55 protein-coding genes and 1 tRNA gene (1 of these 56 cut by a window edge) are annotated in these 47889 nt (G+C 63.4%); 25 read left to right on the top strand and 31 right to left on the bottom strand.

What is annotated here, in order from left to right; all coding sequences use genetic code 11:
* Positions 1-62: 62 nt before the first annotated feature.
* From HNO79_RS12620 to HNO79_RS12610, 3 genes are all read right to left on the bottom strand, one after another.
* Positions 63-575 (bottom strand): DUF192 domain-containing protein, encoded by a 513-nt coding sequence (locus HNO79_RS12620; protein WP_214165349.1) that lies wholly within the window; start codon positions 573-575, stop codon positions 63-65.
* A 36-nt stretch (positions 576-611) separates the two neighbouring features.
* Positions 612-1271: an MBL fold metallo-hydrolase gene (locus tag HNO79_RS12615; protein ID WP_214165348.1), complete on the bottom strand. Its 660-nt coding sequence runs from the start codon at positions 1269-1271 to the stop codon at positions 612-614.
* 69 nt (positions 1272-1340) lie between these two features.
* Positions 1341-1721 (bottom strand): host attachment protein, encoded by a 381-nt coding sequence (locus tag HNO79_RS12610; RefSeq protein WP_010514688.1) that lies wholly within the window; start codon positions 1719-1721, stop codon positions 1341-1343.
* A 129-nt stretch (positions 1722-1850) separates the two neighbouring features.
* Between HNO79_RS12610 and HNO79_RS12605 the strand changes: the two genes are divergently transcribed.
* From HNO79_RS12605 to HNO79_RS12590, 4 genes are all read left to right on the top strand, one after another.
* Positions 1851-2939 carry an XdhC family protein gene (locus HNO79_RS12605; protein WP_010514687.1) on the top strand — a complete coding sequence of 363 codons (1089 nt, stop codon included), beginning with the start codon at positions 1851-1853 and terminating at the stop codon, positions 2937-2939.
* Entirely contained in the window at positions 2936-3574 is a 639-nt protein-coding gene (locus HNO79_RS12600) for a nucleotidyltransferase family protein (protein WP_214165347.1), read from the top strand. Before HNO79_RS12605 ends, HNO79_RS12600 begins: the two co-directional genes overlap by 4 nt.
* Before the next feature lie 79 nt (positions 3575-3653).
* A complete protein-coding gene (locus tag HNO79_RS12595) occupies positions 3654-4004 on the top strand; it encodes a RidA family protein (protein ID WP_010514685.1) in 351 nt (116 codons plus the stop codon).
* 321 nt (positions 4005-4325) lie between these two features.
* Positions 4326-5072, top strand: a complete 747-nt coding sequence (locus tag HNO79_RS12590; protein ID WP_214165346.1) for a CHAP domain-containing protein — start codon at positions 4326-4328, stop codon at positions 5070-5072.
* A 28-nt stretch (positions 5073-5100) separates the two neighbouring features.
* Here HNO79_RS12590 and HNO79_RS12585 read toward each other — a convergent pair whose 3' ends face one another.
* The 14 genes from HNO79_RS12585 to rfaD form a co-directional block, all read right to left on the bottom strand.
* On the bottom strand, positions 5101-5559 hold the full coding sequence (locus HNO79_RS12585; protein WP_010514683.1) for a 23S rRNA (pseudouridine(1915)-N(3))-methyltransferase RlmH: 459 nt from the start codon (positions 5557-5559) through the stop codon (positions 5101-5103).
* A gap of 3 nt (positions 5560-5562) precedes the next feature.
* Positions 5563-6012: a ribosome silencing factor gene (gene rsfS / locus HNO79_RS12580; protein ID WP_010514682.1), complete on the bottom strand. Its 450-nt coding sequence runs from the start codon at positions 6010-6012 to the stop codon at positions 5563-5565.
* A gap of 95 nt (positions 6013-6107) precedes the next feature.
* The gene (locus HNO79_RS12575; RefSeq protein WP_200410355.1) at positions 6108-6701 is read right to left on the bottom strand and encodes a nicotinate-nucleotide adenylyltransferase; all 594 of its coding nucleotides are present in this window, start codon (positions 6699-6701) and stop codon (positions 6108-6110) included.
* Positions 6702-6755: 54 nt separating this feature from the next.
* Positions 6756-8015 (bottom strand): glutamate-5-semialdehyde dehydrogenase, encoded by a 1260-nt coding sequence (locus HNO79_RS12570; protein ID WP_408885669.1) that lies wholly within the window; start codon positions 8013-8015, stop codon positions 6756-6758.
* Positions 8016-8086: 71 nt separating this feature from the next.
* Positions 8087-9181, bottom strand: a complete 1095-nt coding sequence (gene ychF, locus HNO79_RS12565) for a redox-regulated ATPase YchF (RefSeq protein WP_010514679.1) — start codon at positions 9179-9181, stop codon at positions 8087-8089.
* Positions 9182-9187: 6 nt separating this feature from the next.
* Positions 9188-9760 carry an aminoacyl-tRNA hydrolase gene (pth, locus tag HNO79_RS12560; RefSeq protein WP_214165344.1) on the bottom strand — a complete coding sequence of 191 codons (573 nt, stop codon included), beginning with the start codon at positions 9758-9760 and terminating at the stop codon, positions 9188-9190.
* Between the two features lie 42 nt (positions 9761-9802).
* Entirely contained in the window at positions 9803-10423 is a 621-nt protein-coding gene (locus HNO79_RS12555; RefSeq protein WP_010514677.1) for a 50S ribosomal protein L25/general stress protein Ctc, read from the bottom strand.
* Between the two features lie 115 nt (positions 10424-10538).
* A complete protein-coding gene (locus HNO79_RS12550; protein WP_214165343.1) occupies positions 10539-11129 on the bottom strand; it encodes a histidine phosphatase family protein in 591 nt (196 codons plus the stop codon).
* 67 nt (positions 11130-11196) lie between these two features.
* Complete coding sequence (locus HNO79_RS12545) at positions 11197-12186, bottom strand: ribose-phosphate pyrophosphokinase (RefSeq protein ID WP_010514675.1); 990 nt, start codon at positions 12184-12186, stop codon at positions 11197-11199.
* 154 nt (positions 12187-12340) lie between these two features.
* Positions 12341-13843: a hypothetical protein gene (locus tag HNO79_RS12540; RefSeq protein WP_244987536.1), complete on the bottom strand. Its 1503-nt coding sequence runs from the start codon at positions 13841-13843 to the stop codon at positions 12341-12343.
* Between the two features lie 8 nt (positions 13844-13851).
* Entirely contained in the window at positions 13852-14643 is a 792-nt protein-coding gene (gene pgeF / locus HNO79_RS12535) for a peptidoglycan editing factor PgeF (RefSeq protein WP_214165342.1), read from the bottom strand.
* A gap of 22 nt (positions 14644-14665) precedes the next feature.
* Positions 14666-15688 carry a class I SAM-dependent methyltransferase gene (locus HNO79_RS12530; protein ID WP_214165341.1) on the bottom strand — a complete coding sequence of 341 codons (1023 nt, stop codon included), beginning with the start codon at positions 15686-15688 and terminating at the stop codon, positions 14666-14668.
* Positions 15685-16548 carry a prolipoprotein diacylglyceryl transferase gene (gene lgt, locus HNO79_RS12525; RefSeq protein WP_048855578.1) on the bottom strand — a complete coding sequence of 288 codons (864 nt, stop codon included), beginning with the start codon at positions 16546-16548 and terminating at the stop codon, positions 15685-15687. Before lgt ends, HNO79_RS12530 begins: the two co-directional genes overlap by 4 nt.
* Positions 16549-16587: 39 nt before the next feature.
* Complete coding sequence (rfaD, locus tag HNO79_RS12520; protein ID WP_214165340.1) at positions 16588-17568, bottom strand: ADP-glyceromanno-heptose 6-epimerase; 981 nt, start codon at positions 17566-17568, stop codon at positions 16588-16590.
* 164 nt (positions 17569-17732) lie between these two features.
* On the opposite strand from rfaD, the gene HNO79_RS12515 reads away from it, so the two are divergent.
* The 5 genes from HNO79_RS12515 (at position 17733) to HNO79_RS12495 (ending at position 20386) form a co-directional block, all read left to right on the top strand.
* Positions 17733-18029 carry an accessory factor UbiK family protein gene (locus HNO79_RS12515; RefSeq protein WP_010514667.1) on the top strand — a complete coding sequence of 99 codons (297 nt, stop codon included), beginning with the start codon at positions 17733-17735 and terminating at the stop codon, positions 18027-18029.
* A 150-nt stretch (positions 18030-18179) separates the two neighbouring features.
* A complete protein-coding gene (locus tag HNO79_RS12510) occupies positions 18180-18683 on the top strand; it encodes a type III secretion system chaperone family protein (protein ID WP_010514666.1) in 504 nt (167 codons plus the stop codon).
* Positions 18683-19519, top strand: coding sequence for a pyrroline-5-carboxylate reductase (gene proC / locus HNO79_RS12505; protein WP_214165339.1), 837 nt, complete (start codon positions 18683-18685; stop codon positions 19517-19519). The genes HNO79_RS12510 and proC overlap by 1 nt, the downstream gene beginning before the upstream one ends.
* A 57-nt stretch (positions 19520-19576) precedes the next feature.
* Positions 19577-20218 carry a TetR family transcriptional regulator gene (locus HNO79_RS12500; RefSeq protein ID WP_214165338.1) on the top strand — a complete coding sequence of 214 codons (642 nt, stop codon included), beginning with the start codon at positions 19577-19579 and terminating at the stop codon, positions 20216-20218.
* Positions 20219-20311: 93 nt separating this feature from the next.
* Positions 20312-20386: transfer RNA gene (locus HNO79_RS12495), tRNA-Gln, on the top strand.
* A 205-nt stretch (positions 20387-20591) separates the two neighbouring features.
* Here the strand turns inward: HNO79_RS12495 and HNO79_RS12490 are convergent.
* Together HNO79_RS12490 and HNO79_RS12485 are read right to left on the bottom strand one after the other, a co-directional pair.
* Positions 20592-21647 carry an alpha-E domain-containing protein gene (locus HNO79_RS12490; RefSeq protein WP_010514662.1) on the bottom strand — a complete coding sequence of 352 codons (1056 nt, stop codon included), beginning with the start codon at positions 21645-21647 and terminating at the stop codon, positions 20592-20594.
* Positions 21629-23095 (bottom strand): circularly permuted type 2 ATP-grasp protein, encoded by a 1467-nt coding sequence (locus tag HNO79_RS12485; RefSeq protein WP_010514661.1) that lies wholly within the window; start codon positions 23093-23095, stop codon positions 21629-21631. The genes HNO79_RS12490 and HNO79_RS12485 overlap by 19 nt, the downstream gene beginning before the upstream one ends.
* Positions 23096-23140: 45 nt before the next feature.
* Between HNO79_RS12485 and HNO79_RS12480 the strand changes: the two genes are divergently transcribed.
* From HNO79_RS12480 to HNO79_RS12470, 3 genes are read left to right on the top strand one after another with little or no spacing between them, the layout of a single operon-like run.
* Positions 23141-23374 carry a hypothetical protein gene (locus HNO79_RS12480; RefSeq protein WP_146221615.1) on the top strand — a complete coding sequence of 78 codons (234 nt, stop codon included), beginning with the start codon at positions 23141-23143 and terminating at the stop codon, positions 23372-23374.
* 5 nt (positions 23375-23379) lie between these two features.
* Positions 23380-24291: a transglutaminase family protein gene (locus HNO79_RS12475; RefSeq protein ID WP_214165337.1), complete on the top strand. Its 912-nt coding sequence runs from the start codon at positions 23380-23382 to the stop codon at positions 24289-24291.
* Positions 24288-25364 carry a zinc-binding metallopeptidase family protein gene (locus HNO79_RS12470; protein ID WP_010514659.1) on the top strand — a complete coding sequence of 359 codons (1077 nt, stop codon included), beginning with the start codon at positions 24288-24290 and terminating at the stop codon, positions 25362-25364. The genes HNO79_RS12475 and HNO79_RS12470 overlap by 4 nt, the downstream gene beginning before the upstream one ends.
* Positions 25365-25473: 109 nt before the next feature.
* Here HNO79_RS12470 and HNO79_RS12465 read toward each other — a convergent pair whose 3' ends face one another.
* On the bottom strand, positions 25474-26418 hold the full coding sequence (locus HNO79_RS12465) for a LysR family transcriptional regulator (protein ID WP_029329506.1): 945 nt from the start codon (positions 26416-26418) through the stop codon (positions 25474-25476).
* 106 nt (positions 26419-26524) lie between these two features.
* Between HNO79_RS12465 and HNO79_RS12460 the strand changes: the two genes are divergently transcribed.
* Genes HNO79_RS12460 through HNO79_RS12450 form a run of 3 tightly spaced genes read left to right on the top strand, consistent with a single transcriptional unit; the run spans position 26525 to position 29261 of the window.
* A complete protein-coding gene (locus HNO79_RS12460; RefSeq protein ID WP_010514657.1) occupies positions 26525-27268 on the top strand; it encodes a (Fe-S)-binding protein in 744 nt (247 codons plus the stop codon).
* Positions 27265-28677 carry a lactate utilization protein B gene (locus HNO79_RS12455; RefSeq protein ID WP_010514656.1) on the top strand — a complete coding sequence of 471 codons (1413 nt, stop codon included), beginning with the start codon at positions 27265-27267 and terminating at the stop codon, positions 28675-28677. The genes HNO79_RS12460 and HNO79_RS12455 overlap by 4 nt, the downstream gene beginning before the upstream one ends.
* Positions 28674-29261, top strand: a complete 588-nt coding sequence (locus HNO79_RS12450) for a LutC/YkgG family protein (protein WP_214165336.1) — start codon at positions 28674-28676, stop codon at positions 29259-29261. The genes HNO79_RS12455 and HNO79_RS12450 overlap by 4 nt, the downstream gene beginning before the upstream one ends.
* Before the next feature lie 56 nt (positions 29262-29317).
* Here HNO79_RS12450 and HNO79_RS12445 read toward each other — a convergent pair whose 3' ends face one another.
* From HNO79_RS12445 to HNO79_RS12435, 3 genes are all read right to left on the bottom strand, one after another.
* Positions 29318-29587 carry an HU family DNA-binding protein gene (locus HNO79_RS12445; protein WP_010514654.1) on the bottom strand — a complete coding sequence of 90 codons (270 nt, stop codon included), beginning with the start codon at positions 29585-29587 and terminating at the stop codon, positions 29318-29320.
* 354 nt (positions 29588-29941) lie between these two features.
* Complete coding sequence (locus HNO79_RS12440) at positions 29942-31357, bottom strand: hypothetical protein (RefSeq protein ID WP_214165335.1); 1416 nt, start codon at positions 31355-31357, stop codon at positions 29942-29944.
* A 167-nt stretch (positions 31358-31524) separates the two neighbouring features.
* Positions 31525-33585 (bottom strand): NAD(+) synthase, encoded by a 2061-nt coding sequence (locus HNO79_RS12435; RefSeq protein ID WP_214165334.1) that lies wholly within the window; start codon positions 33583-33585, stop codon positions 31525-31527.
* 126 nt (positions 33586-33711) lie between these two features.
* Between HNO79_RS12435 and HNO79_RS12430 the strand changes: the two genes are divergently transcribed.
* The gene (locus HNO79_RS12430) at positions 33712-33888 is read left to right on the top strand and encodes a DUF1328 domain-containing protein (protein WP_010508831.1); all 177 of its coding nucleotides are present in this window, start codon (positions 33712-33714) and stop codon (positions 33886-33888) included.
* Here the strand turns inward: HNO79_RS12430 and HNO79_RS12425 are convergent.
* The 7 genes from HNO79_RS12425 to HNO79_RS12395 all read right to left on the bottom strand — a co-directional run bounded on the left by HNO79_RS12425 (position 33842) and on the right by HNO79_RS12395 (position 38394).
* On the bottom strand, positions 33842-34351 hold the full coding sequence (locus HNO79_RS12425; RefSeq protein ID WP_214165333.1) for a disulfide bond formation protein B: 510 nt from the start codon (positions 34349-34351) through the stop codon (positions 33842-33844). The two genes, HNO79_RS12430 and HNO79_RS12425, sit on opposite strands and share 47 nt — an antisense overlap.
* Positions 34352-34357: 6 nt before the next feature.
* A complete protein-coding gene (locus HNO79_RS12420) occupies positions 34358-35710 on the bottom strand; it encodes an alpha,alpha-trehalose-phosphate synthase (UDP-forming) (protein WP_010514649.1) in 1353 nt (450 codons plus the stop codon).
* Positions 35698-36453 carry a trehalose-phosphatase gene (gene otsB / locus HNO79_RS12415; protein ID WP_010514647.1) on the bottom strand — a complete coding sequence of 252 codons (756 nt, stop codon included), beginning with the start codon at positions 36451-36453 and terminating at the stop codon, positions 35698-35700. The genes HNO79_RS12420 and otsB overlap by 13 nt, the downstream gene beginning before the upstream one ends.
* Before the next feature lie 96 nt (positions 36454-36549).
* Positions 36550-37200 (bottom strand): DUF2155 domain-containing protein, encoded by a 651-nt coding sequence (locus tag HNO79_RS12410; protein WP_200410339.1) that lies wholly within the window; start codon positions 37198-37200, stop codon positions 36550-36552.
* Positions 37197-37427: a hypothetical protein gene (locus tag HNO79_RS12405; RefSeq protein WP_010514645.1), complete on the bottom strand. Its 231-nt coding sequence runs from the start codon at positions 37425-37427 to the stop codon at positions 37197-37199. The genes HNO79_RS12410 and HNO79_RS12405 overlap by 4 nt, the downstream gene beginning before the upstream one ends.
* Positions 37424-37966, bottom strand: a complete 543-nt coding sequence (gene mlaD, locus HNO79_RS12400) for an outer membrane lipid asymmetry maintenance protein MlaD (protein ID WP_200410338.1) — start codon at positions 37964-37966, stop codon at positions 37424-37426. Before mlaD ends, HNO79_RS12405 begins: the two co-directional genes overlap by 4 nt.
* Positions 37967-38025: 59 nt before the next feature.
* Complete coding sequence (locus tag HNO79_RS12395; RefSeq protein WP_200410337.1) at positions 38026-38394, bottom strand: NADH-ubiquinone oxidoreductase subunit NDUFA12 family protein; 369 nt, start codon at positions 38392-38394, stop codon at positions 38026-38028.
* Positions 38395-38743: 349 nt separating this feature from the next.
* Between HNO79_RS12395 and HNO79_RS12390 the strand changes: the two genes are divergently transcribed.
* The 6 genes from HNO79_RS12390 (at position 38744) to HNO79_RS12365 (ending at position 45609) form a co-directional block, all read left to right on the top strand.
* Positions 38744-40306, top strand: a complete 1563-nt coding sequence (locus HNO79_RS12390; protein WP_010514642.1) for a TSCPD domain-containing protein — start codon at positions 38744-38746, stop codon at positions 40304-40306.
* A gap of 52 nt (positions 40307-40358) precedes the next feature.
* Entirely contained in the window at positions 40359-40826 is a 468-nt protein-coding gene (locus tag HNO79_RS12385) for a RidA family protein (RefSeq protein ID WP_010514641.1), read from the top strand.
* Positions 40827-40903: 77 nt separating this feature from the next.
* On the top strand, positions 40904-42058 hold the full coding sequence (locus HNO79_RS12380) for a GNAT family N-acetyltransferase (protein WP_048855608.1): 1155 nt from the start codon (positions 40904-40906) through the stop codon (positions 42056-42058).
* Between the two features lie 106 nt (positions 42059-42164).
* Positions 42165-43151: a zinc-dependent alcohol dehydrogenase family protein gene (locus HNO79_RS12375; protein WP_010514639.1), complete on the top strand. Its 987-nt coding sequence runs from the start codon at positions 42165-42167 to the stop codon at positions 43149-43151.
* Between the two features lie 461 nt (positions 43152-43612).
* Entirely contained in the window at positions 43613-45376 is a 1764-nt protein-coding gene (locus tag HNO79_RS12370) for a DEAD/DEAH box helicase (RefSeq protein ID WP_010514638.1), read from the top strand.
* Between the two features lie 59 nt (positions 45377-45435).
* A complete protein-coding gene (locus tag HNO79_RS12365) occupies positions 45436-45609 on the top strand; it encodes a hypothetical protein (RefSeq protein ID WP_214165332.1) in 174 nt (57 codons plus the stop codon).
* A gap of 162 nt (positions 45610-45771) precedes the next feature.
* On the opposite strand, the gene HNO79_RS12360 is transcribed toward HNO79_RS12365, so the two are convergent.
* Positions 45772-46281 (bottom strand): hypothetical protein, encoded by a 510-nt coding sequence (locus tag HNO79_RS12360; protein WP_010514635.1) that lies wholly within the window; start codon positions 46279-46281, stop codon positions 45772-45774.
* A 302-nt stretch (positions 46282-46583) separates the two neighbouring features.
* Here HNO79_RS12360 and HNO79_RS12355 point away from each other — a divergent pair, with 302 nt between their 5' ends.
* The 3 genes from HNO79_RS12355 to lepA form a co-directional block, all read left to right on the top strand.
* Entirely contained in the window at positions 46584-46802 is a 219-nt protein-coding gene (locus HNO79_RS12355) for a hypothetical protein (protein ID WP_010514634.1), read from the top strand.
* The gene (locus HNO79_RS12350) at positions 46799-47470 is read left to right on the top strand and encodes a helix-turn-helix transcriptional regulator (RefSeq protein WP_010514633.1); all 672 of its coding nucleotides are present in this window, start codon (positions 46799-46801) and stop codon (positions 47468-47470) included. The genes HNO79_RS12355 and HNO79_RS12350 overlap by 4 nt, the downstream gene beginning before the upstream one ends.
* 84 nt (positions 47471-47554) lie before the next feature.
* On the top strand, positions 47555-47889 hold the beginning of the coding sequence (gene lepA, locus HNO79_RS12345; protein WP_010514632.1) for a translation elongation factor 4. The gene runs 1471 nt beyond the window's last position; only the first 335 of its 1806 coding nucleotides appear in the window; it begins with the start codon at positions 47555-47557; the stop codon falls past the right edge of the window.

Here is a 47889-nt window from a genome sequence, read left to right as displayed (position 1 = left end):
AAAAAACGAAAACCGTCACACGTCAAAACCCGAAAACCACAGAAAACCGGCAATTTCGGGTTTCACTTAGGGGACGACCCGGTATTCAGAACAGCCGAATCCACGCGGTCACCCACGACGATTCCCAATTTTTCGGTAATACCCGCCTGCAGTTCCAGCGTAGCGCGCACGGGGCCATGGCTGCTGATGCGCGCGAGGCTGAGCGGCACGGCATTTTCCACGATCGAAGACACGCGGTTATCCGGGCCGATAAAAACGATATCGAGCGACGCCTGCGTATGCTGCATCCACATGTCGCTCTGACGCGGGAAGGGCCAGACAAAGATCATGCCGCCATCAGCAGGAACGGACGGACGGTACATCTCGCCCACCTGCTGCTCCCGCGGGGTCATTGCCTTTTCCACGGTGAACACATGCCTGACGCCATCAGCTGATGTAATGGTCAGCGGTACCGTTGGCAGCGCGGCCTGCGCGTGGGTCGGTTCCCCCGTTTCTTCCGCTGCCATGACGGGAACGGATACGGCGGCCATACATGCGGCCAGGGCCAGCCACCGGCCTGCCTTGAAGGACATCATAAGCGAATTCTCTCCTGCACCCTTAATATCTACCTGTCAGTTCAGGAAGGGATTGCCCTTCCGTTCCGCGCCGATTGTCGTCGCGGGACCATGACCGGGCAGGATCGTGACATCATCACCCAGCGGAAGCAATTCCCGCCGTATGGCTTCGATCAGCTGGTCATGATTTCCATAAGGAAAATCCGTGCGCCCCACCCCGCCCCGGAACAGGGTATCGCCCACGAAGGCGAAGCGGGATTCAGGATCATGGAAAATGACATGGCCGGGGGTATGGCCGGGGACATGGCGCACCTCGAACCGATGTCCCAGCGCGTCCAGTATCTCGCCATGTTCTACAAACCTGTCCGGGCGCACGTTTTCCAACCCGCTCAGGCCAAACAGGGCGGCCTGCCGGGTGATGGAGGACAGCAGCGCGTCATCCGCCCGATCCGGCCCGATCACCGGCACCGGGGCATCCTGCCGCGCGGACAGGTCGCGCTGCAGCGCATCCGCCCCACCCGCATGATCCAGATGGCCATGGGTCAGCCAGATAGCGTCAACCGACAGCCCCTTCTCCGTGATGAACGCCATGATGCGCGGCACGTCACCACCGGGATCGACCACGACCGCATGACGCGTGTCCGGGTTCCATAATATGGAACAGTTCTGACCGAAGGCGGTGACGGGCACGATTTCAAGGGAAAGAGGTGTCGGCATGCGCGGAACCCTACATATAAAAAAAGCGCCCCACGTTACCGCGGGGCGCATCAGACGACCAGTCGCCGCTCAGCCCGCGTTGGGCAGGCGCCAGCCGGTAGCCGGAATGTCGAAATGCCCGGCCAGTTCGTGGTCGGGGGTGTTGGTCAGGTCTCGCTCCAGCTCCTTGACCACCAGCGGACGGACATGCACGTCCAGATGCGTGCGGATCTGGTGCATGACATCACCGGGGGCCGCGATCGCAATGGCCGGTGCCTTCTGCTGGCGCACGGCCGTGTTCAGGAATTCGGCGATGACCTTGCCGTAAGCGCCATTGCGCGGGGCGTCCATGCCCTTTGCATCGTCGCTCTTGAGGTGTTCGAACGTCGCAAGTCCATGTTCGCCATGCTTCAGGATACGGGCATGAATGTTATCGGCAACAACATACCAGGCAGGATCGACATAACTCATTTATATATTACTCCATTCATGCGCGCCCCACGTCGGGGTGCCCCAATGTTGTGACAATATATGGGGGGGCCGCCCACGCATGTCCACCGGCTGGTGCGTATGTATGCGTGCTGATAGAGTAGTCCTGCTATGACACAGGTTTCATCCACGCGGGATCCCCTGGATCTCCTGATCGAATGGGCGCGGGCGGGCCAGCCCTGCGCCCTGGCGACCGTCACCTCGACATGGGGCAGTTCCCCCCGACCCGCCGGCAGCATGATGGCGGTCTGCGCCAATGGCCGCATCGAGGGATCGGTCAGCGGCGGCTGCGTTGAAGGCGCGGTGATCGAGGAAGCAAGGGGGGTCATGGATACGGGACATCCCGCAGCCCTGTCCTATGGCGTATCGAGTGACGATGCATGGGCGGTCGGGCTTGCCTGTGGCGGTCTGCTGGATGTTTATGTCGCCGCCGTGCGCACACCAGCCCACCCGCAGGGCACGCTGGATCTGGCCATGCTGGAAACCGTGGCGGAAAAACGCCGCGCCCGTGTGCCGGTCATCGTGGCGACGGATATGGCGACAGGCGCGTCACGCCTGCTGTACCGCACGGATGCCGCACCGGGTGGCGACACGTCGTGTGATCTGGACGCCCGTCTTGCCGCCCGTGCGCAGGAAGTCTTTGAAACGGGCCGCAGCCTGCGGCTGGAAGATGCGAACGGGCAGGCCCTGTGGTTCCTGCACCTTATTCCCATGCCGCCACGCCTGCTGATTGCGGGGGCCGTACATATCGCGCAGGTGCTGGCCCCCATGGCGCAGACCACGGGATTCAGCGTGACCGTGATCGATCCCCGCACGCAGCTGGCGACACCCGAACGCTTTCCCGGCATCACGCTGGAAACCGACTGGCCGGATGAGACACTGGCGCGGCTGGGGGTGGATAACCAGACGGCCATCGTGACCCTGACCCATGATGCCAAGCTGGATGATCCCACCCTGCATTACGCCCTGAATGGCGACGCCTTCTATATAGGTGCGCTGGGATCACGCAAAACACAGGCATCCCGCGTGGAGCGACTGCGCGAGGCCGGATTTTCGGAAGCGCAGATCGCCCGCATCCATGGCCCCGTGGGTCTGGCCATCGGGGCCGTAGGAGCTGCGGAAATCGCTCTGTCGATTCTGGCTGAAATCGTGGCCGTGCGGCACAACAGGCCGCTGGGGCGGGTTTCGGGCTGGTCATGACGCAGGACGGACCGTCCGTCGCGGCCATCGTGCTGGCGGCGGGCAGTTCCAGCCGCACATACCCCATGCACAAGCTGCTGGCGCCGGATGCCACCGGCCTGCCCATGATCGCCCGTACCCTGCGTGCCGTAACCGCAAGTCGGGCCAGCCCATTGACTGTCGTCCTGGGACACCGCGCAGCCGAGATCAGGACCGCGGCATTAACGGATAGGCAAGCCGGCTGCACACCCCGGTTCGTCACCGCGCCGGATCATGCGTGCGGCCTGTCGCGGACACTGGCCGCGGGCGTCCGCGCAGCCAGCGCCCATCCGGGTGTTGCAGGCGCGCTGGTCTGCCTGGGGGACATGCCACTGATCGGCACGGCCCTGATTGACCGCATGATCGAAACCTTCCTCGCTCACCCCGACCGTCCCGGCGTCATGCCCATGCATGACGGCAGGCGCGGCAACCCCATACTGTGGAGCCGGGCCCTGTTCCCTGCCCTTCTGGCCCTTACGGGAGATCAGGGAGCACGCCATCTGCTGCACAGGCATGAAACCACGATGCTGCAGGTGGCGGCCGGGCCGGAAATCGCGGCGGACTTCGACACCCCGGCCCGACTGGCGGACTTCGCACGGTGTTTTACAGACGGTTGACCTCAGCCCCCACCGGCGCAAAGAGAGAGTGCAGGACATGCGGCCATCCGCATGCCTGCCAACCAACCAGGATCAAGACATGAGCAAGATTATCCGCACCGAGCCCAACGCCATCCTGTCCAAAGTGGTGGAATATCATGGTTTCCTGTTCACGCAGGGATTCGTGGCCCGCGACCTGTCCGCCGACATCACGGCACAGACCAAGGACATCCTGGCCCAGATCGACGAAGCGCTGGAACTGCATGGCACCGACAATACCCGCCTGCTGCAGGCCCAGATCTGGCTGAAGGACATCAACGACCGTGACGCGCTGAACGCCGTCTGGGGGCCGTGGCTGCCCAAGGGTGGCGCACCCGCGCGCGCCTGCATCGAAGCCAAGATGGCCCACCCTGACGTACTGGTCGAGATCATGGTGATCGCCACCAAATAAGGCGACCGGCAAGCGGGAAAGCATGTCGATAAACATGTCACATTTTTGCAACTTTCCCGCTTCCCGAGAATCATTCTGCTTCTGTTCCCCCTCCCGGTTTTCCTCACCTAAGCGGCTGAAAAAGAGGGACTGACCGGTCCGGTTAGAGAATATATTCCTATTTTTTATTTGAGATTAAGTTTTTAATTGAAATATGCGATGTTGCTGTTCATCCGTCACAGCTCAGGCTTGTCAGAGTTGCAGAGGGCTTGCTACTCCGATGAACACGATGTGAGCGGGTCATCAAGGAATCACCCCAAGGTGGTGGAGAGATTGCGGAAAATGTGGATCAGAAACCTGAAGCGTGGCGTTTTGCTTTCCGTTCTCAGTGCTACGTTCGGATTCATGTTTTCAGAACAGGGCAATGCAGCAACCAGGCGCACTGTCAGCCATGTGCATCCTGTCGCGCATCATACCGTAAGCCACCACGTCAGTTCCCGCCACACCACGCATGAACGCGGACACGTCATCCAGTGCGTGGCCTTCGCCAAGGCGGCATCGGATGTCGAAATCCGCGGCAACGCGGTTGACTGGTGGTACAAGGCTGCCGGACGGTATGCCCGTGGCAACGCGCCGGAAGAAGGCAGTGTCCTGAATTTCCGTGGCACCCGCCGCATGCCACTGGGTCATGTGGCCGTGGTGCGTCAGGTCGTCAACAGCCGCACCATTGTCATTGACCAGTCCCACTGGGGCCAGCGCGGGATCAGCCGGGATGTTCCGGTGATCGACGTCTCTCCCAACAATGACTGGTCGGCCGTGCGCGTGGCGCTGAACAGCCATAACGGCGCGTTTGGCAGCATTTACCCGACCTACGGCTTCATCTATGCCCGGCCGGACACGACATCAAACATGATGCTGAGCGCTTACCAGAAGGCCGTGCGTAACCCGCCGGTCATGTCGCAGGTCCAGCCCTTTGGCCATGCACGCCACAACAGCACCGAAGTTGCGGAAGCACCCGAAGGCATTGCCGGTCGCGCATCTTCCTCCCTTGCGTATACGGATGACGCGCCGAACCGTTCCGTGCGGTAATCAGATAACAGCCGTGCTGGCCCTATGATCAGGGCCGTCCGGCACGATGGTAGGGATGGCCCGCCGAAATGGCGCGGGCACGGTACAGCTGTTCCGCCAGCATGCCACGCACCAGCATGTGCGGCCACGTCATCTTGCCCAGTGAAAGCGTATGGTCGGCACGCTGCACCACGGCAGCATCCAGCCCTTCCGCCCCACCAATGACAAAACACAGGGGACGCGGGGTTTCGACCCACCGCTCCACTGCACGTGAGAAAGCCAGACTGTCATACGTCCGGCCCCCCTCATCCATCGCCACCACAATCGCACGATCAGGCAGGGTGGCCAGAATGGCCTGCCCTTCCCGGCGCTTGATTTCATTGGGGGCGCCGCGCCCTTCGGGCAGTTCCACCAGCTTGATACGCGGCGAAAGCCGGTTGGCATAACGGTCAAACAGATCGCGTTCCACCCGGTCCTTCATGCGTCCGACGGCAATCAGATGAAACACCGCTCATTCCACCGGTGTCGCTGGCGCCTCCGGCGGGACATCCAGATCCGCCCCCCACATCCGTTCCAGACCATACAGCGCACGCGCTTCCGCCTTGAACAGATGGACGACAATATCCCCGGCATCCAGCAGTACCCAGTCGGACCCGCTCGCCCCTTCGGTGCGCACGCGCTTGTGCCCGACTTCGCCCAGCTTGCGGTCGATATGGGCGGCCATCGCCGCGATCTGCCGATCCGCTATGCCTGTCGCGATAACCATCCGGTCCGCGAAGGACGCGCGGCCCGTCAGGTCGATGACCACGATATCTTCGGCCTTGTCATCTTCCAGACTGGTCGTAATGATGTCCAGAAACTGTTCCACACGGGGATCGGCCTCCCGTGTTTCGGTGGATACCGGGCCAGCCACGGCGGCCTTCTTGCGCGGCGTGCCCGGCACCTGGACGGCACTGCCCAATGACGCCGCGTTGACGCGTGGCTGTCCCGCGGAAAGGGTGCTGCCGGTCCGGCGCGTGGCGCCACTCTCGGCTGAAGGCTTTCTGGTTATGGCTGTTACTCCCGTCGGCGGCCGGAACCGGCCTGCAATGCACGTATTTGTGTTGCTGATATAGCGTTCTGCGGCGCGGGAAGAAAGACCCATGCCGGTGGCCTGCACGTTGCCAGTATTCCCGCCTGCCGCGCCGGACGCCGCCAGCGCGCAAGTCTGCGGGCAATCTGCCCATGCAATGCGGCAGGATTATAGCCGGGTCGCGGCAGAATCGCGAGCGGAACCATACGCACGATATCCTGCCACCGCCGCCACCGCCCCATCTGTGCCAGCCCGTCCGCGCCCATCAGCCAGACAAAATGCACATGCGGGAAAAGCTGCTTCAGGCGCCGCAGCGTATCGACGGTATAGCGCGTGCCGATGCGGCTTTCGATATCGGTGGCCAGCAGCCTGCGTCCCCGCACACCACGGATACGCTGCCACACCAGCGCCAGCCGTTGCGACAGCGGGGCCATGCCCGCCACCGGCTTGAGCGGATTCCCCGGCGAGACAAGGAACCACACCTGATCCAGTTCAAGCTGGCGCAGGGCCCGGCAGGCAAGCTGGATGTGGCCTTCATGCACCGGGTTGAATGACCCCCCCAGCAGGCCGACCCGCATCCGTCGCCCATCCCCGCACACCGGCAGGACATCACCCACGTCCGTCGGCAAGGATCAGGGCCGGACCTGTCCGGTGCCGATCACCTCGTACCGGTACGTTGTCAACTGCTCCAGCCCGACGGGGCCACGGGCATGGAAACGCCCGGTGGCGATACCGATTTCAGCACCGAATCCGAACTCGCCCCCATCGCAGAACTGGGTGGAGGCATTCCACATGACCACCGCGCTGTCCGTCCCGTTCAGGAAGGTCACCGCAGCCGTCTCGTCGTCCGTCACGATCGCTTCGGTATGGGCGCTGCCATACCGCGCGATATGGGCCAGCGCATCTTCCACGCCATCCACCACACCAACAGACAGGACCGCATCCAGCCATTCAGTGGCAAAATCATCTTCCGTTGCGGCAGGCAGGTCCGGCACGATGTCACGCGCACGGGCGTCGGCACGGAAGGTGCAACCACGCGTGGCCAGATCCTCGATCAGGCCGGGCAGGATCTTTGGCGCAATCGCCTGATCCACCAGCAACGTTTCCGTAGCGCCACAGATACCCGGACGGCGCAGCTTGGCGTTCAGCACGATACGCCGTGCCATTTCCAGATCCGCCGCCGCATGGACGTACGTGTGACACAGCCCTTCGGCATGGGCCAGAACCGGTACACGCGCCTCGGCACAGACACGTTCAACCAGCGACTTGCCCCCACGGGGAATGATCAGGTCGATCAGGCCGGCCGCCCCCAGCATGGACGCCACATGCGCGCGGTCCGCATCGGGCGGGATCTGTACGCATTCGACCGGCAGGCCGGCCGCCTTCAATCCCGCCTGCATGGCGGCATGGATGACGCGCGCGCTGTTCAGGCTGTCCGACCCACCGCGCAGGATCACGGCATTGCCGGACTTGATGCACAGGGCGGCGGCATCGGCCCCCACATTGGGCCGGCTTTCGTAAATCATGCCAATCACGCCCACCGGGGTCGCGACACGGCGGATACGCAGGCCATTGGGCCGGTCCCATTCGGCCATGACGTGGCCAACCGGGTCCGGCAGGCTGGCAACCTGCTCCAGCCCCTGCGCCATTGCCTCCACCCGGTCAGGATTGAGGGTCAGCCGGTCACGGAATGCCGCAGCCCCGGTAAAGGCCGCCACATCACGCGCGTTGGCGGCCAGCAGTTCCGCCTGCGCGGCGCGCAGGGCGGATGCCGCGGCAGTCAGGGCCTTATTGCGGGTTTCCGTCGTGCTGCGGGCCAGCATGCGGCCTGCCGCGCGTGCGGCGATGGCCATGGCGCGGATCACGTCCGGCTGCGGTGCATCAGCCCGCATGGGGGTTGCAACAGCCTGATCCATGATCCGTAACTCCTTCATCCTGTCCCTGAACGGGCGATGTGCCCGTATCAGACGTTAAAGCGGAACAGCAGGACATCACCGTCCTGCACCACGTAATCCCGCCCTTCGATCCGCAGCTTGCCTGCCTCACGCGCACCGGCTTCCCCATTGCAGGCAATGTAATCATCATACGCAATGGTTTCGCAGGCAATGAAGCCACGTTCGAAATCATTGTGAATGACGGCGGCGGCCTGCGGGGCTTTCGTGCCTTCGGTAATGGTCCAGGCCCGCGTTTCCTTGGGCCCCACGGTAAAGTAGGTGTTCAGGCCCAGCAGGCGGTAGCCGGCCGCAATCACGCGGTCCAGCCCGCTATCCTTCAGGCCAAGCCCTTCGAGGAACTCCACCCGGTCTTCCGCGCCAAGCTGGCTGACCTCGGCCTCGATCGCGGCGGACACCACGACCATGGCGGCCCCTTCCTCCTCCGCGCGGGCGCGGACACGTTCGGAAAACTCGTTCCCCGTCGCAGCCGACCCTTCATCCACGTTGCACACATACAGCACGGGCTTGGTGGTCATGAGCTGGAGGCGGCGCACCGCTTCTTCCTGCCCTTCGGGAATGGCCTTGCGCGCGGGCCTGCCTTCACGCAGGGCTTCGATCAGCGGTTCCATCAGCTCGACCTGGGCTGCGGCTTCCCGGTCGTTGCCGCGCGCCTTTTTCTGCAATGCCACGATCCGCTTTTCCAGCGAGTCGAGGTCGGCCAGCATCAGTTCGGTTTCGATGATTTCCGCATCACGGATGGGATCAACGCCGCCCTCCACATGGGTGATGTCGTCATCTTCGAAACAGCGCAGGACGTGGATGATCGCATCCACCTCGCGGATATTGGCCAGGAACTGGTTCCCCAGCCCCTCGCCGCGCGACGCACCACGCACAAGGCCCGCGATATCGACGAATTCCAGGCTGGTAGGCAGGATCTTCTGCGACTTGCCAATGCGCGCCAGTTCCGCAAGGCGCGCATCAGGTACCGCAACACGCCCCACATTCGGTTCGATCGTGCAGAAGGGATAGTTCGCGGCCTGTGCCGACGCCGTTTCGGTCAGGGCGTTGAACAGCGTGGATTTACCCACATTCGGCAGGCCCACGATGCCACAGTTAAAGCCCATACGCCCTTACTCCCCGGCCTGCGCGGCCATTCTTGTCATGAACAGTTCCGGCTTCCCGTCCGCCAGCAGCACGGCTTCATCAGCCAGCGTATCCAGCATGGGGTCCAGCCACTCGCGGTCCGTGCGGGAAAAATCACCCAGCACATGGCCTGTCACACGCTCACGGCTGCCGGGATGCCCGATGCCCAGCCGCACGCGCCAGTATTCTTTCGTACCCAGCATACGGTCCATCGACCGCAGGCCGTTATGCCCTGCCGCCCCGCCGCCACGCTTTACGCGGATGCGTCCGGGTTCAAGGTCCAGTTCATCATGGAATGCCGTAATGGCATCGGCCGGCAGCTTGTAGAAGCCGGCTGCCTGCTGAACGCTCTCACCCGAGAGGTTCATGTACGTCATGGGCTTGAGCAGCAGCACCTTGTGCCGCCCGATCATCCCTTCGGCAATCTCGCCGCGGAAGCGCTTCCGCCACGGGGAAAACCCGTGGCGGTCGGCAATCCTGTCCACCGCCATGAACCCGACATTGTGACGATTCCGGCTCATCCCCGTCTCGGGATTACCAAGACCGGTCCAGAGCAGCATCGTTCATTCTCCTGTCAGGTCTGCGTGGCGGTGGGTAAGGGGTCAGCCCTCGGCTTCGCCTTCGGCGGCTTCGGCAGCTTCGGCATCTTCGTCAACACTCGGCGGTGCGACGTTGGCGATGACGAAGTTGTTGTCCTGCAGCACCGGGGTCACGTTTTCCGTGCCCTTCAGGTCGTTCCAGCGCACGTTGTCGTGGAAGTCGAGCTTGGACAGGTCGGCGGTGAAGAATTCCGGAATGTTGGCCGGATCAACCACCACATCCACCGTGTGACGGACAATGTTCATCACGCCACCGCGCTTGACGCCGGGGGAGACGTCTTCACCCGTGAAGCGGACTTCAACTTCCACGTGCACCTTGTGGCCGGCGGCCAGGCGCTGGTAGTCGACATGCAGCGGCGCATCGGTCACCGGGTGCAGCTGGATCTCACGCAGCAGGGCGTGCACGGATGCGCCCCCTTCAACGGAGATGTCATAGATACGCGAACGCCAGCCGGCCTTATGCAGCTCACGGTTCACGATGCGGGGGTCCAGCGCGATCAGAATGGGCTCCTGGCCGCCGCCATAGATAACGCCGGGCACGTGGCCGGCACGCCTCGTTGCACGCGCTGCCCCCTTACCAGCCTTCGCGCGCGAAGAGACTTCGATTTTCGTGAATTTGGTCACTTGTTTGCTCCTGAAACACAAGCGCGCGGGCCTCCAGGGGTGCCAGCGCGTGCGCGGCGTTTAACGGAAAACCGCGCCCGATGCAATCACCCAAGGGTGCCCTGTGCCCGGTTTTTCAGGAAAGTGCAGTCAGGTTCCACACCGGCGTCGGCCCCGGCTCGGCCCACATGGGGGTGGCGTTGGGCAGGCGCACATTGGGCTTGAGATGCATGGCCGAGCGCAGGGCGCGGAACATCGCGCCATGGCAGACGATCAGCGGCACGCCATCCTTTTCCAGCGCCCGGTTCACCGCCGATACGGCGCGTTCACGCAGGTCGGTGAAGCTTTCGCCGTTGGGGGGCGTATAGTCACCGGCAATCCAGCTGTCGTACCACGACCCCATGGGCTTGCCTTCCTCATCACCGAAGCAGACTTCCTTCAGCCCGTCATCCAGCGCGATGTCCAGCCGGGGGGCGCCATGGGCGGCCAGCTGGTCAGCCACGATTTCCGCCGTGCGGCGCGCGCGGATCAGCGGTGACGACACGATCCGCACGATTGGCGCATGGTCATGCCAGTGACGCGCCAGCAGCAGGCCCGCGGCCTCGGCCTGCCGTATGCCGTTCTGGTTCAGCGGGATATCGGTCCGTCCCTGTGAACGCCCCTGTGCATTCCAGTCCGTTTCCCCATGGCGCAGATACCAGTAAGGCCGGGTAATCAGGTCAGTCATGGGTCGTTCCTTCTTGCTACACCTTTTGGGGGTAACGCCGGGACGGCGAAAGGGTCAATCCCGTCCTTCAGTCAAACAGCGACGAGACCGAGCTTTCATCCGATATGGCCTGCATGGCGCGCGAGATCAGGGCCGCCGTGCTGATCTGGCGGATATTGGCCGAGTCCTTTACCGCCTCGGTCGCCTTGATGCTGTCGGTCAGGGTCAGCATGCCCAGCGGCGACTGGCCGATGCGGCTGACCGCGCTACCGGTCAGCACGCCATGGGTCACATATGCCTCGACCGCCACGGCGCCATGCTTCATCAGCGCTTCCGCCGCATTGCACAGCGAACCGCCGCTATCGACAATATCATCAACCAGGACGCAGTACCGGCCACGCACATCGCCAATGACGTTCATGACTTCCGACACGCCGGCACGCTCGCGCCGCTTGTCAATGATGGCAAGGTCCACGTTCAGGCGCTGCGCCAGCTGGCGGGCACGGACCACGCCCCCCACGTCGGGCGAGACGATCATGAGGTTGTGCGGACCACCGGGAATATCCATGGGCGGGGCGTCATAGGGCAGCGGCGGCTCACCATCGAGCTTCATGCGCCCCCGGATGTCGCGTGTGAACAGGGGGGCCGCATACAGGTTGTCCACCGGAATATCGAAGAAGCCCTGTATCTGCATGGCATGCAGGTCCATGGTCAGGACGCGGTTGGCCCCGGCCTCAACCAGGATATTGGCCACCAGCTTGGCGCTGATCGGCGTGCGGGGACCGGATTTGCGATCCTGCCGGGCATACCCGAAATACGGCATGACCGCCGTAATGCGCCGTGCCGACCCGCGACGCAGGGCGTCAAGCATGATCAGCAGTTCCATGAGGTTGTCATTGGTGGGGGAGCAGGTGCTCTGGATAACGAACACATCCTCACCACGCACGTTTTCATGGATCTCGACGAAGATTTCCATATCGGCGAACCGCCGCACGGTCGCATTACAAAGCGGCAGCCCCAGTTCCGCCGCGACTTTTTCAGCAAGGGGCAGGTTGCTGTTACAGGCGACAATCTTCATCGTGTGACGCTCCCGGGCGGCGGTACAGGCGATCAGGGTGGCTTTTGCGGTGCCACCCCCCTTGTTTATGTGCGGCGTTCTAGCAACCGGCACATACCCTGTCACCTGTCTAAGGAGGGCGAAACCTGCACGCCTGCCCTTCGTTGCTGATCCGTCACACCGGGCGACGGGGCGGCAGCGTCACGCCGGGAAAGGGTCGGGGCGGCGGGACCGGCACGGGTTTGCCGATAATCTCGTGCGGGGCCGTATCCCCTGCCGGCACGGCCTTGGGCATGGGGGGCCATTCATCGGGCTTCTGCGCCGCCGGGGGGGCAGGATGGGATACGGTGGCCGTTACGGGCCGGGGCGTCGATACCGGGTCGGGGGCATGGACCGCAGGCGCCGGTGTGGCAACCGGGGAAACGGGACGGGTGGGCACAACCGGGCTGGTGGGCGCGGCAGGCGCGACCGTATGCGTGACATCTGCCGCCACAGGTGATGGCGTGGGTGCGACGATCGGCGCGCTGGAAACCGTCGGGACGGATGCAGCACGTGCCGCAGCGGGCGCCTGTGTCGCCAGCCCGCCATCCACCATACCGGGACCAGGGGGAACAGCGGCCACGGCTTTCGTCACCGGCATGCCTGCAGTCGCAGGGACGGACCCGACCACGGCCGACGAGGCGGCAGCAGCCGTGGCTGCCGTTCCGGCTGCGGCCGCGCTGCCAGCCACAGGCTGCGCGGCAGGAGACACCGAACGGGCAGGCAGCACGCCGTCCGCCGCCAGCGGGACATTCGTCCGCCCCGAGTAACGCGTGATGATCTGACGCGCGGCACCTGCGGCCTCATCCGCTGCGGCGACAGCGACATCCCCCCATTTCGCGTCAAGGGAGTGGGCCGCGATGTCATGAATCTGTGTGGCGGCGCCCGCTTCCTTGCCCTGTGCATCCAGCACCTGCCAGGTCAGCACGATATGCTGCTGCTTCGTGGTGGAGGTCGTGGTGACCGCGTCATTCAGCACGACCGTGCAGCGTACCGTGTAGTCCGCCCCGGTCGCGGTATGGCGGATATCTTCATGCGCATCAGGGAATGCCGCGACAAAGGCCCGCGCCAGGGCACGGTCCCCATCACCCGGTGCGCCCTGCACGCCCGCAAAATAGACATGGGCGGGACGGTTCTTGAGGCTGTTGGGATCTTTCTGCATCTGCGCGGCCTGTATCCCCGTCAGCAGTTCGGCAACGCCGGGGGCTGCTTCCTGCGCAGAACGGGCAATGGCCTGCCCATCCGCCGCCTGCCACTGTGCCGAAGGGACGGGCGCGCCATCCATATGGCCGCGTTCCTCCCCTTTCGGGGTCATGACGGCATAGGTGGGGACAATCGCGCCATTCCGGGCGTCTGCCGTCATTTTCAACCACCAGTCACCCGTACGGACCGGCTGGCCCATGGCGGGCACCGACTGCGCCAGCAGGGCATCGACCATGGCATGCTGCCAGCCCTGCGCACCGGCAGAATCCGTGCCCGGTGCCGTCGAGACCGGCACCGCCAGCCGCGCCGCCGGTGCCTCGGCCGTCGTTGTCCCATGACGGAAGGGATGCGGCACATCGACACACCCCCCCAGCATACAGAGGACTGCAATGGCTGACCCCGTAAGCAGCCGCCGGGCAAAAACTTCTGACATCATGTCCCTATCTATATCGTCCGGCAGGCAATAACGGAAATCTGATGTCCGATAACCCCGCCACCGGCCAGCGTACGACGGCGATGACTGAAGAAGCGTGCCTCGTCATGCAGGGTATCGACCCCCAGCGCCCCGGCCTGCCCCACCCCGCACCGCCGGAGCCGCATGACGCAGTATCCCGGCAGGTCGAACATGAAATGTCCCGGCCGCGCCGCAGGGGTGAAAAAGGCCGCCGCCGCCCCGTCATGCGCCAGCGCCGCGTCGCGCATGTCCGGCCCGACCTCGTAACTGTCCCGCGCGATGCAGGGACCGACTTCGGCACGGATGTCACCTGCCGCACAGCCCAGCGCGCCCATGGCCGCCACTACCGACTCCACAATGCCGCCACATGCCCCACGCCAGCCCGCATGGGCCGCCCCGACCACGGTGCCCTGCGCGTTGCTGAACAGCACCGGCGCACAGTCCGCCGTGATGACCCCCAGCGCAAGGCCGGGACGATCTGTCACCATGCCGTCGCCCTCCGGTCCCTGGCCGATCGCCCATGGCCCCGTGACCGTAATGGTGCGATCCCCATGCACCTGTGTCAGCCCCAGCAGATGGTCGGGACGCACGCCAACGTACCGTGCCACGCGCCGCCGGTTTTCCTGCAGCGCAGCGGGGTCATCCGCCGAACGGGTCGAGCAGTTGAGACTGGCATACGGCCCGGTGGACACGCCGCCCTGCCGGGTAAAGAACCCATGCCGGGTCCCGGCGAAGACCGGGTTACGCAGCACCTGCGCGTCCGTAATCGCATCATCCGTCATGATCTTCTCCCCCTGTGCCCCGTCATGCCCGGCGCGGCCCCGCAAAACCCGGCAGATCGCCCGCAAGCCCCGATGACAGGCCCATTACACGAAAAAGCTGGCCCATGTGCCCTGGCGCCGCCAGCCGCATGGCCGCGGCCCTGATGTCACGCGCCTGCGCCGGAGCAGCGCGGGCAAGCCGTTCGGTCCGCGCTGCAAGCCCGAGGGCCGCCAGAAAGCTGCCCTGCGTAACGCTGCCCCATACCCCCACATCTGCAGGGACATGATCGGCAATGGCGCGGAAATCAACATGCGCGGTCAGGTCCGCCGTACCCGGATCACGCAGCGGGTCCGCAGGCTTCCCATCACGCAATGCCTGCAGGCTGTCGCCAGCCGTCGGGGCATCATACCCATAATCAACCAACACCGCCGCCCCGGAGCAGCGCAGCAGGCGTGTGGCGACCGCATGGACAAAATCCAGCGCGGGCTGGCAGGTTTCCAGCACGCCCCCTTCCGGTACCGGGCGCGTGCGGGCCGGATGATGCGCCGGAAACCGGGCCGGAACCTGCACGAATGCACCATCGCGCACGAAGCGTTCCGCCCATCCCTGCCCGCACCTGATGAACTGCCGGATGGGCAGGGCATCAAGAAATTCATTGGCCAGCAGCACCATCGGCCCATCGGGCACGCCATCCAGTCCATCATGCCAGCAGGCCGGTGCCGCCGTGGCGTCCCGCAGCGCATGCGCCTGCACCGTGCGCAGGCGGGGTGATGTCTCGATCAGGTGAACGCGCATGGCCTGGTGGCAGGCGGGGGCGACACGGCGCAGCAGACGCTGCGCATCCGCCATGAGCGTGCCCCGGCCCGGCCCGGCTTCCACCAGCATGAAGGGGTCGGGACGGCCAAGCTGCTCCCACACCACCGCCACCCACGCGCCCAGCAGTTCACCAAACACCTGCGATATTTCAGGCGACGTAATGAAATCGGCAAACGGGTCGCGCCCCGCGTAATAGGCGGCATTCGCCCGGGCCATGAAATGGTCCAGGCGTTCGCCGTGCACGCTCACCGGGCGGGTCCGCCGTCGCCTGCGGGTTCGTCTGGTTCTTCCGCCATGACGGATGTGCGCGCGGGGCGCAGGCAGGCGTTGAGCATAAGCCCCGCCCCGCCAATCGCCATGGGCACGCACAGCACCTGCCCCATTGTTACGCCAAAGGGCAGGAAGCCGATAAACGCATCCGGTTCCCGGAAACATTCGCACACCGTCCGCGCCACCGCGTACCCGAACAGGAACAGCCCCGCGATGAACCCCGGGTGCTGGCGCACGCGCAGGCTGCGCGACACGCACCACAGCAGCGTGAACAGCAGCAGCCCTTCTGCAAACGCCTCATACAGTTCGGATGGATGACGCGGTTCCGGCCCCGCATCGGGAAAGATCATGGCCCATGGCAGCGACGACGGGGCCGGTCGCCCCCACAGTTCCCCATTGATGAAATTGGCGATCCGCCCCAGCCCCAGCCCGATGGGCACGACCGTGGTGATGCGATCCGAAAAGGCAAGGAAGCTCAACCCGTTCAGGCGCGTGAACACAATCAGCGCGATGATTACGCCCGCCGCCCCGCCATGGAACGACATGCCGCCACGCCAGACCTGAAGGATCGCCAGCGGATGCGTCAGGTAATATCCCGGCTGATAGAACAGGATGTAGCCCAGCCGTCCCCCCAGCACCACGCCCAGCGTCGCCCATGTCAGGAAATCATCCACCTGCAGCGCGGTGGCGGCCCGCGGCGGCAACGCCACCAGATGGCGCGCGATACGCCACCCCGCCACAAGGGCCACGATATAGGCCATGGCATACCAGCGGATGGCGAACGGCCCGAAATGGACCATTACCGGATCGAACTGCGGGAAGATCAGGACAGGCAGCATCAGCCCACTTTCATTGTCATGGTGGTCGTGGCGGCGTGATTACAGGTAGGGATCAGGGGTCGTGAGATAATCATGGACATAACGGCGCACGCCGTCTTCCAGCGTCGTGAAGGGGCGGCTGTAACCCGCCGCACGCAGCCTGCGCATGTCGGCACAGGTAAAGGACTGGTACTGCCCGCGCAGGGCTTCGGGCATGTCAATGAATTCGATCCGGCGCGGCACGTTCGCCGCGTCACACACGGCATGGGCCAGATCAGTATAGGTGCGCGCGACCCCGGTGCCGCAATTGAACAGCCCGCACACGGTGCCGTGGTCCAGCAGCCACATCATGACATCGACCACATCCCCCACCCAGATGAAGTCACGCGCCTGCGCCCCATCCGCCAGTCCCGGCACGTCGGAGCGGAACAGGCACAGCGGCCGGCCCGCACGGGCTTCGTCATACTTGACCTTCACCACCGAGATCATGCGTCCCTTGTGGTATTCATTGGGGCCATAGACATTGAAGAACTTCAGCCCTGCCCATGACAGGCCGGACATCGCCCCGCCCGCAACCCGGCGCAGCATCGAGAGGTCAAACGCCTGCTTGGACCAGCCGTACAGATTGAGCGGCTTCAGCCTGTCCAGCAACGCGGGATCGTCACTGAACTGCTCTGGCCGGTCCGCCGCCCCGTATGTCGCGGCAGAAGAGGCGTAGATGAACCGCACCCCTTCATGCGCGCACCACGAGAGCAGCCGTTCGGACAGGTCCACATTGGTACGCCAGACCAGATCGCCATCGGTTGCCGTCGTCTCGCTGATCGCCCCCAGATGGATCACGGCGGATATGTCCGGGCGGGTATCAAGCCATGCGTCCAGCGCCTCGGGGGCGATGATGCGCGTGGGCGTATGGTGGCGCAGGTTACGCCACTTGCCAGCATCACCCAGCCAGTCCACCACGACTGTCCCGATCCCGCGCGCGTGCAGCGCCTGCTGCATGCATGACCCGATGAAACCCGCACCCCCGGTAATAACGATCACTGTCCCGCACCCCGCCCTGTTGCATGGAAGTCAATATTGCGACGTCGCCACGGCCACCACAATCGTGCGGATAGCCCTGAGGCGGCAATGTGTCTATAGTAGGCGCTTTCATCACGCGCGTGGACTGCACAGGACGCGGCGCGGAACGTCATGGAGTATCCACTATGTCCGACAGGCCCCGCATTTTTGATGACCTGGCTGGTGTGGCCGGAGGCGCGTTTTCGGCACTGGCCGGCGTGCGCGAGGAAATAGGCGCCATCGTCCGCGCCCGCGTGGATGAAACACTGGGCAGCCTGAACCTTGTCCGCCGCGATGAATTCGAGGTCGTGCGCGAAGTCGCGACCCGCGCCCGCCTGGCGCAGGGCGAACTGGAAAACCGGATCAGCCGGCTGGAAGAACGCGTATCCGACCTGGAAGCCAGCCTGACCGCGCCCCCGTCCGCCCCCCGTTCGGGCCTGTAAGCACAACGCTTGCAGCGCGTGCCTGCCGGTCATAGGGTAACAGGACGGTCCATGCCCTGATTCCCCGCAACAGGCCACGGACCGGATGCAGAGATACGGAATCCGGGATCATGCCCGGATTTCCTCCACGACGGCTTCGGGGAGTGCCACATGCCAGCTCTGACTGAAACAGCAACCGCACGCAATACGAATCCACTCGATCTGATGGAACGGATCGTGGGCGGATATGACTGGAATTTCGAACGCCGCAGCGATTCGGAAATGGCCGCCGAGGCACCGGGCAAATGGTGCGATTACGGCCTGTTCTTCTGCTGGTCGGAAGAGGTGAACGCCATGCACTTCACCTGCACGTTCGACCTGAAGGTTCCGGCGGAACAGCGCCGCAACCTGTTCGAACTTGTGGCGCTGGCCAATGAACGGTTGTGGATCGGCCATTTCGGCATGGACCTTGACCATGGCACGCCGGTTTTCCGCCATGCCGTTCTGCTGCGCGGGTCCCGAGGCGCATCGGTGGAAAGCCTGGAGGACATGATCGACATCGCGCTGACGGAATGCGAACGTTTTTACCCCGCCTTCCAGTTCGTGCTGTGGGGCGGCAGGAAACCGGCCGAAGCGCTGGAAGCCGCGATGCTTGACTGCGCGGGGATGGCCTGATGTCCGACAGTCTTCCGCCCCTGCTGCTGGTCGGTTGTGGCAAGATGGGGGGGGCCATGCTCGATGGCTGGCTGAAGGAAGGGCTTGCCCCTTCCTTCATCGTCGACCGCCACCGGGAATCCGTGCCCGCCCCGCACCACCTCGTGCGCAGCCCTGATGATATCCCGGCCGATTTCCGGCCGGGCATGATCATACTGGCCACCAAACCGCAGAAAGTGGACAGCGTCCTGCCTGCGGTGGCGCCCTTTGCCGTCCATGCGCCCGTCATATCCGTACTGGCGGGCCGGACGGTCAGAAGCCTGACGGACGCGCTGGCGGCACACCAGCCGCCGGGCAGCCCGGCACCCATCGTCATCCGCACCATGCCCAATACGCCCTGCGCCATCGGGCAGGGCATGACGGTATGCTATGCCCCGCCCGCCGCAACCCCCGCGCAGCGCAGGCTGTGCACGCGCCTGCTGCGCGCGGTGGGGGAAGTCGCCTGGGTCGAGCATGAAGACCAGATCGACATCGTCACCGCCATTTCCGGCAGCGGACCGGCCTATGTCTTCCTGCTGGCCGAACTGATGGAACAGCTGGGCGTGGCTGATGGCCTGCCGCCTGAACTGGCCCGCCAGATCGCGCGCCAGACGGTTGCGGGATCTGGCGCGCTGATGCAGCAGAGCGGCATTGACGCCGCCACCCTGCGCCGCAACGTGACCAGCCCCAACGGCACCACGCAGAAGGCGCTGGAGGTGCTGATGGCGGATGATGCATGGCCCGCGACCCTTGCCGCAGCCCTGAAGGCGGGGGCAGAACGGGCACGCGAACTGTCGGGCCCGCAACCCGTTTCATGACCACGTGGTGCTGCGTGGCCTCCACCAATACCCTTAACCCGGAAGATTATGCCCTCCATGGATAACGACCTGTTTGACGCCACCCTTCTCCGCTCAGCGTTGGAACGTGCCGCCTCGCACGGATGGCGACGCATGACGGTCGTTGATGCCGCGCGGGACGCCGGGCTGAGCCTGGAAACCGCCCGCAGGCGCGCGCCATGCAAGGCGATGATCCTGCTGACGCTGGGCCGACTGGCGGATGAAGCGGCACTGGTGGAGGACGAATCCGAAGGCAGCGTGCGCGAAAAGCTGTTCGACATGCTCATGCGCCGACTGGATGTGTTCCAGCAGTACCGCGAAGGCGTGCGCAGCGTGCTGCGCGCGGTGCCCATGGACCCGCCGCTGGCCATCCTGCTGGGGGGGGCGACGCTGGAAAGCATGAAATGGATCGCCAACGCGGCGGGACTGGAAACGAACGGTCTGGTCGGCGGCCTGCGCCTGCAGGCCCTGCTGGGCGTATGGACCATGACCCTGCGCGCATGGGACAAGGATGACAGTCAGGACATGGGCACCACCATGGCAGCACTTGATCAGGCGCTGGAGCGTGCCGCGCGCGTGATCGGCCTGGCGCCGGCAGCCCCGCAGGCGCCCGCGCCCGGCGGTGGCTATGACGCGGGGACCGACCCGCTGGTGGACCTGCCGCTGGAACCGTCTTTCTGAATGAACGGGTTCGGGCTGTCCCCCCTTTACGGGACAGCCCTTTAGACATTAGAAGATCACCCTGACGCACGATTCGTGCGGTTGTCGGCTTATTGGGGCGTAGCCAAGTGGTAAGGCAGCGGATTTTGATTCCGCCATGCGGAGGTTCGAACCCTCCCGCCCCAGCCAGTCATTCCTGAAAATCGTATCATATCGCGACCTGCCGTGTGTCAGCGGGCCGGATCGGCCAGTCAGGAAAGGCATATCCCGCAGATCCGGACGATGTTTCTGGCAAGGCTTTTTTAACAAGGCGTCAGGGAACGCCGCCTTTTTGCAAAGAAGGCGGCATCCAGAACCGTTTATCCGTTTCTGATCTCGACGTTATTTCAAAATATCAGTTCTGGACCTGCTCCATCCGGCCCGTACCGGTAGAGTGGATCGAAAGGACGGGCGGCCAGAAGGCATGGGCGATTTCATTCTGGATCTGCCGCAGTTCGCGCTGGATCCAGTCCATGTATTCATGCAGGCCCCGCATGATGATGTCTTCCACCGTCTGTTCCGCCAGTGTTACGCGCAGTTCCTCCACCCGTTCAATGATCGGGGCGCAGTGGCGCAGGCGGTATTCCCCCGCCAGTGATCCCAGCACGCTGTAGACACTGCGCAGGCTGGTGGACAGCGACCGGGGGAAACCGTCATTTTTCAGCAGGAACCCCACGATATTGGCAGGCGTCATCCCTTCGGGCAGGACGCGGCGGAACGCATGATATGCCGCAGCCGAGCGCAGTACGGATGTCCACTGGCTCATGTCGATATCCGACCCGATTCCGACCTCGCTGGGCAGCAGGGTATGGTATTTGATGTCGATCAGCCGCGTGATCTGATCCGCGCGTTCAAGGTTCTTGCCAAGGATATAGAACAGCCACGCCTGATCGCGGTACAGCGTGCCCTCCGTTATGCCAAAATGCGTCTGGCAATCCTGTTTCAGCCGCGTGCACAGGCTGGACAGATAGCCCGCGCCGACGTCATTGGGCCCCAGTTCCATGACCCAGCGCGTAAAGACGTTCAGGTGCATCCACATCTCGGTCGAGATCAGGGGACGCAGCACCCGCGCATTTTCCCGCGCATAACGGGCCATGGACACGATGGAATCCGGATTGTTGGCGTCGATGATGTAAAAAGCCACCACGCTGCGTTCGGTCGCGGTCTCATGATGCTGGAAGAACAGGCCTTCATCCGCGTTGATCCGTATGACGCTGTCCCATCCCGCATCCATGTTGGTGGCGGAAACCGATGTGCTGGTCACCTCGATCAGGCGGGCAAGATTCTCGATACGCTCCATATAGCGCGCCAGCCACATCGTGCTTTCGGCATAGCGCGAAAGCAGGTTGCGCAGCCCCGGCACGACCGGGGCGGGAAAGACCGAAGCCTGTGTCATGATGCCAGCACCCATGTATCCTTTGACCCACCACCCTGCGAGGAATTGACCACCAGCGAACCCTTGCGCAGCGCCACGCGTGACAGGCCACCCGGCAGCACCCACGTATCGCGCCCTGTCACGGCAAAGGGACGCAGGTCCACATGTCGCGCCTCGACCCCCGCGGGGCATAATGTGGGCGAAACCGACAGGCTTATGACCGGCTGGCTTATGTAATTGGCCGGGTTGGCGCGCAGCAGGGCGCGGAATTCATCCAGTTCGGCCTGCGTGGCGTGGGGCCCGATCAGCAGTCCGTACCCACCGGATTCGCCCACCGGCTTGACCACCAGCCGTTCGATGTTGGCCAGGGTGTACTCCAGCCCCTCGCGCTCGGCACAGATATGGGTTTCCACATTGGTCAGGATCGGCTCCTCATCCAGATAATAGCGGATGATGCGCGGCATGTAGGCGTAAACGGCCTTGTCATCCGCAACGCCGGTGCCAATGGCGTTAGCCAGCGTCACGTTCCCCTGACGATAGGCATCCACCAGTCCCGGCACGCCCAGCATGCTGTCGGGATTGAACACCAGCGGGTCAAGGAAATCGTCATTCAGCCGGCGGTAGATGGAATGGACCGGGCGGGGACCGGCCACGGTGCGCATGTAGACGCGCCCGTCCTCCACCATCAGGTCACGTCCCTCGACCAGCGGGATACCCATTTCACGCGCCAGGAACACATGTTCGAAATACGCGGCGTTATAGATACCCGGCGAAAGCAGGACCACCTGCGGGTTATCCACGCCCGCGGGTGCGACCTCCGCCAGCGCGCGGTGCAGGCGCGGGCCGTATTCATCGACCGGACGGATGTTCAGCCCCCGTGCCAGATCGGGCATGAGGCGCAGCATCATCTGCCGGTCCTCCAGCACGTACGACACGCCTGACGGCGTGCGGGCATTGTCTTCCAGTACCAGGAAACGGCCATCGCGGTCACGCACCAGGTCGGTGCCGTTGATATGCACGTACACCCCGCCGGGCACGTCCAGCCCGACCATGGCCTGACAGTAATTGGCATTGCCCAGCACCAGATCCCGCGGCACCACGCCGTCATTGAGGATATGCCGGTCGTGGTAGATGTCATGCAGGAACAGGTTGATGGCGCGCACGCGCTGCTGCACGCCGCGTTCGACATGATCCCATTCCGCCGCAGTCAGCACACGGGGAATGACATCGAACGGCAGGACACGGTCGATCGCCTCGCGGTCGGAATAGACGGTAAAGGTAATGCCAAGGCGGTAGAACTGCGCCTCCACCGCGGCGGCCCTGCGCCGCAGTTCCGCCAGGTCGAAACGGGCCAGGCGGTCGCGCACCCGCTGCAGGTCCGGGGGCGGGCTGTCGCCGCGATTGAGCAGTTCACAGAAATAATCCGGAATGTCGTACGTCGCGAACAGCCCGGCGGCCTGTACTGCCGTTTTCATATCATTCATGCCCTACCCCCGCTGGCGTGGAGGTGGATCAGGCGCGAAGGAATCATGTCCGCCCACCTGCAATTTCGTTTCGATCCGTTTCTAGCGGAGCAAGAAAATCGTCTCTTGCCAAGAACGAATCTGCATTCCCCTTCCATTCGCACCCAAATGACTGAAAAATACGATATTGCCGCCACCACCAATCCTGATACCGTAAACAGGCATACAGACACCACGTCCGAACCGCACCATCGCCGGATCACGATGGCAGGCATGCGGGACAGTTTTCCGGGGCTTTAGATTACATGAACGCGCATGCCATGCTGGTCCACCACACACGGTACCGATACGACCGGCCCGTTCACCTCGGCCCGCAGACCGTCCGGCTGCGGCCGGTGGCGGCATGCAGGAATATCCTCTCCCACAGCATGGACATTGCCCCGCAGCCCTGCACGCGCACATGGGGGCTGGATGCGTTTGGCAATCATGCCGCACGCATCACGTTTCCCGAACGTGTCACGCATTTCGACATTACCGTCCGACTTGCCACCGACCAGACGCCCGTCAACCCGTTCCGCTTCACCATGGCCAAGTCGGCATGCCGCTGGCCTGCGGACGGGGCATGCAATGACCCTGCCCTTGGCCCTTACATGCAGGCAGCAGACGAAGCCGGCGCCCCAACCCCGCTACTTGATGCATTCGTGCAGGAATGGCGCGCCCTGCTGCCCTGCCCGACACTGGACCTGCTGGTGAACCTGACACGGACCATCGCCACGCGCATCACCTACCGCATCCGGACCGAAGCTGGCGTCTGGTCGCCAGAGGATACCCTGCGCAATGCCGCCGGATCATGCCGGGACAGCGCATGGCTGCTGATTGCCGTGCTGCGCCGTCTGGGCTTTGCCGCCCGGTTTGTATCGGGCTACCTGTTCCAGCCGGACCTGAACGCACCGGACCGGCTGGGGTGCGACCTGCATGCCTGGACGCAGGTGCATGTACCCGGCGCAGGATGGATCGGGCTGGATACGACATCGGGGCTACTGGCGGCACAGGGACATATCCCGCTTGCCGTCGCCCCCACGCCACAGCAGGCAGCCCCCGTCAGTGGCCTGCTGGACCAGTGCGTCGCCACCTTTGAAGCCATAATGGAAACCGTGCCCATGCCCCCGATCGCGGACATGGCGTCCCAGCCGCACCGGGCGATACACCCCTTATGAAACTGTTTTTCTGCCAGTCATGTCAGCAGGTCCTGTTTTTTGAAAATACGGCCTGCGAACGCTGTGGCCATACGCTGGGTTATGTGCCCGAACGCACCGTGCTGTCCGCGCTGGACGCCATGGGGGACGGGCTATGGCAGCCGCTGGCGACACCGGATGCGCCACCGCGCGCGCTATGTGCCAACAATGCCTACAGCGCATGCAACTGGCTGGTCGAGCCGGGACAGCCTTACTGCCTTGCGTGCAGTTTCAACCGCACCATTCCCAACCTGTCGGTACCGGGCAATATCGCGCGGTGGCAGAAGCTCGAGATCGCCAAGCACCGGCTGTTCTACAGCCTGCTGCGGCTCGGGCTGCCACTGCGCAACCGGCGACAGGACCCTGAGGGCGGCCTGGCGTTCGACTTCCTCGACAGCCTGCCCGATGGTCCCCCCGCCATGACCGGGCACACGAACGGCGTCATCACCATTGCCCTGAACGAGACGGACGATGCACGACGCGAACAGATGCGGCTGGAGATGGGGGAATACTACCGCACCCTGCTGGGCCATTTCCGCCATGAAATCGGGCATTATTACTGGAATGTCCTGATCCGGGACGCAGGCCCTGACCGCCTGGCCGCCTGCCGGGACGTGTTTGGCGATGACCGGCGCGATTATGCCGACAGCCTGAAGGCACATTACGCCACCCCCACCACCGATACGTGGCGCGGGCAGTATGTCAGCCATTACGCCACGTCCCACCCGTGGGAGGACTTCGCCGAGACATGGGCGCATTACCTGCACATCATCTCGACGCTCGAGACCGCATGGGCCTACGGCATGTCCATTGACGCGTCAGGCGCCCACGCCCCCCCGCTGCGCGCCAGCATACAACGCGATCCCTATACCGAGATGTCCTTTGCCGAAATCACGGATGGCTGGCTGCCCCTGACCTATGCCGCCAACAGCCTCAACCGTTCCATGGGGCTGCCGGATTTCTACCCCTTCGTGCTGGCGCCAGAGATCCTGCGCAAGCTGTCCTTCATCCACGAACTGATCCGCGACAGCCGCGTGGATAATATAACGGCATGATATAAAATAAATTTTCCCGGTATCGCCCTGTTTCACACAGGCAGAGCTTCCTGAACAGAGTCCCACCAGCGACATCCTGCATTTTCGGACCGCGCTGCGGGCCGATATGTCAGACCGTTTCTTCCTCCCCCGTGAGGGGGGCAATGGAAATGGCGCTGTCGTTCATGTCCCGGCAGCATGCCCGCAGGGTGGAAATGAAATTGGCCAGCAGCGGCACATGCTGCCCCGCCCGCATGGCAATGGCCAGTTCCGCACGCGGCGCCTTCGCACCCAGAGAATGATAGGTCACGCCCCCCGAATGGATCTGGTGCAGCGACCGGGGCACGACCGATACCCCAAGCCCCGCGGCCACCAGCGGCACGGTGGACGCGATCTGCGGGGCCTGCTGGCCCATGCGTGGCGTGAAACCGGCATTGTGGCAGGCGGACAGGATCGCGTCATGAAACCCCGGCCCCAGTTCTCTCGGGAAGATGATGAAGGGTTCATCCACCAGCATTTCCAGCTCAAGGTGGCGGTGAATGGCAAGCGGGTGCCCCTTGGGCAGGGCCACGACCGTTTCCTCCTCCAGCAGGGGGGACACCAGCAGGCCGGCCCCGTCGGGCACCGGCGGGCGGACAATGGCGATGTCTATGGCCCGGTCATGCAGGCTTTTGCGCAGGGCGGGGGTATTGCTTTCCTCCAGATAGATCGTGACATCGGGCCACAATTCCCGAAAACGCCGTACCGTCAGCGGAATCATCGGCAGTAGCGAGACCGCACCCGCCAGCCCCACGCGGATATGCCCCTTCTCACCCCGCGCCAGCCCCTGTGCCGTAGCCAGGAACTGCTGCTGCATGCCCAGCAGGGCACGCGCCTGATCCAGCAGGACCAGACCGATATCCGTCAGCCTGACCCCACGCGTCAGGCGCTGGAACAAAAGAACACCCAGTTCATTTTCAAGCTGCTTGATCTGCTGGCTCAAAGGTGGCTGTTCTATGCCTAGCTGCTCTGCAGCACGGGTAAAGCTCCCGTTCTCGGCAACGGCTACAAAATATCGTAAATGCCTTAAATCCATGTTCCATATAAATTATATATGGGAATGTCTTTCAATATATATTTGACGAAATAACATGGCTTGCGCCACGTTTCGCGCCAATCGTGCTGAGGATGAGTATCCCATAATGAAAATTGGCCTGTTCATTCCGTGTTATATCGACGCGTTCTACCCTGAGGCAGGGATTGCCACGCTGGAACTGCTGGAAAAACTGGGACAGGATGTCGAATATCCGCTGGACCAGACCTGCTGTGGCCAGCCCATGGGCAATTCCGGCTGCAATTCGGACGCCGCCGCCGCGGAAGCCCTGTTTGTTCGCAACTTCGCCAAATACGACAAGATCGTCATGCCATCGGGCAGCTGCACGCATCATGTCCGCGACAATTTCGATGCGATTCCGCAGACCGACGAAGTCCGCCATGTACGTGAAAACACCTATGAACTGGTGGAATTCCTGCATGACATCCTGAAGGTCGATGCCTTCCCATGGGCGGAATTCAACCACACCGTGGGCCTGCACAACAGCTGCGGCACACTGCGCGCCCTGCGCACGGCCAGCATGTCCGAACTGGGGGAAAAGCCGTTTTCCAAGCCGATGGACCTGCTGTCGAAAGTGAAGGGCATCCGTTTTGTCACCCCCAAGCGGCCCGATGAATGCTGCGGGTTCGGTGGCACCTTCTCCGTTACGGAAGAAGCCGTGTCAGCCAAAATGGGCGTGGACAAGGTGCGTGACCATTATCAGGCGGGCGCGGATTACATCGTCTCGGCCGACTCTTCATGCGTAATGCACCAGCAGGGCTGTGCCGAACGCGCGGGCGTCCCCATCCGCTTCATTCATATCGCGCAGATCCTTAACGGAGCAGCAGAATGAGCAACAAGCCCGTCAACCACGCCCGCGCAGCCGAGCATTTCCTTGAGGATGCGCCCCACCTGCAGTTCCATGACGAACGCCTGTGGGACATGCGCCAGAAGCGTGACGGCCAGATGCATATGCTGCCCGAATGGCAGGATCTGCGTGAAGAGGCGTCCCGCATCAAGGAACATACGCTGTCCCGCCTGCCCGAATATCTGGAGCAGTTCGAGGAAAACGCGAAAAAGAATGGCATTCACGTCCACTGGGCGCGCGATGGGGCGGAACATAACCGCATCGTGGGCGAGATCCTGAAGGCCCATAACGCGCGCAACCTGATCAAGAGCAAGTCCATGGTCACCGAAGAATGTGACATGCGGCCCTATCTTGAAAAACAGGGCGTCACCGTAACCGAGACGGACCTGGGCGAACGCATTCAGCAGCTTGATGACCAACTGCCCAGTCACATCGTGGTGCCGGCAGTGCACAAGCTGACATCGGACGTGGCCAAGATCTTCGCCAAGGATTACCACACCGACCCCAACATCCGTGACCCGCACCTGCTGGCCGAAGCACAGCGCCAGGCGGCCCGCCCCGTGATCCTGCATGCGGATGCGGGCATGACGGGCGGCAATTTCGTGGTGGCGGAAACCGGCACGTTCGTGGTCTGCACCAATGAAGGCAATGCGGACCTGAGCGCGACCGTGCCCAATCTGCACATCGCAACCATCGGGATCGAACGCCTTGTCCCGCGCATGGCCGACCTTGGCGTTTTCATCCGCCTGCTGTCACGCAGCGCACTGGGATCGCCGATCACGCAGTACACCACCCATTTCCGTGGCCCGCAGAAGGGGGGCGAAATGCATGTGGTGCTGGTCGATAACGGCCGGTCCGCGCGTCTGGGCATGGAAGATTTCTGGACGTCGCTCAAATGCATCCGCTGTGGCGCCTGCATGAACACCTGCCCGGTGTACCGCCGTTCAGGCGGGCTGTCCTATGGCGCGGTGTATTCCGGCCCGATTGGTGCGATCATCGACCCGACCTTCAACGAACGCAAATACAGCACGCTTCCCTATGCCTCGACGCTGAACGGAAGCTGCACCAATGTCTGTCCGGTCAAGATCAACATCCACGAACAGCTGTACAAATGGCGCCGCGTACTGGTGCAGCACCATGAAATGCCCTTCGTCAAGCGTGAGATCATGCACATGGCGGGCAAGCTTATGGGTCAGCCCAAGATGTACCGCGCCGCCATCAAGATGACCGAGGTCTCGCTGGGCTCCATGCCGCGCTTCGTGCTGTATAACTGGCTGAACCCGTGGGGCAAGCACCGCGAAAACCCGCATCCGGTCAAGCAGACATTCAATGACTGGTATCGCAAGAACCGCGAGAAGGCCAAGCCTGCCGCCGCATCGGAGACCAAGAAATGAGCGCCGCACGCGACGAAATCCTGCAGGTCCTGCGCAATAACCGTCCCACGCCGGAAAACCATCCGCTGCCGCCGGTCAGGACACTGGGTGATCTGGATGCCAGCCGGGAACGCTTCATCGCCAGCCTGAAGATACTGGGCGGCGATGTGCTGGAGCCGGTTGAAGGCGAAACACTGGATCAGGCCATCATGCGCCGTCACCCGGATGCGAAGGTGATCTGTTCCAATGTGCCGGAAGCGAAGGGCACGCTGCCGGTGGAAAAGGTCAAGACCCCGCAGGACGCGGCGACCATTGACGTGACCGTGGTGCGTGCACCCTTCGGCATTGCGGAAATGGGGTCAATCTTCCTGAGCGAGTCGCAGCTGCCGATCAATTCCTTCGCCCATCTGGGGCAGCACATCGTGGTGGTGCTGTCGCCCGACTCGATTACGGCGAACATGCACACCGCCTATCAGGAACGGCCAGAATTCAAATCCGCCAATTATGGCGTGCTGATGAGCGGCCCGTCCGCCACGGCGGATATTCAGGGCGTGCTGATCCGGGGCGCACAGGGTGTGCGATCCCTTTCGGTCTGGTTTGCCTGAATGTGACAGGCAGCCCTTCGCGCCATTTTCCCGAAATGGCGCGAAGCTGCCGGGTATCAGACAGCTTTCTTCAGGTTGGGACTGGCCTTGAAGCGGACCGTCTTGCCCGCCTTGACCTTCACCGGTTCGCCGGTACGGGGATTGAGCGCCTTGCGGGCCTTGGTTTTCTTGACCGTAAACGTGCCGAAAGACGGCAGGGTAAAGCCACCCTCACGCTTCAGTTCCTTGACAATCGCCGCGATCAGGTCAGAAGCAGCCTGATTGGCCGCGACACCCGTGCAATCAATCGAATCCTGAATAACTGCTGCAATAAAGGCTTTACTCATCGTAACGGCCTGCTCCTTTCGGGCTAAAAATGAATGTCGTAAGTATCCTGTTCGCGTAACCAGACGGGGTATTGCCGCCCATCCGGGCCGAACGGTCGCGGCTTTTAACCCGATGAATGGGGTTACACCAGCAATTTTTTGTTATCACATAAAAATTCCTGCTGTTGTGGTCAGCAAGAACCGAAGCCTTTGCGAAAACGGTAGTTATATCGGCCCATCTGTGCGATAACAGATTGTTTATATCGAAATCGTATCATTCTGGCTAAAAAAAACTGGTCCTGAAAAAATATTTCCCGCGCCAGACACCCCATCCACATGACGGCAGTATCTGGCGCGGATTATGGACCGCCAGCCTCAGCTTTTGAAATTCTGCGCCTTCAGGTCCGTCACGCCGACAAAAGTGATCCGGGTCGCGTCATCCAGGCTGACAGTCGTATTTCCGCCGGCAATGGTGGCGTTGTCCAGCATGGACTGGATGGCACCCGCACTCGCATCATAACCGGACAGCTTGACGGCATTGCCTGCCGACCTGCCAAAGTCCTGAATGATGTCGTTGCCACCATCCTGCCCCTTGATGAAATCGAATTCTGTCGTGCCGTTCCCTGCCTGCAGCAGGTCATTGCCCAGACCGGCCTGCAGGGTGTCAGCACCCTGCCCGCCGATCAGGGTGTCGTTTCCGTTACCCGCCACGGCGTAGAGCGCATTCGTTGACAGCCCGCCATCAAGCGTTTCATTCCCGCCGCTGGCGTAATAGGTGATGTTCCCGGCTGTATTCGCGCTCAGGTCCAGTCCGGCAGTGCCGAAAATGGTGGCGTTGCTTCCGGTTACGGTGTCGGAAATGCCCTTACTGCCATCAATGAATGTCAGTGTGCCCGGCACGCTGACCGAAATCGAACTGGCATCGACATTATCAAGCAGGGTGGAATAGCTGGCCGAAATCGTATCGCTGTCGCCCCCGCTTACGGTCAGGCTGTCATCACCCTGGATGGTGCTGTCGCTGGTGGAATTGATAACAAGGTCATTGCTGCCGTAAATGGTGTCGGACACGCCCCCATCAATGGTTGCGGTATCCTGCGCAGGGGCAGGTTCTTCAAAATAATCATCGGTTGCATAGGTAACGATGCCCGAATTGCTGACATCCTGCACCACGACGCCATCAAATACCTGCAACTGTGCATTGCCACCGTCAAACGCCGTCGTCCCACCGGGGGCGTTCCAGTCTCCGGTCACGGTGGGCGTGCCGTCAAAGGCATAGACCGTGTCGGTCCCGCCCATGACATGCATGACATCCTGCCCGCCGCCACTGACGAACTCGGTATTGCCGCCAGCCGCGTAATAATTTACGTCGCCCGATCCGGCGATGAAATCCACCTCACCCATGTCGCCGTCCACGGCGGTCACGGCCTGGCTGCCACTGTCCAGGACGACGGTGCCATCCAGCGGCGCGGGCGTTGTACTGCCAATCACGACCTTGCTGGCGGTCGTGTCATAATACCCGTCGGACGTGATCTCCTGTGCCGCCCCGCCAATCTGCTGCGCGATCGACCGGTCGATCCCGGCCACGCCCAGCATGCGCAGGGACTGCGCCGGAACGTTGGTGATGTCCCCGCCATAGGCCTGCGTCAGTGCGGTGATGTCGGCACCGGGAATGCCGCCGATCAGCGATTGCAGGGCCGCCGCCTCACCCGCCTGCTGCAGTCCCGCTATGACGCTGCTGTCCGGATTGATCCCCAGCGTCTGGCCCGTGGCCCCGGTTACGGTCACACCCATGCATTCCGTTCCTTTTCACGCATTGCGGGAACATGCATGTCTCCCGACGTCGCTACAGATGACCCGCCACCCGCGCCGCCATGATCGTCACGACCGGGAAGGGGATGCTTTCACGACGCTAATTGACAGCAATGGGTTAAGAAATTCGGAATCAGGGTCAAATCGGTTCAGTTTGACGGAACCTGTTTTTCCAGTTCCTCCAGCCATATGCGGGCATTGCCATCAGACGGCGCACGCCAGTCCCCGCGCGGTGACAGCGCACCCCCGGCAACAACCTTCGGCCCGTTGGGCATGGCCGAACGCTTGAACTGGCTGAAACCAAAGAAGCGGTTAAGAAAAACACCCAGCCAGTGACGGATTTCGGGCAGATCATAGCTCCGCTGGCTACCAGCGGGGAAACCCGGCGGCCACGCCCCGACTGCGGCATCACCCCATGCATGCAGTGCCATGAATGCGATTCTGGACGGGCGGAAGCCATACCGCAGCACATGGAACAGGGTAAAATCCTGCAATGCATACGGGCCGATCAGCGATTCCGTGCTCTGCACCGCCTGTCCCGCCGTGGCGGGCACCAGTTCGGGCGAGATTTCGGTGGACAGGATGGCATCCAGCACCGCGCAGGTCCGTGCCTGTTCCTGCCCGCTGGCCATGACCCAGCGGATCAGGTGCTGGATCAGTGTTTTCGGCAGGCCGGAATTGACATTGTAATGCGCCATCTGGTCGCCCACGCCATAAGTGCACCAGCCCAGCGCCAGTTCCGACAGGTCGCCGGTGCCAATGACGATCCCGCCCGACTGGTTGGCTAGCCGGAACAGGAAATCGGTCCGCAGCCCCGCCTGCACGTTTTCGAACGTGACGTCGTACACGTCCTTCCCCGTGGCAAAGGGATGTCCCATCTGTTCCAGCATGAGCCGTGCCGCCGGGCGGATGTCGATTTCACGCGCCTGTATGCCCAGTGCCGCCATCAGTTCATGCGCATTGCCACGCGTGTCGCTGCTGGTGCCAAAGCCGGGCATGGTATAGCCCAGCACCGCCTGCCGCCCCAGCCCGCTTTCATCCGCCGCCCGGGCCGCGACCAGCAGCGCATGGGTGGAATCAAGACCGCCCGAAACACCAATGACCAGCGTTTTCGCCCGTGACGCCAGCAGCCGCCGCTTCAGGGCCGTGACCTGTATGGTAAAGGCTTCGTAACAGTCCTGATCCAGCACCGCAGGGTCACTGGGCACGAAGGGAAAGCGGGGAATGGCGCGCTGCAGGCCGATATTTTCCATGGGCGGGGCCATGGTTAGATCGATCCAGCGCCAGTCCCGCACACCTTCATGCGCCCGGTTGTCGGCAAAGGTGCCCATGCGCAGGCGTTCCTGCCGCAGCAGATCAAGGTCCACATCCGCCGTCAGCGTGACAAGGCCGGATGGAAAACGCGCACTTTGCGCAAGAAGCGCGCCATTTTCAAAAATGGAGGCCTGCCCGTCCCACGCCACGTCGGTGGTTGATTCCCCCTCCCCCGCCGCAGCATACAGATAGGCACAGATACAACGCGCGGAATGGGACTGGCACAGCAGCGTGCGCGTACGCGCCTTGCCCACCGTGATGTTGGATGCCGACAGGTTGGCAATGACCGTGGCCCCGGCAAGGGCGGCCTGAATGCCCGGCGGCTGGGGCACCCACATGTCTTCACAGATTTCGGCGGCCACCACCAGCCCCGGCACATCACGGGCACGGAACAGCAGGTCGGTGCCAAACGGCACGTCATGACCACCCAGCGTGACATGGCCGCCCCGCAGCCCCGCACCGGCAGTAAACTGCCGTGCCTCGTAAAACTCGCGGTAATTGGGCAGGTAGGACTTGGGAATGACGCCAGCAATACGCCCGTCATGCAGGGCAATGGCGCAGTTGTACAGCGCATCCCCCCACACGACCGGTGCCCCCACCAGCACCAGCGGCCGCAAGCCCGCCGTCTGCGCTGCAAGCCACGTTATGGCATCGCCCACGCGGTCAAGCAGCACGTCCTGCTGGCGCAGGTCCTCGATGGCATAACCCGACAGGCCCAGTTCAGGAAAAACCGCAACCACGGCCCCTGCATCATGACAGGCACGGATTGCTTCACTGGTGCGGCGCGCGTTTTCCATCGGGTCTGCCAGAACCACCGGCAACGTACATGCCGCCACGCGCGCAAACCCGTGCGTGTACATAGCGTAAAATCCGGCCGTGCTGTCGCGTGCTGTCATATCCTGCCTTCCCGCCCCGAAAACCAAAATCATGCCGCCCGATGAACCGGGTGCCGTCTGGCGCATTGTTATAGAGCGGATGGCATGCCCGCGTCTGTCACAACAACGATCGGAAGGAACCGGATCATGGACCTGTTACGCTGGACCATCACATTCCTTGTCCTGGCCCTGATCGCCGCGGTCTTTGGCTTCGGCGGCATCTCGGACACCTTTGCCTATTTTGGCAAGGTACTCTTTTTTGTCTTCATCGTCCTGTTTATCCTTGGATTGTTTTTCGGCCGCGGCCGCGGAACTTCGCCTTGATCCGCAATCCTCGGCGTACAAGCGGAATCAGCGCAAGGGCATAGATCCCGTCCATCATGGCCATGGACAATGGCACGCCGGGCACAAGATAGGTCGCCGCGTCGCACGGCTTGGCCGGACGGCGCGGCATGGAGGCCAGGCGCTCGGCAAAACTGCCGCCGTGGAATGTGGGTGCACGGCATTCAGGCAGCGGGCTGGCCCACCACCCCTGTTCCACCCCCACATGCACAACCGACAGCCCGAAGGCGCACAGCAGCACCGGCATGCACAGCCACAGTACGCCACGGGCCATGTCGCGCGGCAATATGGTGGCGAATGCCCCCAGCACGATCAGGATACGGTAGGGCCAGCGTTCCCACAGGCACAGCCCGCAGGGGACGTGGCCGAGTGTGTACTGGCTCCACCACGCGACACCAAGTGCGGCAAACCCTGCCAGCACCATCAATAAAGCAATTGAACGCATGGCTGGCTACGATCGGTCCACGACGGGCGCTGCCTGCAACGCGCGCATGAAATCAGCGGCCCAGCTTACGGCTGTCGTGCTGCTGACCTCGCGCTCCAGCGCCTGCCAGCGCGTGCGGCGTTCCGCAAGGCCCATCGTCAGCGCCTCATGCAGGGCATCGGCGATCTCATCGGGATCATACGGATTGACCAGGATGCCTTCGTCCATTTCCGGCGCGGCACCCGCGAAATGCGACAGGATCAGCACGCCCGGATTGGCCGGGTCCTGCGCCGCCACGTATTCCTTGGCAACAAGATTCATGCCATCGCGCAGGGGCGTGATCAGGGCGGCTTCCGCCCGGCGGTAGAACCCGGCCAGAACCTCACGCGGAAGCGGGCGGGTGATGTAGCGGATGGGCGTCCAATCGAATTCGGAATACGCGCCGTTGATCCGCCCGGTCAGTTCGTCAAGCTGGCGGCGCAGCTGGCGGTATTCCTCCACACTGCCCCGGGAAATGGGAGCGACCTGCAGAAACGTCACCTTGCCACGATGTTCGGGATAGCGGGCCAGCAGCGCCTCATAACCACGAAAGCGTTCGGGCAGGCCCTTGGAATAGTCCAGCCGATCCACGCCCAGCACCAGCTTGGCACCGCGCAGGCTGCCTTCCAGGCGCTCGACCTCCGGTCCCTGCATGCTTTTTTCCGCCTGCGCGCGGAACTCATCGGGATCAATGCCAATGGGAAATGCCTCCCCACGCGGCGGCAGGCCGTTGACTTCCAGCGAGTGATTCAGGTTCTCGGCATCCTCGGGGGTCTGCACGCCCACCAGGTCATAGCTCTGCATATCCTCAAGCAGCAGCTCCGCGCCTGGCAGGGAGCGCACGAGGCTCCATGGCGGAAAGGGAATATGCAGGAAGAACCCGATCCGGCATTTCACCCCCAGATCCCGCAGCGCCTGCCCCAGCGGGAACAGGTGGTAATCATGCACCCATATCACGTCATCGGGCCGCAGCAGCGGCAGCAGGGTGCGCGCGAACATGGCGTTGACCGCAAGGTAGGTTTCCCAGTCCGTGCGGGAATAGTTCATCAGCCCCACGCGGTAGTGAAACAGCGGCCACAGGATGCCGTTGGAGAAATTCTGGTAAAACCCCTCATACTGCAGCGGGGTCAGGTCAATGGTGGCGTAGGTGACGTTATCAACCCGGTCCAGCCGGGGCACCGGATCACCGCCATGCAGCTGCACCTGCTTGCCTGACCAGCCGAACCACAGCGATTCCCCTTCGCGCAGCGCATCTTTCAGCCCGACGGCCAGACCGCCTGCGGGCTGGCTGCGTTCACGCGGGGACGGGACGCGGTTGGATACAATAATCAGTCGCCCCATGTGTCCCCGCCCCCCTGTGCCAGTTGCGCAAGCCAGCCACGGAAGGCCGCGGGATCAGGGAAATCAGCCGGGATACGGAAACCGACCCCGCCCAGATGCACCGCCATGCGGATGCCGTCTTCATCCGTCACATCATCGCCCACGAAAATCGGGGCCCGCCCGGCAAATGGCGCGCTTTTCATCAGCACTTCCACCGCATGACCCTTGTCTATGCCCGCGGGGCGGATTTCCCACGCCATCTTGGCCGCCTGCACGTGAAAGGCGCCATTGGTCGCAGCGACCCAGTCATCCGCGATTTTGCCCAGTTCCGGACCCGCATCTGGCGCGCCCCGGTAATGCAGCACCAGCCCCGCCTTCTTGCGTTCGATCCGCACGCCGGGATGGGCATGGGCCAGCCTGTCAGCCTGTTCGATCCATGCGGCAGGCACCGGCGGCAAAGGCGCACGTTCAATGGCCTGCCCCGGCGCATGACGGATGGCGATGCCATGTTCACCCGCCACGGCATAGGGCACGTCGCCCAGAAAATGGTCGATCTGGTCAATGGGCCGTCCCGAAATCACGGCCAGTGCATTGCCGCACCTGTCACGCAGGCGCCTGAGCGTATCGAGCAGGCCGGGCGCCACCACCACGGATTCAGGCGTGGGGGCGATATCAACCAGCGTACCATCAAAATCCAGCAGGAATGCCGCGCGTGCAGGCGGAGGCAGCCGATCGAGCGAAGGAAAGGAAGGTATCTTGCTCATGATGGGTCTAGCCTCCGGCAAAGCTGGGGAATACGCAAGCCCGGAACCATACCGGACAGGCGGACAGCATTGATACGATACAAATTAAACTATTATCTAATGCAGCATTAGCGGGGCTGCCCCCTCATCCCCCGGATCAGGGGCAGGCGGCATGGGCAGCGGCGGCGAGGCCGGGGGCGCCACGGTCGGGGCCTGCGTGGGCGACATCGGCTGCGGCGCATCCGGCACGGCCGTGCCCGGCGCGGGCGACGGGGCCGTGCCGCCAGCCGCCGGGACCGGGCTGCCATCAGCCCCCACGCCGGGGGCCGCCACGGTTGCAAGCGGGGGTGGCACGGGGGCTACCGCATCGCCGCTGCATCCCGCAAGCTGTACATCATAAAGCGGGTTCTGGAACACGCCGGTCGCGGGTTCGTCGATCGCCATCCATCCCTGAAAGGCCGCCATGCCTTCATGCGCGTCGTGCACTTCCATCCATGCGGCGCTGTCCGCGGGCAGGGTGGGCGGCCGCTGCAGGCATGACGTGGCATGCAGCGTCAGGCTTTTATAGGTGACGTCCTGTCCCGTGGGGATGTCGAGCATCTGGATATGGGCATCCAGCTTGTCCAGCACACGCACCGTGGCGATGGACCGCCCCTGCCACGTATCGGGCGGATACATCGCGGGCGGGGCCAGCCATTCGACCGCATGGGCGCAGGCGGGCAGTCCGGACAGCAGGACGGCGGGCAGGCAGCGCAGGAGACGCCTCATGCCTTGGGGCTCCGCAATCCACCCACAAGGTCAAGCAGGATCTGGCGCATTGCCGCCTCATCCACGCCCATCAGGATCGCATCTTCGAACGCGTCACGTAGAATACCCTGCAATTCCGTATAATTTTCCTGCAATATCAGCAATTTATCCCGACATGACACCGGCGTGCCATCGGATTGCGGCCAGACCTTCGGCATCCCCGCGCTGGCGTCCGCATCATGGCTCATGGGGTGTCTCCGCCCGCAGGGGGCTGCGCAGGCCGGGAAGCCTGGGCCTTGTCCTGCCGGGCCTTGGTCAGCGTATCGGTGACGGAAAAGATGAACTTGCTCAGCAGTTGTTCAAGGCTGATCGCGCCCTGCGTCTGGCCGATCGTACCGCCGGGGGCCAGCATCTTCTCATCCCCACCGGGGGACAGCGCGATGTATTTACCGCCCAACAGGCTGTCGCTGGTAATGATCGCCGCCGTATCATCCGGCAGTTTGATATCGGGCCGCACGGTAAAGGTGACCTGGGCTTCAAAGGTTTTGGGATCGACATGCTCATCAACCACCTGGCCAACCGTGATTCCGGCCAGCCTGACATCCGAACCGACCGACAGGCCATCTATGTGGGCAAAACCCGCGTTCAGCCGGTAGCCGCTTTCATGCGGCCGCCCCTTGTCCAGCACGGCATAGGCCAGCATGCCCGCCAGCACGGCCAGCACGGCAAATCCGGCAAGAAGTTCCGCTGGCTGACGGCCCGCTCGCCCTGAAACAGCAGCAACCATGTTGGCAATGCTTCCCCAATATCCAGTGGCGCGCACCCTAGCAGGTTACGCCACCGGTTTCATCCCTCGGGGTACCATGCCTCATAATCGCTGGTAGTTGAAGCCCGCTGCCCACCACGCAGGTCGCTGCCGGGGGGATGATAGGCGGCCGCCGTTCCGGTCTGGTTGGGCTGCCACGGCCGCTGCCATGGCTGGCGCGCGCTTTCGGGCAGGGGGGCATCATCCATATGGTGCAGCCAGCCCCACCATTCGGGCGGGACGGCAGATGCATCTTCCCCCCGGTGATAGATGACCCAGCGTTCATGACGCTTTTCCCCGCCACCGGTGCGGTTGGGGGTCCGGGCCTCATAATAGGGTCGGCCATCGGCGTCCCTGCCGACCAGCCGCCCCTTGAAACGGGTATAGATACGGGTGCCTAGATTTGCCATGACCGAAGCCTAGTCCGCCTCCCCGCGCGTGGTCCACGCGCATATGCGCGAGCGGCCGTCACATCTGCACGATCAGGCAAAACGGGCAGGCCGACAGCCCCCTCCTACGTCACCTGCCCCGCCGTGACGGACGGGATGCGCGTGACACAGCGGGACTCGATCACAGCCATCACCCTGTCGGGACCGTGGGATTTCGCCCCCCTTCCGGCCCGTCCGTACTTATCCCCCATATCCACGGTATCCAGTGGAATGTATAGTTGCGACTCCGGTCCAGACGGGTTCCGCGCGCCCTGTCCGTGCCGGTAAAACAGAAGGTATGACAGCACGAAGCCACTGGAATGGCGTGCGCATGCGTACCGTAGAGGCCGCAGCGGACCCCGACGACGCGCCACGTTCCATTACCCTGCCCGCCGACTGGGATGACACGGCAGCCGAGGCCTTGGCCCAGCTGGCCCCCGGCCATGGCCCCGCCAGCCTGCCGGTCGAGGCCGCGCGATGGATAGACGACCTGTGTACCGGTGAAATATCCGGCCCCACGGTCCAGCCCGTCGCGCGCACGCTGTCGTGCCTGCTGCTGATGCGGCAGGCCGCGCCAGCGGACAGCCTGTGGCACGGGCACCATGACCGCAGGCCCGCCTTCGTGGTCAACCTTGCGGCCTTTGTCGAAGCCGATAACGGGTTCATGGCCACCGATTTCGTCGCGGCCCTGCGCCTGCTGGCCCGCGTGCTGCGCGCGGTGTCGCGACAGAAGCAGCATATGCGCAATGGCGAACTGCCACTGCCCGACCCGTCGGGCGGGGCCACGCCCCACCTGCGCGCCGTCCCCGCCCCCGTCGTGGCAGACCTGCATGAACGTCCGCCGGTGGCTGGCGCCATCCTGCTGACCAACCTTGATGCCTGCCTGGCCGGGCTGGGGCTGGATTATGACAGCGAAGCCGGGCGCGACGCGGCATGCAGCATCGTGGCCCTTGCCACCCTTGTCGCCCATTCCGGCGAGGGCGCGGACGCCATGCCGCTGCCGCCCGTGCGCAGCATCCTGCCCGGCGTCAGCCAGATCGCCCGCGCGGTGTGGCAGGAAGCCGCGGTCGAGACCGACCACCCTGCCGCGCGCGTTGAAACCGGTTTTTCCACGCCCGGGCCGATCGATGCGCTGCTGGGGGTGGAATCGTGCGGGCTTGCCCCCGTTTTCTCCCCGCTGCGCGCCGACGGGCGGCTGGCCACCAGCACGCTGGCGCGGCTTGCGTGCCGGGGGCTGACGCTGGAGGCCGCCTTTGCCGCGACACTGGCGGGGGAGACCGTGCTGCCATTACCCGGTGCTGCGTCGCATCAGGCCATGCACCGCGCGCTCAGCGGGTTCGTGGACCGCGTGCCCGCACGCCCCGACGCCACGCGCGACACACTGGCCACCCGCGCGGGTCTGGAACGCGGCGTGCGCCGTCCCCTGCCCGCACGCCATGGCGGCTTTACCCAGAAGGCCAGCGTGGGCGGCCACCGGCTGTTCCTGCGCACGGGGGAATATGCCGACGGGTCGCTGGGGGAAATCAGCCTGACCCCCACGCGCGAAAGCCCGATGGTGCGTGGCCTTATGGATACGCTGGGGCAGGCTGTCAGTATCGGCCTGCAATACGGCGCACCGCTGGAAAGCTATGTCGAGGCCTTCGCCTATACCCATTTCGGCCCGGCCGGCACGGTGGAAGGCGACCCGGTTGCGTCCTACGCGACATCCATGCTGGACTATGCCTTCCGGGCGCTTTCAGATGCCTATCTGGGGCGCAGGCTGCCCGATGCCCCGCATGAGGACATGATGGTGGACACCCCCGCCCCCATGCTGCCGCTTGACCTGCCTGAATCCGGCAATGACGATGGCGATGACACACCCCCACGGCGGCGCGGGCTGCGACTGGTCGGCTGACGCACCGGCCCGTGCGCCCTGTCGCCCCTGACAACGTAAGGATGAACCCGATATGCCTGACATCACCCCCGAACAGCGCCTGAAGCAGCTTGGCATTGTGCTGCCCACCCCTGCCGCCCCGGTGGCGAATTATGTCGCGGCCGTCCTCAGCGGGTCTTCGCTTGTGGTATCGGGGCAGCTGCCGCTGGTGGATGGCAAGCTGCTGACTACGGGCAAGCTGGGCGACAGTGTCGCCGTTGAACTGGCGGTCGAAGCCGCGCGCTACAGCATGATCAACGTGATCGCGCAGGTGAAGGCCACGATTGGCGACCTGTCGCGCGTGAAGCGCGTGGTGCGTCTGGGCGGGTTCATTGCCTGCACGCCGGACTTTACGCAGCATGCCGCCGTGATGAATGGCGCGTCCGACCTGGCGGTGGCGGTGTTTGGTGATGCGGGCCGTCATGCGCGCTCCACCGTGGGCGTGCCGTCGCTGCCGCTCGATTCGGCTGTTGAAGTGGAAGGCCTGTTCGAAATAGGCTGAGACAAAGCCCCACAACACAAAAGGGAGCCTGTCATGACCCCAACGCCCCACGCGGTTTGTCCACTGGTGCGCCCGTCATGACCGGCACCACCATGATCCTGCACCGCAGGATTGCTGAAATCCCGGCACAGGAATGGGATGCCTGCGCCGGGGATGACAACCCGTTTGTCAGCCATGCCTTCCTGTCCGCGCTGGAAGACAGCGGGTCCACCGGGCCACAGACCGGCTGGATGCCCCAGCACCTTGCCCTGCGCGACGGGACAGGCCGCCTGCTGGCGGTCGCCCCGCTATATGCCAAGGGTCATTCCTACGGCGAATATGTATTCGACCAGCAATGGGCGCAGGCCTTCATGCAGGCGGGCGGGCAGTATTACCCAAAGCTGCAGGTGGCTGTCCCGTTCTCCCCCGTGCCGGGGCCGCGCCTGCTGGTGCACAGGGACGCACCGGATGCCGATGTCCTGCGCCAGCTTGCGGGCCGTGCGTTACGTCAGGCCTGTGGGGAACTGGACCTGTCTTCGGTCCATGTCACGTTCTGCACGCAGCATGAATATGACCTGCTGGGACAGACCGGATGGTTGCAGCGCCTTGGGGTGCAGTACCACTGGGACAACTGCGACTATACCAGTTTTGACGATTTCCTGGACACGCTTGCCTCGCGCAAGCGCAAGGCCATCCGCCGGGAACGGCGCGACGCCAATGCCTGTGGCCTGACGTTCCATACCTGTCGCGGCACGGACATCACCGATGCCCTGTGGCATGATTTCTATCAGTTCTACCTGTCCACCGTGGACCGCAAATGGGGCAGCGCCTACCTGCAGCCCGGCTTTTTTCCGCTGCTGTCACAACGGCTGGGGGACCGGGTGGTGCTGATGATCGCAAAACGTGATGGTGTGCCGGTGGCGGGTGCGCTCAACCTCATGGGACGCACCACCCTGTATGGCCGCAACTGGGGACGGGTGGAGGGGGACTGGCCCTTCCTGCATTTTGAACTGTGTTATTACCGCGCCATCGACTTCGCCATCGCCCACGGACTGAAACGGGTGGAGGCAGGCGCACAGGGCGACCACAAGCTGCAGCGCGGCTACCGTCCGTGCCTGACCCATTCAGTCCACTGGATCAGCCATCCTGGCCTGCGCGAGGCGGTTGCCGGATTCCTGCACCATGAACGCGCCGCCATCCAGGCCGAACTGCCCGCGCTGGATGCCATGACCCCATACCGCTCCGGGTTGTGATGGATGTGATGATGCATGTCATGCCGCATTGAACGGCGGGCGTGATAGCGTAGCGCATTGATCGGCGGCCTGCAGGCCGCGCCCTGACAGCCAAGGAGCGGACCCCATGTACGCAATGCGACTGCTTGCCCCCCATACCCCCCTGCAATGGACCGAACTGCCCGATCCCATGCCGGGACCGGGGCAGATCCGCGTGAAGGTGGGGGCGTGTGGCGTGTGCCGCACGGACCTGCATGTGGTGGATGCGGACCTGCCATTTCCCGGCCATGCACTGACGCCGGGGCATGAAATCGTGGGCCGGATCGATGCCATCGGCCCGAATGTGGAAGGTCTGCACATGGGCCAGCGCGTGGGCATTCCGTGGCTGGGCCATACCTGTGGCTGCTGCCATTACTGTGAAACCGACCACGAAAACCTGTGCGACCACCCGCTATTCACCGGCTACACGCGCGATGGCGGGTATGCCACCATGGCGGTGGCGGATGCGCATTTCACCTTCCCCCTGCCCGATGGCGATGACGACGTGGCAACGGCCCCGCTGCTCTGCGCGGGGCTGATCGGCTGGCGGTCGCTGGTCATGGCGGGCAAGGAGGCGCGCAGCATCGGGCTGTACGGTTTCGGGGCCGCGGCCCACATCATTGCGCAGGTGGCGGTGTGGCAGGGGCGCTCGGTCTATGCCTTTACCCGTCCGGGCGATACGAAAACGCAGGAATTCGCCCGGTCGCTGGGGTGTGTCTGGGCAGGTGGATCGGACGAGATGCCGCCTGAACAGCTGGATGCCACCATCATCTTCGCCCCGGTGGGCGCGCTGGTGCCTGCGGCGCTGAAGGCCGTGCACAAGGCCGGTCGTGTGGTGTGCGCGGGCATCCACATGAGTGAGATCCCCGCCTTTTCCTATGACCTGCTGTGGGAGGAACGGCAGATCGTCTCGGTCGCGAACCTCACACGGCAGGATGGCATCGATTTCCTTGAACTGGTGCCGCGCGTGGGCATACGCACCACGACAACCCCCTATCCGCTGAAAGAGGCCAACAGGGCGCTGGATGACCTGCGCCATGGCCGGTTTGAAGGGGCCGCGGTGCTGGTACCCTGACCGGACGCCGCAACCCGGCGGGCGGGGCCATGGCCGGAGCGGGTATTTTTCCACCCTGGAACCGCCTGCATGTTGTCAGGAAACCTGAAAATAACTTATTGATAAATAATATTAAAATGTTTCAGGCGTCGCCTTTGCCCAGAAAGGCAACGCTCCCTGAAGCAATGTGCAGGAAGTTTCCCCATGACTGCCCGATGTGCCCCGGGCAGGCTTTTCAGGCAGCCTGCGGCACATAGCAGCGCTGGCAGGCTGAAGGGTGTGGGTGTCACCCATGCGGAAAATATCCCCCGAAAGGGATCGGGAAGCGTCGCAAAAACGGCCCGGCCATTATTAATTCTGGCTTTTGGGGCAATCATTCTTTATGCACCGGCCTTCTCCCCTGACGCATGAACACGGCCGGCGGCCAGTTTCCTTCCTGCGTCGCCTGTGTTCTTCATGTTTTTGTCCGGATTGCCCGATACATGCCGTTTCCCGAAACCCACCCCGCCCTGCAACGCGCGCTGGACGAGCGTGGGTACGATAATCCCACCCCCGTCCAGACAGCCGTACTGGATGTCGCCGCCGAAGGGCGCGACCTGCTTGTTTCCGCCCAGACCGGGTCGGGCAAGACCGTCGCCTTCGGCCTGGCCATGGCCGATACCCTGCTGGGTGGAGCCGAACGCTTTGGCCCGGCGGGTCCGCCGCTGGCCGTCATCATTGCGCCGACACGCGAACTGGCCATGCAGGTCACGCGTGAACTGACGTGGCTGTATGCGCCTGCTGGCGGGCGTATCGTATCGTGCATCGGCGGCATGGACGCACGGCGTGAAGCCCGCGCCCTGCAGATGGGCGCGCATATCGTGGTCGGCACGCCGGGGCGACTGTGCGATCATCAGTCGCGTGGCCGTCTGGACATGTCACAGCTGCGCGTGGTCGTGCTGGATGAAGCGGACGAGATGCTCGACCTCGGCTTCCGGGATGAACTGGAGCAACTGCTTGACGCCATGCCCAAGACGCGGCGTACGCTGCTGTTCTCGGCCACCATCGCCAAGGAAATCGCATCGCTGGCGCGGCGTTACCAGAACGACGCCGTGCGTATCGACACCCTGTCGGGCGCCAAGCAGCATGCCGATATCGAATACCGCGCCATCGTGGCCGATGCGCGCGAACTGATCCCCGCCGTTGTGAACGTGCTGCGCTACACCGACAGCCAGACCACCATGGTGTTCTGCGCAACCCGTGAAATGGTGCGTCACATGCAGGCCGCGCTGGTGGAGCGCGGCTTCTCCTCCGTCGCGCTGTCTGGTGAACTGGGGCAGAACGAGCGTACGCGCGCCATCGACAGCCTGCGCAAGGGTCAGGCCAATGTGTGCGTTGCAACTGACGTTGCCGCCCGTGGCATCGACATTCCCGCACTGGCGCTGGTGATCCATGCAACCCTGCCGACCGATCCCGCCACCCTGCTGCACCGTTCGGGCCGCACGGGCCGCGCGGGGCGCAAGGGTGTGTGCGTGCTGATGGTGCCCATGTCACAGCGTCGCCGTGCCGAACGCCTGATGCAGGGTGCAAAGATCACGGCAACATGGTCCGGCGTGCCGACAGCCGCCGAAATCCGCGCCAACGACGCCAAGCGCCTGCTGGCCGATCCCGTCCTGAACGAGGACGTGGCCGAAGCGGACAAGGAACTGGTTGGCCAGCTGGTTGAAGGCCGCACCAGCGAACAGCTGGCCGCTGCCCTGCTGCAGATGTACCGCGCCCGCCTGCCTGCACCGGAAAACGTGCGTCACATCACCCCTGACGCCCCGCGTCCCCCGCGCGAACGCAGCGAGCGTGACGGCACCCGCCCCACGCGCGACAGCTACGCCAGCGCCGAACCGGGTGCCTGGTTCGCCATGAACGTGGGCCGGCAGGAAAAGGCTGATCCCAAGTGGCTGATTCCGCTGATCTGCCGCCTTGGTGGCGTGCGCAAGGCGGATATCGGTGCGATCCGCATCAACGATACCCAGACCCTGTTCGAGATTACCCCGGATTCGACCGAAAAATTCCGTTCGTGCATTGCCGCGATCGAGAATGACGAAGTGCAGATCTCACCTGCCAGCGCACCGGCTGGCGGCGCACCCCGCCGTAGCGGACCGCCGCGTGGCGGACGTCCGTTCGGGCGCAAGCCCGGCGGGGGCCGTCCCGGTGGCGGGTTTGGCGGACCGCCACGCAGTGGTGCGTCCTCACGCAAGCGTCCGCGTTCATAAACGCGGGACATGCCCCGATAAAATACGACGTGTTGCTTTCATGCCCGGCCCAGCCGGGCATGTCTGTTTCCGGCCTCCGGACAGGAGCGGATTGCCATATCCTGCCTGCGCTGCCTTGCAGACCTGCCGCCCTGGCACAGCAGTCCTTGAAAACTATTCAAAAACAAATCGTGAATAAAAGTTTCTGGGTGCCGCCTTTTCCCAAAAAAGCGGCGTTCACCGAAGCTTTCTGAAAAAAGCATCACCCAAAACATTCAGTACATTTACAGGATGTTTCATAAGCCAGCTTTTCAGCCAGCCCTTACGAAAAAGGGCCCGTACCCAAGGGGAACGAACCCTGCAACACCCTGACGGGCGGATCCCCTACCATCGGCACGGAACCCTGCAGCACAGCCTTACTGGCTGTTGCTGCCGCCAAGGAAGTTGCTGACATCGGAGCCGGTCTGGCTTTTCAGGTTATCCCAGCGCTGGCGCTCTTCGCTCCCGGCATTACGCAGGCTGTCCAGACGGTTTTTCGGGGTATTGCGAATCGCATCCAGACGGTCACGACCGTTCTGGATCTTCTGGTCAACGCGGTCGCGTTCATCCGTCAGCTTCTGCTTTTCGGCATCGCGCGCGCTATCCCAGCGGCCAACCGTGCTGTCATGCAGGCTGTTCATCTTGTTGTCGTAGTCCTGCTTCAGGTTCTGCGGACCATTCTTAAGCGCCTGTTCACGCTGGCTCAGGTTGTTCCGGTAGGACTGCAGACGGTTATCCGCGCAATCGCTCTGCTGCGCCACACGGCCCAGCACATCCCATTTCGGGGTATTCTGGCTGTTGTTACAGTCAGCCGCCATGGCCCCCACCGACCCGGCAACAGTTGCACCAGCCACGGACAGGGCAAGAAGATACGTATGGAATTTCATCAACAGAACCTTGGATCGATTGTTTTCTACAGCACTTTATACAAGCATAGGTCATATATCGGTCAGGAATATGACGATGCGCCCACTCTATGCCTAGATATAGTAACCAATTCCCCAATGCGTAGCGCATGCAGCACATACCTCTGTTCCTGCAGGCGCAGGGAAGGCCGCCCCGCATGGTGGACATGCCGCAATAATGCCACTATGTGAACAGGGGAAAGCACGTCTGCCTGAAATCCCGGTAACAAACCGTCGTAAAAAGGTGGCGGTGCCTGTTCCTGTTCCTTGGCGGTCCCTGTCCCATGTGGAATGAACCTTATCTTGAAACATGCTGCCGTTCGGCCCTGCACCGCCTGAAACTGAGCGGGAATGACGGTCGTCCGGCCAACGTGCCCGACGGGCCCTGCCTGCGCAGGCTGAACGAGATGGGACTGGCCCGCAGCACGGGGGCCGACCGCTTCACCCTGACCGGGGCGGGCGATGCCCGCCACCGGACCGAAATACTGAAACTGCCCGCATGATCAGCCATGACGACATCTGGCGCGCCATCGACCGGCTGGCCGCGGAACGGGGGCTGACCCCCTCCGGCCTTGCGCGGGCAGCGGGACTGGACAGCACGACCTTCAACCCGTCCAAGCGCATCACATCCTCGGGGCGGCCCCGCTGGCCCGGGACCGAAAGCCTGGCGCGCACGCTGTCGGCCACGGGCATTTCGTTTGAAGGCTTCAGCCGGCTGCTGTCCGGGCACCATGACCCCGACGCCATGGCAAAAGCCCATCATTCCCACCTGAAGATCGCCCCATTCTCACAGCTTGCCCACCCTGAACTGTTTGACGAAACCGGCCTGCCGGATGGGGAACGGTGGGAAAAGTGGGAATTCCACGGCATGGCCGATCACCATTCCTATGCCGTACATGTGGATTGCGACACCATGGAGCCGATCTTCCGCAAGGGGGGGACGCTGGTCGTCTCCCCCACCGCCGCGATCCGGGTAAATGACCGCGTCCTGCTTCACACGCCGCAGGGCACCTCATGCTGCGGGCTGGTGACGGAACGCTGGCACGACGCCCCCGTGACCGCCCCCCTGCATGAACTGGTGCGCATAAAGGGACTGGCCGCGATCGAGGGGGAGGAAATCATCGTTGATGGCGCGACCCGCATTCACCGCATCACGATGGCCTGTATGTAACATTGCGTGCAGGCGGTGATATTTTCCGTGCTACCATGACAGGTAGCGGCTGACTTTCTCCCCGATTTACACTATGTCTCGCCCATGACCGACACGCCCCTCTCCCTGATCCGCAATTTCTCGATCATCGCGCATATCGACCATGGGAAATCCACCCTGGCCGACCGCCTGATCCAGGCCTGCGGCGCGCTGACACAGCGGGAAATGACCAATCAGGTTCTGGACAACATGGATCTGGAACGTGAACGTGGCATCACCATCAAGGCGCAGACCGTGCGCCTGTCCTACCCCGCGGAAGATGGCAGGACCTATGTCCTGAACCTTATGGACACGCCGGGCCACGTGGACTTCGCGTATGAGGTCAGCCGTTCGCTTGCCGCGTGCGAGGGGTCGCTGCTGGTGGTCGATGCGTCACAGGG

The organism is Komagataeibacter oboediens, assembly GCF_018491655.1.
In the GTDB taxonomy this organism is placed as follows: Bacteria; Pseudomonadota; Alphaproteobacteria; order Acetobacterales; family Acetobacteraceae; genus Komagataeibacter; species Komagataeibacter oboediens.
The sequence above is the reverse complement of the archived record's forward strand: the minus strand, read 5'-3'. Positions and strand labels throughout refer to the sequence as shown.

Excerpts from the sequence above, each read along its gene's own strand:
- HNO79_RS12455 (WP_010514656.1), top strand. The coding sequence starts at position 27,265 with ATGAGCAACAAGCCCGTCAACCACGCCCGCGCAGCCGAGCATTTCCTT.
- HNO79_RS12540 (WP_244987536.1), bottom strand. The coding sequence starts at position 13,843 with ATGATGTCAGAAGTTTTTGCCCGGCGGCTGCTTACGGGGTCAGCCATT.
- HNO79_RS12435 (WP_214165334.1), bottom strand. The coding sequence starts at position 33,585 with ATGACAGCACGCGACAGCACGGCCGGATTTTACGCTATGTACACGCAC.
- HNO79_RS12550 (WP_214165343.1), bottom strand. The coding sequence starts at position 11,129 with ATGACTGACCTGATTACCCGGCCTTACTGGTATCTGCGCCATGGGGAA.
- HNO79_RS12425 (WP_214165333.1), bottom strand. The coding sequence starts at position 34,351 with ATGCGTTCAATTGCTTTATTGATGGTGCTGGCAGGGTTTGCCGCACTT.
- HNO79_RS12445 (WP_010514654.1), bottom strand. The coding sequence starts at position 29,587 with ATGAGTAAAGCCTTTATTGCAGCAGTTATTCAGGATTCGATTGATTGC.
- HNO79_RS12395 (WP_200410337.1), bottom strand. The coding sequence starts at position 38,394 with ATGGCAAATCTAGGCACCCGTATCTATACCCGTTTCAAGGGGCGGCTG.
- HNO79_RS12355 (WP_010514634.1), top strand. The coding sequence starts at position 46,584 with ATGTGGAATGAACCTTATCTTGAAACATGCTGCCGTTCGGCCCTGCAC.
- HNO79_RS12450 (WP_214165336.1), top strand. The coding sequence starts at position 28,674 with ATGAGCGCCGCACGCGACGAAATCCTGCAGGTCCTGCGCAATAACCGT.
- HNO79_RS12480 (WP_146221615.1), top strand. The coding sequence starts at position 23,141 with ATGTCCGCCCACCTGCAATTTCGTTTCGATCCGTTTCTAGCGGAGCAA.
- HNO79_RS12440 (WP_214165335.1), bottom strand. The coding sequence starts at position 31,357 with ATGGGTGTGACCGTAACCGGGGCCACGGGCCAGACGCTGGGGATCAAT.
- HNO79_RS12475 (WP_214165337.1), top strand. The coding sequence starts at position 23,380 with ATGAACGCGCATGCCATGCTGGTCCACCACACACGGTACCGATACGAC.
- HNO79_RS12610 (WP_010514688.1), bottom strand. The coding sequence starts at position 1,721 with ATGAGTTATGTCGATCCTGCCTGGTATGTTGTTGCCGATAACATTCAT.
- pgeF (WP_214165342.1), bottom strand. The coding sequence starts at position 14,643 with ATGACGGATGATGCGATTACGGACGCGCAGGTGCTGCGTAACCCGGTC.
- HNO79_RS12390 (WP_010514642.1), top strand. The coding sequence starts at position 38,744 with ATGCGTACCGTAGAGGCCGCAGCGGACCCCGACGACGCGCCACGTTCC.
- HNO79_RS12615 (WP_214165348.1), bottom strand. The coding sequence starts at position 1,271 with ATGCCGACACCTCTTTCCCTTGAAATCGTGCCCGTCACCGCCTTCGGT.
- HNO79_RS12485 (WP_010514661.1), bottom strand. The coding sequence starts at position 23,095 with ATGAATGATATGAAAACGGCAGTACAGGCCGCCGGGCTGTTCGCGACG.
- HNO79_RS12385 (WP_010514641.1), top strand. The coding sequence starts at position 40,359 with ATGCCTGACATCACCCCCGAACAGCGCCTGAAGCAGCTTGGCATTGTG.
- HNO79_RS12380 (WP_048855608.1), top strand. The coding sequence starts at position 40,904 with ATGACCGGCACCACCATGATCCTGCACCGCAGGATTGCTGAAATCCCG.
- HNO79_RS12605 (WP_010514687.1), top strand. The coding sequence starts at position 1,851 with ATGACACAGGTTTCATCCACGCGGGATCCCCTGGATCTCCTGATCGAA.
- HNO79_RS12600 (WP_214165347.1), top strand. The coding sequence starts at position 2,936 with ATGACGCAGGACGGACCGTCCGTCGCGGCCATCGTGCTGGCGGCGGGC.
- HNO79_RS12515 (WP_010514667.1), top strand. The coding sequence starts at position 17,733 with ATGTCCGACAGGCCCCGCATTTTTGATGACCTGGCTGGTGTGGCCGGA.
- proC (WP_214165339.1), top strand. The coding sequence starts at position 18,683 with ATGTCCGACAGTCTTCCGCCCCTGCTGCTGGTCGGTTGTGGCAAGATG.
- lgt (WP_048855578.1), bottom strand. The coding sequence starts at position 16,548 with ATGCTGCCTGTCCTGATCTTCCCGCAGTTCGATCCGGTAATGGTCCAT.
- HNO79_RS12570 (WP_408885669.1), bottom strand. The coding sequence starts at position 8,015 with ATGCGGGCTGATGCACCGCAGCCGGACGTGATCCGCGCCATGGCCATC.
- HNO79_RS12370 (WP_010514638.1), top strand. The coding sequence starts at position 43,613 with ATGCCGTTTCCCGAAACCCACCCCGCCCTGCAACGCGCGCTGGACGAG.
- pth (WP_214165344.1), bottom strand. The coding sequence starts at position 9,760 with ATGCTGCTCTGGACCGGTCTTGGTAATCCCGAGACGGGGATGAGCCGG.
- HNO79_RS12500 (WP_214165338.1), top strand. The coding sequence starts at position 19,577 with ATGGATAACGACCTGTTTGACGCCACCCTTCTCCGCTCAGCGTTGGAA.
- HNO79_RS12545 (WP_010514675.1), bottom strand. The coding sequence starts at position 12,186 with ATGAAGATTGTCGCCTGTAACAGCAACCTGCCCCTTGCTGAAAAAGTC.
- HNO79_RS12510 (WP_010514666.1), top strand. The coding sequence starts at position 18,180 with ATGCCAGCTCTGACTGAAACAGCAACCGCACGCAATACGAATCCACTC.
- HNO79_RS12595 (WP_010514685.1), top strand. The coding sequence starts at position 3,654 with ATGAGCAAGATTATCCGCACCGAGCCCAACGCCATCCTGTCCAAAGTG.
- HNO79_RS12470 (WP_010514659.1), top strand. The coding sequence starts at position 24,288 with ATGAAACTGTTTTTCTGCCAGTCATGTCAGCAGGTCCTGTTTTTTGAA.
- HNO79_RS12360 (WP_010514635.1), bottom strand. The coding sequence starts at position 46,281 with ATGAAATTCCATACGTATCTTCTTGCCCTGTCCGTGGCTGGTGCAACT.
- HNO79_RS12575 (WP_200410355.1), bottom strand. The coding sequence starts at position 6,701 with ATGCGGGTCGGCCTGCTGGGGGGGTCATTCAACCCGGTGCATGAAGGC.
- HNO79_RS12620 (WP_214165349.1), bottom strand. The coding sequence starts at position 575 with ATGATGTCCTTCAAGGCAGGCCGGTGGCTGGCCCTGGCCGCATGTATG.
- HNO79_RS12430 (WP_010508831.1), top strand. The coding sequence starts at position 33,712 with ATGGACCTGTTACGCTGGACCATCACATTCCTTGTCCTGGCCCTGATC.
- HNO79_RS12460 (WP_010514657.1), top strand. The coding sequence starts at position 26,525 with ATGAAAATTGGCCTGTTCATTCCGTGTTATATCGACGCGTTCTACCCT.
- HNO79_RS12350 (WP_010514633.1), top strand. The coding sequence starts at position 46,799 with ATGATCAGCCATGACGACATCTGGCGCGCCATCGACCGGCTGGCCGCG.
- mlaD (WP_200410338.1), bottom strand. The coding sequence starts at position 37,966 with ATGGTTGCTGCTGTTTCAGGGCGAGCGGGCCGTCAGCCAGCGGAACTT.
- HNO79_RS12365 (WP_214165332.1), top strand. The coding sequence starts at position 45,436 with ATGTCTGTTTCCGGCCTCCGGACAGGAGCGGATTGCCATATCCTGCCT.
- HNO79_RS12420 (WP_010514649.1), bottom strand. The coding sequence starts at position 35,710 with ATGGGGCGACTGATTATTGTATCCAACCGCGTCCCGTCCCCGCGTGAA.
- HNO79_RS12590 (WP_214165346.1), top strand. The coding sequence starts at position 4,326 with ATGTGGATCAGAAACCTGAAGCGTGGCGTTTTGCTTTCCGTTCTCAGT.
- HNO79_RS12410 (WP_200410339.1), bottom strand. The coding sequence starts at position 37,200 with ATGAGGCGTCTCCTGCGCTGCCTGCCCGCCGTCCTGCTGTCCGGACTG.
- HNO79_RS12405 (WP_010514645.1), bottom strand. The coding sequence starts at position 37,427 with ATGAGCCATGATGCGGACGCCAGCGCGGGGATGCCGAAGGTCTGGCCG.
- HNO79_RS12465 (WP_029329506.1), bottom strand. The coding sequence starts at position 26,418 with ATGGATTTAAGGCATTTACGATATTTTGTAGCCGTTGCCGAGAACGGG.
- HNO79_RS12490 (WP_010514662.1), bottom strand. The coding sequence starts at position 21,647 with ATGGGTGCTGGCATCATGACACAGGCTTCGGTCTTTCCCGCCCCGGTC.
- otsB (WP_010514647.1), bottom strand. The coding sequence starts at position 36,453 with ATGAGCAAGATACCTTCCTTTCCTTCGCTCGATCGGCTGCCTCCGCCT.
- HNO79_RS12375 (WP_010514639.1), top strand. The coding sequence starts at position 42,165 with ATGTACGCAATGCGACTGCTTGCCCCCCATACCCCCCTGCAATGGACC.
- ychF (WP_010514679.1), bottom strand. The coding sequence starts at position 9,181 with ATGGGCTTTAACTGTGGCATCGTGGGCCTGCCGAATGTGGGTAAATCC.